The sequence below is a fragment of the Arthrobacter sp. R4 genome, from assembly GCF_051365025.1.
Classification (GTDB): domain Bacteria; phylum Actinomycetota; class Actinomycetes; order Actinomycetales; family Micrococcaceae; genus Arthrobacter.
Genome location: NZ_JBLWIJ010000026.1, coordinates 1 through 54,967, shown reverse-complemented (window position 1 = coordinate 54,967; position 54,967 = coordinate 1). Strand labels below are relative to the sequence as shown.

General features: G+C 65.2%; 53 protein-coding genes (1 of these 53 cut by a window edge). 25 read left to right on the top strand and 28 right to left on the bottom strand.

Annotation, left to right across the window (positions count from 1 at the left end; genetic code table 11):
* The 3 genes in view from ACLKOZ_RS16300 to ACLKOZ_RS16290 are tightly spaced (at most 2 nt apart) and all read right to left on the bottom strand, a layout consistent with a single transcriptional unit that may run on beyond the window.
* Positions 1 to 210, bottom strand: partial view of a Bug family tripartite tricarboxylate transporter substrate binding protein gene (locus ACLKOZ_RS16300; RefSeq protein ID WP_337348831.1) — the 5' portion only. It extends 801 nt beyond the left edge of the window; only the first 210 of its 1,011 coding nucleotides appear in the window; the start codon lies at positions 208 to 210; its stop codon lies off the left edge, out of view.
* On the bottom strand, positions 207 to 1,730 hold the full coding sequence (locus ACLKOZ_RS16295) for a tripartite tricarboxylate transporter permease (protein WP_436476541.1): 1,524 nt from the start codon (positions 1,728 to 1,730) through the stop codon (positions 207 to 209). Before ACLKOZ_RS16295 ends, ACLKOZ_RS16300 begins: the two co-directional genes overlap by 4 nt.
* A 2-nt stretch (positions 1,731 to 1,732) precedes the next feature.
* The gene (locus ACLKOZ_RS16290) at positions 1,733 to 2,329 is read right to left on the bottom strand and encodes a tripartite tricarboxylate transporter TctB family protein (protein ID WP_436476539.1); all 597 of its coding nucleotides are present in this window, start codon (positions 2,327 to 2,329) and stop codon (positions 1,733 to 1,735) included.
* Positions 2,330 to 2,482: 153 nt separating this feature from the next.
* Here ACLKOZ_RS16290 and ACLKOZ_RS16285 point away from each other — a divergent pair, with 153 nt between their 5' ends.
* The gene (locus ACLKOZ_RS16285) at positions 2,483 to 3,325 is read left to right on the top strand and encodes a MurR/RpiR family transcriptional regulator (protein ID WP_436476537.1); all 843 of its coding nucleotides are present in this window, start codon (positions 2,483 to 2,485) and stop codon (positions 3,323 to 3,325) included.
* A complete protein-coding gene (locus ACLKOZ_RS16280) occupies positions 3,322 to 4,518 on the top strand; it encodes an MFS transporter (RefSeq protein ID WP_436476535.1) in 1,197 nt (398 codons plus the stop codon). The genes ACLKOZ_RS16285 and ACLKOZ_RS16280 overlap by 4 nt, the downstream gene beginning before the upstream one ends.
* Positions 4,519 to 4,580: 62 nt before the next feature.
* On the opposite strand, the gene ACLKOZ_RS16275 is transcribed toward ACLKOZ_RS16280, so the two are convergent.
* The gene (locus ACLKOZ_RS16275) at positions 4,581 to 5,324 is read right to left on the bottom strand and encodes an ANTAR domain-containing protein (protein WP_436476655.1); all 744 of its coding nucleotides are present in this window, start codon (positions 5,322 to 5,324) and stop codon (positions 4,581 to 4,583) included.
* A gap of 551 nt (positions 5,325 to 5,875) precedes the next feature.
* Between ACLKOZ_RS16275 and ACLKOZ_RS16270 the strand changes: the two genes are divergently transcribed.
* The 3 genes from ACLKOZ_RS16270 (at position 5,876) to ACLKOZ_RS16260 (ending at position 9,389) form a co-directional block, all read left to right on the top strand.
* The gene (locus ACLKOZ_RS16270; protein WP_436476534.1) at positions 5,876 to 6,472 is read left to right on the top strand and encodes an adenylate kinase; all 597 of its coding nucleotides are present in this window, start codon (positions 5,876 to 5,878) and stop codon (positions 6,470 to 6,472) included.
* Complete coding sequence (locus ACLKOZ_RS16265) at positions 6,469 to 7,341, top strand: NAD-dependent epimerase/dehydratase family protein (protein ID WP_376048459.1); 873 nt, start codon at positions 6,469 to 6,471, stop codon at positions 7,339 to 7,341. The genes ACLKOZ_RS16270 and ACLKOZ_RS16265 overlap by 4 nt, the downstream gene beginning before the upstream one ends.
* A gap of 242 nt (positions 7,342 to 7,583) precedes the next feature.
* The gene (locus ACLKOZ_RS16260; protein WP_436476530.1) at positions 7,584 to 9,389 is read left to right on the top strand and encodes a S8 family serine peptidase; all 1,806 of its coding nucleotides are present in this window, start codon (positions 7,584 to 7,586) and stop codon (positions 9,387 to 9,389) included.
* Between the two features lie 94 nt (positions 9,390 to 9,483).
* Here the strand turns inward: ACLKOZ_RS16260 and ACLKOZ_RS16255 are convergent, their stop codons facing one another.
* The 6 genes from ACLKOZ_RS16255 to ACLKOZ_RS16230 form a co-directional block, all read right to left on the bottom strand.
* Positions 9,484 to 9,681, bottom strand: a complete 198-nt coding sequence (locus ACLKOZ_RS16255) for a hypothetical protein (protein WP_436476528.1) — start codon at positions 9,679 to 9,681, stop codon at positions 9,484 to 9,486.
* Positions 9,682 to 9,695: 14 nt separating this feature from the next.
* Entirely contained in the window at positions 9,696 to 9,905 is a 210-nt protein-coding gene (locus tag ACLKOZ_RS16250) for a hypothetical protein (RefSeq protein WP_436476526.1), read from the bottom strand.
* A gap of 37 nt (positions 9,906 to 9,942) precedes the next feature.
* Positions 9,943 to 11,253 carry a multiple monosaccharide ABC transporter permease gene (gene mmsB, locus ACLKOZ_RS16245; RefSeq protein ID WP_436476525.1) on the bottom strand — a complete coding sequence of 437 codons (1,311 nt, stop codon included), beginning with the start codon at positions 11,251 to 11,253 and terminating at the stop codon, positions 9,943 to 9,945.
* Positions 11,254 to 11,257: 4 nt separating this feature from the next.
* Complete coding sequence (mmsA, locus tag ACLKOZ_RS16240; protein WP_337348842.1) at positions 11,258 to 12,787, bottom strand: multiple monosaccharide ABC transporter ATP-binding protein; 1,530 nt, start codon at positions 12,785 to 12,787, stop codon at positions 11,258 to 11,260.
* Between the two features lie 108 nt (positions 12,788 to 12,895).
* A complete protein-coding gene (gene chvE / locus ACLKOZ_RS16235) occupies positions 12,896 to 14,020 on the bottom strand; it encodes a multiple monosaccharide ABC transporter substrate-binding protein (RefSeq protein WP_337348843.1) in 1,125 nt (374 codons plus the stop codon).
* Between the two features lie 231 nt (positions 14,021 to 14,251).
* Positions 14,252 to 15,382, bottom strand: coding sequence for a DNA alkylation repair protein (locus tag ACLKOZ_RS16230; protein WP_436476522.1), 1,131 nt, complete (start codon positions 15,380 to 15,382; stop codon positions 14,252 to 14,254).
* 232 nt (positions 15,383 to 15,614) lie between these two features.
* Between ACLKOZ_RS16230 and ACLKOZ_RS16225 the strand changes: the two genes are divergently transcribed.
* Together ACLKOZ_RS16225 and ACLKOZ_RS16220 are read left to right on the top strand one after the other, a co-directional pair.
* A complete protein-coding gene (locus tag ACLKOZ_RS16225) occupies positions 15,615 to 16,319 on the top strand; it encodes a phosphatase PAP2 family protein (RefSeq protein ID WP_436476653.1) in 705 nt (234 codons plus the stop codon).
* 2 nt (positions 16,320 to 16,321) lie between these two features.
* Positions 16,322 to 16,630 carry an MmcQ/YjbR family DNA-binding protein gene (locus ACLKOZ_RS16220; RefSeq protein WP_436476520.1) on the top strand — a complete coding sequence of 103 codons (309 nt, stop codon included), beginning with the start codon at positions 16,322 to 16,324 and terminating at the stop codon, positions 16,628 to 16,630.
* Between the two features lie 52 nt (positions 16,631 to 16,682).
* On the opposite strand, the gene ACLKOZ_RS16215 is transcribed toward ACLKOZ_RS16220, so the two are convergent.
* On the bottom strand, positions 16,683 to 17,003 hold the full coding sequence (locus ACLKOZ_RS16215; RefSeq protein WP_436476518.1) for a MerR family transcriptional regulator: 321 nt from the start codon (positions 17,001 to 17,003) through the stop codon (positions 16,683 to 16,685).
* A 152-nt stretch (positions 17,004 to 17,155) separates the two neighbouring features.
* Here ACLKOZ_RS16215 and ACLKOZ_RS16210 point away from each other — a divergent pair, with 152 nt between their 5' ends.
* The 3 genes from ACLKOZ_RS16210 (at position 17,156) to ACLKOZ_RS16200 (ending at position 18,470) form a co-directional block, all read left to right on the top strand.
* Positions 17,156 to 17,578 (top strand): Hsp20/alpha crystallin family protein, encoded by a 423-nt coding sequence (locus ACLKOZ_RS16210; protein WP_337348883.1) that lies wholly within the window; start codon positions 17,156 to 17,158, stop codon positions 17,576 to 17,578.
* Positions 17,579 to 17,666: 88 nt separating this feature from the next.
* A complete protein-coding gene (locus tag ACLKOZ_RS16205; protein ID WP_436476516.1) occupies positions 17,667 to 18,062 on the top strand; it encodes a J domain-containing protein in 396 nt (131 codons plus the stop codon).
* A 30-nt stretch (positions 18,063 to 18,092) separates the two neighbouring features.
* On the top strand, positions 18,093 to 18,470 hold the full coding sequence (locus ACLKOZ_RS16200) for a hypothetical protein (protein WP_337348849.1): 378 nt from the start codon (positions 18,093 to 18,095) through the stop codon (positions 18,468 to 18,470).
* Here the strand turns inward: ACLKOZ_RS16200 and ACLKOZ_RS16195 are convergent.
* Positions 18,462 to 19,850, bottom strand: a complete 1,389-nt coding sequence (locus ACLKOZ_RS16195) for an AAA family ATPase (RefSeq protein ID WP_436476514.1) — start codon at positions 19,848 to 19,850, stop codon at positions 18,462 to 18,464. The two genes, ACLKOZ_RS16200 and ACLKOZ_RS16195, sit on opposite strands and share 9 nt — an antisense overlap.
* Before the next feature lie 140 nt (positions 19,851 to 19,990).
* Here ACLKOZ_RS16195 and ACLKOZ_RS16190 point away from each other — a divergent pair, with 140 nt between their 5' ends.
* Complete coding sequence (locus ACLKOZ_RS16190; protein WP_436476512.1) at positions 19,991 to 21,538, top strand: GH1 family beta-glucosidase; 1,548 nt, start codon at positions 19,991 to 19,993, stop codon at positions 21,536 to 21,538.
* 9 nt (positions 21,539 to 21,547) lie between these two features.
* Here ACLKOZ_RS16190 and ACLKOZ_RS16185 read toward each other — a convergent pair whose 3' ends face one another.
* The 3 genes from ACLKOZ_RS16185 to ACLKOZ_RS16175 are packed head-to-tail and all read right to left on the bottom strand — an operon-like array spanning position 21,548 to position 24,119.
* The gene (locus ACLKOZ_RS16185) at positions 21,548 to 22,606 is read right to left on the bottom strand and encodes an App1 family protein (RefSeq protein WP_337352293.1); all 1,059 of its coding nucleotides are present in this window, start codon (positions 22,604 to 22,606) and stop codon (positions 21,548 to 21,550) included.
* A 45-nt stretch (positions 22,607 to 22,651) separates the two neighbouring features.
* Complete coding sequence (locus ACLKOZ_RS16180) at positions 22,652 to 23,383, bottom strand: DUF72 domain-containing protein (protein ID WP_337348853.1); 732 nt, start codon at positions 23,381 to 23,383, stop codon at positions 22,652 to 22,654.
* A 1-nt stretch (position 23,384) separates the two neighbouring features.
* Positions 23,385 to 24,119: a GAF and ANTAR domain-containing protein gene (locus ACLKOZ_RS16175; RefSeq protein WP_436476650.1), complete on the bottom strand. Its 735-nt coding sequence runs from the start codon at positions 24,117 to 24,119 to the stop codon at positions 23,385 to 23,387.
* Positions 24,120 to 24,266: 147 nt separating this feature from the next.
* Here ACLKOZ_RS16175 and ACLKOZ_RS16170 point away from each other — a divergent pair, with 147 nt between their 5' ends.
* The 3 genes from ACLKOZ_RS16170 to ACLKOZ_RS16160 all read left to right on the top strand — a co-directional run bounded on the left by ACLKOZ_RS16170 (position 24,267) and on the right by ACLKOZ_RS16160 (position 27,211).
* Positions 24,267 to 26,075, top strand: coding sequence for a glycoside hydrolase family 15 protein (locus ACLKOZ_RS16170; protein ID WP_436476509.1), 1,809 nt, complete (start codon positions 24,267 to 24,269; stop codon positions 26,073 to 26,075).
* A 117-nt stretch (positions 26,076 to 26,192) separates the two neighbouring features.
* Positions 26,193 to 26,486, top strand: a complete 294-nt coding sequence (locus ACLKOZ_RS16165) for a hypothetical protein (RefSeq protein WP_337348855.1) — start codon at positions 26,193 to 26,195, stop codon at positions 26,484 to 26,486.
* Complete coding sequence (locus ACLKOZ_RS16160; RefSeq protein ID WP_436476506.1) at positions 26,486 to 27,211, top strand: HAD family hydrolase; 726 nt, start codon at positions 26,486 to 26,488, stop codon at positions 27,209 to 27,211. The genes ACLKOZ_RS16165 and ACLKOZ_RS16160 overlap by 1 nt, the downstream gene beginning before the upstream one ends.
* 43 nt (positions 27,212 to 27,254) lie before the next feature.
* Here ACLKOZ_RS16160 and ACLKOZ_RS16155 read toward each other — a convergent pair whose 3' ends face one another.
* Positions 27,255 to 27,503: a hypothetical protein gene (locus tag ACLKOZ_RS16155; RefSeq protein ID WP_436476504.1), complete on the bottom strand. Its 249-nt coding sequence runs from the start codon at positions 27,501 to 27,503 to the stop codon at positions 27,255 to 27,257.
* Positions 27,504 to 27,673: 170 nt separating this feature from the next.
* Here ACLKOZ_RS16155 and ACLKOZ_RS16150 point away from each other — a divergent pair, with 170 nt between their 5' ends.
* Positions 27,674 to 28,855, top strand: coding sequence for a zinc-dependent alcohol dehydrogenase (locus ACLKOZ_RS16150; protein WP_436476502.1), 1,182 nt, complete (start codon positions 27,674 to 27,676; stop codon positions 28,853 to 28,855).
* A gap of 19 nt (positions 28,856 to 28,874) precedes the next feature.
* Here ACLKOZ_RS16150 and ACLKOZ_RS16145 read toward each other — a convergent pair whose 3' ends face one another.
* The 6 genes from ACLKOZ_RS16145 to ACLKOZ_RS16120 form a co-directional block, all read right to left on the bottom strand.
* On the bottom strand, positions 28,875 to 29,237 hold the full coding sequence (locus ACLKOZ_RS16145; protein WP_436476500.1) for a VOC family protein: 363 nt from the start codon (positions 29,235 to 29,237) through the stop codon (positions 28,875 to 28,877).
* Between the two features lie 66 nt (positions 29,238 to 29,303).
* Positions 29,304 to 30,452, bottom strand: coding sequence for a serine hydrolase domain-containing protein (locus ACLKOZ_RS16140; protein ID WP_436476498.1), 1,149 nt, complete (start codon positions 30,450 to 30,452; stop codon positions 29,304 to 29,306).
* Positions 30,453 to 30,630: 178 nt separating this feature from the next.
* Positions 30,631 to 31,443, bottom strand: a complete 813-nt coding sequence (locus ACLKOZ_RS16135) for a bifunctional allantoicase/(S)-ureidoglycine aminohydrolase (protein WP_376048869.1) — start codon at positions 31,441 to 31,443, stop codon at positions 30,631 to 30,633.
* Positions 31,444 to 31,457: 14 nt separating this feature from the next.
* Positions 31,458 to 32,735, bottom strand: coding sequence for a DUF6986 family protein (locus tag ACLKOZ_RS16130; protein ID WP_436476495.1), 1,278 nt, complete (start codon positions 32,733 to 32,735; stop codon positions 31,458 to 31,460).
* Positions 32,736 to 32,738: 3 nt separating this feature from the next.
* Entirely contained in the window at positions 32,739 to 34,337 is a 1,599-nt protein-coding gene (gene aceB / locus ACLKOZ_RS16125; RefSeq protein WP_436476493.1) for a malate synthase A, read from the bottom strand.
* Positions 34,338 to 34,362: 25 nt separating this feature from the next.
* Positions 34,363 to 35,826, bottom strand: a complete 1,464-nt coding sequence (locus ACLKOZ_RS16120) for an NAD-dependent malic enzyme (protein WP_337348865.1) — start codon at positions 35,824 to 35,826, stop codon at positions 34,363 to 34,365.
* A gap of 208 nt (positions 35,827 to 36,034) precedes the next feature.
* On the opposite strand from ACLKOZ_RS16120, the gene ACLKOZ_RS16115 reads away from it, so the two are divergent.
* Both ACLKOZ_RS16115 and ACLKOZ_RS16110 read left to right on the top strand, forming a co-directional pair.
* Complete coding sequence (locus tag ACLKOZ_RS16115) at positions 36,035 to 36,790, top strand: IclR family transcriptional regulator (RefSeq protein ID WP_337348866.1); 756 nt, start codon at positions 36,035 to 36,037, stop codon at positions 36,788 to 36,790.
* Between the two features lie 134 nt (positions 36,791 to 36,924).
* Positions 36,925 to 37,173: an SCO4226 family nickel-binding protein gene (locus tag ACLKOZ_RS16110; RefSeq protein ID WP_066290055.1), complete on the top strand. Its 249-nt coding sequence runs from the start codon at positions 36,925 to 36,927 to the stop codon at positions 37,171 to 37,173.
* 58 nt (positions 37,174 to 37,231) lie between these two features.
* Here ACLKOZ_RS16110 and ACLKOZ_RS16105 read toward each other — a convergent pair whose 3' ends face one another.
* Together ACLKOZ_RS16105 and pucL are read right to left on the bottom strand one after the other, a co-directional pair.
* Positions 37,232 to 38,731 (bottom strand): nucleobase:cation symporter-2 family protein, encoded by a 1,500-nt coding sequence (locus tag ACLKOZ_RS16105; RefSeq protein ID WP_436476490.1) that lies wholly within the window; start codon positions 38,729 to 38,731, stop codon positions 37,232 to 37,234.
* A 178-nt stretch (positions 38,732 to 38,909) separates the two neighbouring features.
* On the bottom strand, positions 38,910 to 39,818 hold the full coding sequence (gene pucL, locus ACLKOZ_RS16100) for a factor-independent urate hydroxylase (RefSeq protein WP_436476488.1): 909 nt from the start codon (positions 39,816 to 39,818) through the stop codon (positions 38,910 to 38,912).
* Positions 39,819 to 40,176: 358 nt separating this feature from the next.
* On the opposite strand from pucL, the gene ACLKOZ_RS16095 reads away from it, so the two are divergent.
* Positions 40,177 to 40,356: a hypothetical protein gene (locus ACLKOZ_RS16095; protein WP_436476486.1), complete on the top strand. Its 180-nt coding sequence runs from the start codon at positions 40,177 to 40,179 to the stop codon at positions 40,354 to 40,356.
* 123 nt (positions 40,357 to 40,479) lie between these two features.
* Here ACLKOZ_RS16095 and ligD read toward each other — a convergent pair whose 3' ends face one another.
* Both ligD and ACLKOZ_RS16085 read right to left on the bottom strand, forming a co-directional pair.
* Positions 40,480 to 41,724 (bottom strand): non-homologous end-joining DNA ligase, encoded by a 1,245-nt coding sequence (gene ligD, locus ACLKOZ_RS16090; RefSeq protein WP_436476484.1) that lies wholly within the window; start codon positions 41,722 to 41,724, stop codon positions 40,480 to 40,482.
* Between the two features lie 64 nt (positions 41,725 to 41,788).
* Positions 41,789 to 43,159 (bottom strand): 8-oxoguanine deaminase, encoded by a 1,371-nt coding sequence (locus ACLKOZ_RS16085; RefSeq protein WP_436476482.1) that lies wholly within the window; start codon positions 43,157 to 43,159, stop codon positions 41,789 to 41,791.
* Between the two features lie 408 nt (positions 43,160 to 43,567).
* Here ACLKOZ_RS16085 and ACLKOZ_RS16080 point away from each other — a divergent pair, with 408 nt between their 5' ends.
* From ACLKOZ_RS16080 to ACLKOZ_RS16050, 7 genes are all read left to right on the top strand, one after another.
* Positions 43,568 to 44,062 (top strand): nucleoside deaminase, encoded by a 495-nt coding sequence (locus ACLKOZ_RS16080; protein ID WP_337352303.1) that lies wholly within the window; start codon positions 43,568 to 43,570, stop codon positions 44,060 to 44,062.
* Between the two features lie 15 nt (positions 44,063 to 44,077).
* Positions 44,078 to 45,580, top strand: coding sequence for an NCS2 family permease (locus ACLKOZ_RS16075; RefSeq protein WP_436476480.1), 1,503 nt, complete (start codon positions 44,078 to 44,080; stop codon positions 45,578 to 45,580).
* A gap of 113 nt (positions 45,581 to 45,693) precedes the next feature.
* Positions 45,694 to 46,938: an XdhC family protein gene (locus ACLKOZ_RS16070; RefSeq protein WP_436476478.1), complete on the top strand. Its 1,245-nt coding sequence runs from the start codon at positions 45,694 to 45,696 to the stop codon at positions 46,936 to 46,938.
* Complete coding sequence (locus ACLKOZ_RS16065) at positions 46,929 to 47,882, top strand: FAD binding domain-containing protein (protein WP_436476476.1); 954 nt, start codon at positions 46,929 to 46,931, stop codon at positions 47,880 to 47,882. The genes ACLKOZ_RS16070 and ACLKOZ_RS16065 overlap by 10 nt, the downstream gene beginning before the upstream one ends.
* A 2-nt stretch (positions 47,883 to 47,884) precedes the next feature.
* Complete coding sequence (locus ACLKOZ_RS16060; protein WP_436476474.1) at positions 47,885 to 50,722, top strand: molybdopterin-dependent oxidoreductase; 2,838 nt, start codon at positions 47,885 to 47,887, stop codon at positions 50,720 to 50,722.
* A 7-nt stretch (positions 50,723 to 50,729) separates the two neighbouring features.
* On the top strand, positions 50,730 to 51,710 hold the full coding sequence (locus ACLKOZ_RS16055; RefSeq protein WP_436476472.1) for an aldo/keto reductase: 981 nt from the start codon (positions 50,730 to 50,732) through the stop codon (positions 51,708 to 51,710).
* 3 nt (positions 51,711 to 51,713) lie between these two features.
* Positions 51,714 to 52,361, top strand: coding sequence for a uracil-DNA glycosylase (locus ACLKOZ_RS16050; RefSeq protein WP_436476470.1), 648 nt, complete (start codon positions 51,714 to 51,716; stop codon positions 52,359 to 52,361).
* On the opposite strand, the gene nboR is transcribed toward ACLKOZ_RS16050, so the two are convergent.
* Complete coding sequence (gene nboR, locus ACLKOZ_RS16045) at positions 52,358 to 52,984, bottom strand: nicotine blue oxidoreductase (protein ID WP_436476468.1); 627 nt, start codon at positions 52,982 to 52,984, stop codon at positions 52,358 to 52,360. The two genes, ACLKOZ_RS16050 and nboR, sit on opposite strands and share 4 nt — an antisense overlap.
* A gap of 79 nt (positions 52,985 to 53,063) precedes the next feature.
* On the bottom strand, positions 53,064 to 54,967 hold a 1,904-nt coding region (aceE, locus tag ACLKOZ_RS16040), incomplete at its 5' end, for a pyruvate dehydrogenase (acetyl-transferring), homodimeric type (protein WP_436476466.1).

Sequence of the window (54,967 nt, the reverse complement as noted above, 5' to 3'; positions counted from 1 at the left end):
CTCCTGCATGGCCGGTGCAACGATGCGGGCCAGGATGTCGTTGCCGGCGCCGGCTGCGGAGGGGACGATCCACTCGATAGTGGAGCCTGCCTTGGGGAAGTCCGCGGCGGCAGTGGTGGTGCTGCTGCCGGCCTGGCCGCCGCAGCCTGTGAGGGCCAGGGCAACTGATGCAGCGAGGGCGGTGGTGGTCAGTGCGGTCATTTTTTTCATTTCGCAAGCTCCTTTGGTGCGATGGGGGTGGGGGTCTTTTTCTTCAGCATTGAAGCAATGAGGGGGCGGACTGCGCCGAACAGGATGGCCAGGACAATCACGCCGATCAGCGTGAGGCTGATGGGGCCTTGCAGGAATACGTTGTAGTCGCCGCGGGAGAGCGCCAGGGACCGCTGAAAATTCTCTTCCAGCAGAGGGCCCAGGATGAGTCCCAGGACCAGCGGGGTGAGCGGTACTTTGACCAGCTGGAAAATGTAGCCGAGGATGCCGGCGCCCAGCATGATCAGGATGTCGAACGCGCTGCCGTTGATGGAGTAGGTGCCCAGGAACATAAACGCCAGGATGGCGGCCATGAGGTAATGGAACGGAACCTTCAGCACAGCGATCCAGACCCGGGCCAGCGGGACGTTCAGGACCAGCAGGATCAGGTTGCCCACGATCAGGCTGGCGATGATGGCCCACGCAACGTCGGGGTTGTCACGGAACAGCAGGGGTCCGGGGATGAGGCCGTTCATGGTGAACGCGCCGGCCATGATGGCCACGGTGGCGGAGGTGGGGATGCCCAGGGTGAACAACGGGATCATGGACGAGACGGCCAGGGCATTGTTCGCCGCCTCCGGTCCGGCGATGCCTTCCACTGCGCCCTTGCCGAATTCCTTGCTGCGCTTGGAGATCCGCTTTTCGGCGGCGTAGGAGGCCAGCGACGTTGCCGCGCCGGGGGAGCCCGGCAGGAGGCCCATGAAGAAGCCGATCACTGATCCGCGCAGCGACGGAAAGGCTGAGCGCTGCAGGTCCGTGCGGGTGGGCAGGAGCCTGGCGACCTTGAGCGGAGAAGGGACCCCCAATGGGCCCTTCTGGGCCTGGCCCAGGACTTCGCTGAGGCCAAAGACGCCCATCACGATCGCTACTAGTCCGAGGCCGTCGAACAGTTCCGGCATGTCGAAGGTGAAGCGGGCAATGCCGACGCCGGAATCCACACCCACGGTGGCGATCGCCAGGCCGGCTGCCGCGCTGAGCAGGGCCTTGGCCGGGTTGTTGCCGGCGAAGCTGGTGATCAGGGCGAAACCGAGGAGGGACACCAGGAACAGTTCGGGGGCACCGAATTCCAGGGCGAGCCTGCTGAAGGGTGCCACCACCACGAAGCCGACGACGCCGATCAGGCCGCCCACGAACGAGGCGAGCGCCGCGATCACCAGCGCCGGGCCGCCGCGTCCCCTTTTGGCCATCTGGTAGCCGTCGAGCGTGGTGGCGATGGAGGATGCCTCACCGGGAATCCTGAGCAGGACCGCCGTCGTGGTTCCGCCGTACGCTGCGCCGTAGAGGATGGCGGCCAGCATGATGATGGCGGAAGTGGCATCCAGGCCGAAGGTTACCGGGATAAGGAGTGACACGGCGGCAGCCGGGCCGAAGCCGGGAAGCACACCCACCAGCATGCCCAGGACACAGCCGAGCAGCGCGAAGAGGAGGTGTTCGGGCGTAAATACGGTAGCCAGGCCACCGAGGAGCTGATCGAATCCCATGGCTACAGCCCCAGTCCTGCGAGGAAGTCGATGCTGGCGGTCGGCAGGGCCGTTCCCAGCCAGACCTCAAAGACCAAGCGTGAAGCCAACGCGGAGCCAACGGCCACCAGGGCGGCCATCCAGAGTTTGCGCTTGCTGACGAAGAAGAGGATGGTTCCAAGCATCAGCGTCATGACGATGGTGTAACCCAGCAAGGGGAGGAGCAGGGCGGCCAGGAGGATTGCTCCTGAGATGATCCCCACCCGGGCCCACCCCTGGCGGTCCGGGAAATCCGGGGCGTCAGGCTCGTCGCTGTTGTCGTCATCGAGCAGGGAAACCAGTGCCGATTCTGACTCGTGGTGCGGCGGCAGCGATTCGACGGTGTCGCCCGTGACGTGTGCCGGCGCCGAAGTCCGGCGTGTGGCTACGAGCTGGAAGGCCCACAGGACTCCGGCCAAGGCCATCAGCGTCCCAGCGACCATGGGAAAGAATCCGGCCCCCACACCGGAGGTGTTCGTCAGCCCGTAGCCGGCGCCCACCACTGCCATGGTCAGGCCCCCGCCAACAGCCGCTGCGGCCACCGTCCATTCAAGCGCAACTGGTGCGTTGAGGGTTTGCATCTTCGTTGTCCGCCTCTCTGCGGCAAAGTGGAGAAAATAGGGAAAGCAGGATGGGTCAAAACCTCACTTGCAATCTTGCACAGGATTGCATGTTCGTGAGAGAGTGTCAAGCATCACAGTTATTCCGTAGAGGAATCTCAAAGGAGAGCCAGAGTGAGTTTCAAAGCAGTAGTGGCCAGCAGTACGGTCAGGCTCAGTGCCTCCGAAGAGCGCGTCATGAACGTCCTCATGGGGGACGACATGTCCGGAATTCCAGCGGCCGAAGTTGCGGACCGGGCCAAGACCCACGAATCAACGGTGGTGCGGCTGGCAAAGAAGCTGGGCTACCGCGGCTATCCGGACCTGCGCAATGACCTGCGCAAGGACGAAACCGAGATCCATGACCACCACGGTGGAATCATGCGCGGGGACACAGGCTACGACCTGGCCGCTTTCGTCGCCGATGAAATCGTCGCGCTGAAGCGGCTGCCGCATTTTGTTTCGCAGGACGATTTGGACGCCGCCGCCAGGACGCTGCATGGATCACGGACGATTTACCTGTTCTCAAGGGACGACGAAAAGCCCACGCGTGACCTGATGGCACGCCGCCTGCGGCGGTTGGGCCTGACGACAGTAACGCTGGGGACCACACCGAAAGACCTGGCCGAGCGCTTCGTCAGCTTCGATGAAAACAGCACCCTTATTGGTTTTGCGCTGCGCGAGGCGCCACGCCAGCTTGCCGCGCTGGTGACCGAGGCAGCCCGGAGGGGAGGCAAGAGCCTCCTGATCTCTGATGTGCCGGGCTACCGCTTCCGCCCCAGCCCCGACCATCTCATCACCGCCAGGCGCGGTGACGACGGGGAGTACCGGACCCAGCTGATTCCCGTTCTCCTGGCCTATGCCCTGCAGCTGGCGATCTTCCACTTGGACCCGGCCCGGTACCGGGCAGCCAGGGACAGCATCGAGGATCTGACCCGCCTCTTGGGCGGGGCGGACGAAATTCCGCTGCGGGCGTGAATTCCGGCTGGCGGACAGCACTCAGCGCGCAGGCCGTCCTCGCCCAGGCTGCCTGGGTGGGTATCCGGCTCATCATCGGCTATCGGGCGCTTGCTGAAGGTGCCGACCCCGTTTTCCTGGGCGTCCTGGCTTCGAGCTTCGCATTGCCCGCACTACTGACCGCCCTGCCTGCAGGGCGCCTGGCTGACAGGTTCGGGGGCACCGCCATGGCCTTTATCGGACTGCTGACGGCCGCTGCCGGGACCCTGACCATGCTGGCGGTCAGGGGGCTTCCCATCCTTCTGGCGGCCAGTGCCCTCATCGGCCTGGGTCATCTCATGGTGATGGTGGGCCAGCAGGCATTTGTGGCACACGTCAGCAGTGAAGGATCCACTGACAGCGCGTTCGGCACACTGACCGCCGCCGCTTCGATCGGCCAGCTGATCGGTCCGCCCGCAGTCACGCTCGTGGCTTCGCTGGGCATCCGGGACGGGGCCGCGCCGGACACCACGCTGGGGCTCCTGGTGTGCCTCGGATTCAGCGCCCTGGCCACACCCGCCTACTTCTTCCTGCGGCGGACGGACGCCGGGCTGCGCAAGGGCCGGCGTAAAGCAGCGGCTGAACCCGTCAGCGTGGCCGGGGTCCTGAAGGCTCCAGGACTGTGGCGCTCGCTGGTGGTCAGCGGGGCGGTGCTGGTGACGGTGGACCTGATGTACGCGTTCGTCCCGGTCTGGGCTACCGAACAAAACGTCAGTGCCGCCGTCGTGGGTATGCTCCTGGCGCTCCGGGCCGCCGTCTCGGTCGCGAGCAGGGTGGGCCTCACCCGGCTGATCGCGCGCTTCGGACGCAAGGCGATGCTGATCGCCTCCATTGGTGCGGCGGTCCTCTCACTCGCCGCCCTGCCGCTAGTGGGCCCTTATGGCGCTATAGCCGTGATGATCGGGCTGGGGCTCGGGCTCGGCATCCCGCAGCCACTCACCATGGCCTGGGTGGTGTCGCTGACCGCATCATCGAGCCACGGCGCAGTCCTGGGACTGAGGATGACCGTCAACCGGCTGGCGCAGATCACGCTGCCCATCGCCGTCGGCTCCTTTGCGGCGCCGCTTGGCGTGCTGGGGATTTTCTGGGCCAATGCCGCGCTGCTCCTGGGAGCCATCGCAGTGGTGGCAGGATCCGACGCCGGCCAGCCGCCTGGGGCGGATACCGTCACCTGACGCAGGGCGCCTGCGGCACCAACCCCCGGAACGCCCGACGTCGGCCTGCCGCCGTTGGTGGATTACCCGTCGTAGTGGGTGCGCGCCGGCCCCTGCCCCAGGGAGTTGACCACTGCCGCCGCCACGTCGTGAAGCTTGGAATTACGGGTGCTGGAGGCAGTCTTCAGGATTTCGAAGGCGTCGAGCTGGCTGCAGCGGTTCTGCGCCATGATGATTCCCACGGCCATGTCGATGACGGTGCGGGATTCCAGCGTTGCCCTCAGGTTCTTTGCCGTCTCGCTGTAGTGGGCGAACCGCACGGCGAGCCGGAGGGCAAGGGACGTCTGGCTGACGAAGTTCGCCGCGAATTCAAGGACACGGCCGTCGAACCGGCGGGGCCGCCGTGAGTACAGCTGCAGGGCGGCTTTCGTTTCACCCTCCAGTTCGAACGGCAAGGAGAGCACGGAGCGCACCCCCTGGCCCAGGACAGCAGCGGCGTAATCCGGCCAGCGGTCATCCTCGGTCACATCAGGAATGTGTATGGTTGCCTGCTCAAGTGACGCGGCCATGCCAGGGCTGTCGCTGAACTGGTACTCGATCTGGCCGATGGCCTGGGCCTCCGGCCCGCTGCTGGCAACCGTGGCAGTCTTGCGCTCGCGCAGCAGGGTGATGGTGCAGAAGACCTCGTCGTCAAGGTCCGAGAGGCCGCGTACGGACACGCGGGCGAGCTCGTTGAGGAAGTCCTCAACATCGGAGCTGTTGAGGACGAGTTCATGGAGGTGCTCGGTGATGGATGTATCGGATTTTGCTGTTGACTCGCTGGCCACGATTCTTGGTGCCATTCGCTCAGGTCAAAACGAGCCGGCAACGTTCCGCCAACCCTCGAGGGGACCTGGCGGTAAGGGTCGCTGGATCGACGAACTTTCCAACGGCCTGCTGCTAAACCGATATCCAGAAGTATATACACGCTCCGGCCCCTGAAAACGTCACCTTGGGCCTGCGCACCGCCCTGATACGCAGTCCTTGGCTATGTGCCCGAATGTGACCCCGCAAGCCAGGCTCCGGCTAGTTGGCTTGAAGTTACAAGGAATTTGTGAGGTCCCGCGGACCTGGGGCGTCCGCTGAAATAATCCTGCGTTTTGCGAGTAATACTGAGCACTCGGCCTGTAGTCCAAGCAGCGGCCGCCAGTGTGACCTCAAACGTTGCGGGTTGTCTTCCGGCCTGGTGCTAAGCTCCCCACAACTCAAAGCCAGGCGCCGGATCCACTCCCGGAGGCTGGCATTGTGTTGCCTCTTATGGGCAGAATGAAGCACGCGTTGGCGTTGCCGGCGACGGACCCGAAACCAGCGGCGATGGCGCCGCGGAGGGACGTAGAACATGACCAGACTGCTCATCATCGGTCCGCCCGGCTCCGGCAAAGGCACCCAGGCCGTGCACATCGCGCGGCATTTCAAGATCCCTGCCGTCTCAACCGGGGAGATCTTCCGTGACAATGCCAACCGGGAAACACCGCTGGGCAAGGAAGCCTCCAAATACCTGGACGACGGACTCTTTGTCCCCGACCACCTGACCAACGCCCTGGTCAAGGACCGCCTGCTGGACGCCGACGTGCAGGATGGTTTCCTGCTGGACGGCTACCCCCGGACGGCGCCGCAGGTCACGGAGCTGGACAACATGCTGGCGGCCCGGGACCAGCGCGTGGACGCAGTCATCGAACTCCGGGCCCCCGACGCCGAACTGGAACAGCGGATGCTCAAGCGCGCCCAGGACCAGGGCCGCAAGGACGACACGGTGGATGTGTTCCGCCGAAGGCTGGATCTGTACCATCGCGAAACGCACGAGGTAGTGTCCGTTTACGCAGGCCGGGGGCTGGTTGTCTCCGTTGACGGCAGCGGAAGCCCGGACGAAATCACCGAAGCGGCCATCGCCGCCGTCGAGAAATTCCTCGCGACCCAGGACAGGAAGATCCCATGAGAATTGCAGTGACCGGCGGTAGCGGGAAGCTGGGGCGGCATGTTGTCCGCAGGCTCACAGCGGATGGGCACCAGGTGCTGAACCTGGACCGTGCCGGGGACCGGAGCCCGGGGCTCGCCATTGTGGACTTGCGCGACTATGGCCAGGTCCTGGATGTGCTGCTGGGACTGGATGACAGGCACACCGGTTTTGACGCCGTCGTCCATCTCGGTGCCATCCCAGCGCCGGGCATACTGCCGGACGCTGCCACGTTCGAGAACAACATGCTCTCCACCTACAACGTCTTCCAGGCGGCCCGCCGGGCGGGAATCAAGAAGGTGGTCTATGCCTCCAGTGAAACGGTGTTGGGGCTGCCGTTCGACGTCGACCCGCCCTACATCCCCGTGGACGAGGAATACCCCGCCCGCCCGGAGAGCACGTATTCGTTGGTGAAGCATCTCGAAGAGCAGATGGCCATCGAACTCACGCGCTGGGACCCGGAATTGAGCATTGTGGCTTTGCGGTTCTCCAACGTGATGGATGCCGAGGACTACGAACGCTTCCCATCGTTCGATTCCGACGCCATGCTCCGCAAGTGGAACCTGTGGGGCTACATCGATGGCCGTGACGGCGCCCAGGCCGTGGCTCGGGCGCTGGAGAACGGCACGCCTGGCTTTGAAGCCTTCATCATCGCGAACGCGGACACCGTGATGAGCCGTTCCAGCGCCAGCCTCGCCGCGGAGGTGTTCCCGAATGTCGCGGTGACCAGGGAACTGGGTGAACACGAGACCCTGCTCGGCATTGGCAAAGCCAGGAGGCTGCTGGGCTTCGAACCCGAGCACAGCTGGCGGACCTACCACCCCAGCAGGACCACGCCCACGGAAGACTGAAACCGGCGGGACCCACCCCTGGGGTTTGGCCGGCGCGAGGGCGTTTTCCTCAGGACAAACCACAGGTTTGCGCAGCTGATTAAGGCTTGGCGCAGGATCGGCGAAGTTCCGGGCAACGGCGTGCTGCGGGCTCCTATTCTGGTGGTGGGCGGGGCTTCCCCGCCCGCCAATACCAAGCCCCAGCGCCCCGCAAGGACCCCAAAATTCCACTTTCACGCCTGCTCCGGCCCGCCGCCACAGCGATGCTTGTTTCCGCCGTCGCACTGACCGTCCCGGGCCTTCCCGCCGCAGCCGTTGCACCCGCCGCCAACGAGGCCAGCGTCCGCTACATCGTCCGCTACGCCGCAGACGCCGACGTCGCCGCCGAGACTGCGGCCATCCGTTCCCAGGGCCTCGGCGTGGGCCGGACGTTTTCGCACGCGGTGCGCGGCGCCGTCGTGACAGCAACCCCCGGCCAGGCCGAGGCACTGTCCCGCTCAGGGCGCGTCGTTTCGGTGGAGGCGGACGCTCCGGTCACCCTTTCCGAAACGCAGCAGCCTGCGCCCTGGGGGCTGGACCGGATGGACCAGCGGGCCCTGCCCCTGTCGGGCTCCTACAACTGGACCTCGGCGGGCGCCGGGGTCAGCGCCTACGTGGTGGACACCGGCGTGCTCGGATCGCATAACGAGTTCGCTGGCCGCATCACGGCGGGCTGGACGGCCGTGGCCGACGGCCGCGGCTCCACGGACTGCAACGGCCACGGAACGCACGTGGCCGGAACAGTGGCAGGGACCACTTACGGTGTGGCAAAGTCTGCGACTGTGGTCCCCGTCAGGGTCCTGGATTGCAACGGTTCCGGGTACAACTCCGATGTGGTTGCCGGCCTGGACTGGATTGCAGCCAACCACACTGCCGGCACGCCGGCCGTGGTCAACATGAGCCTCGGCGGTGCCGCCAGCTCGGCCGTGGACGCGGCGCTCCAAAGCGTCATTAACGACGGCGTTGCCGCCTTCGTAGCCGCCGGCAACTCCGCCGTTGATGCCTGCGGCACTTCACCCGCCCGTGTCCCCGCCGCCGTCACCATAGCTGCCAGCGATTCCGCCGACCGGCAAGCCAGCTTCTCGAACTACGGATCCTGCGTCGACCTCTACGCGCCCGGGGTGGGCATCACCTCAGCGTCCTACACCTCCACCAACGCAACCGCCTCGATGTCCGGCACTTCCATGGCAGCGCCCCACGCTGCGGGAGCGGGGGCGGTACTGCTCGCCCAGAATCCGGCACTCACTCCGGCGCAGGTTGCGGCGACGCTGGCCTCCAACTCGACTGCCGGCGTCGTGATCGGGGCCGGCGCCGGCACGCCAAACCGCCTGCTGTACTCAGCCGGCACAGCGCCCGCTCCGACCCCCGTGGTTACTGCCCCGGCGGCTCCTGCCCCAACAGTCACGGCCAAATCACCCGCTGCAACTTCGACGGCGGTGTCTCCGGGCAGCAATGTCACTGCCACCTTCAGCGCTGCGGTCCAGGGCGTGGGCAGCGGAACTTTCATCCTCAAGAATGCCGCGGGTTCCGTTATCCCAGCCACGATCACCTACAACGCCACGACGAGGACTGCCACCCTTGACCCGGTGTCGAACCTGGCGGCAGACGCAAAGTTCACGGCGACGCTGGTGGGCGGAACCATCGCCATCCGCGACGCCGCCGGCACCCCGCTGGCCACCACGAACTGGTCTTTCACCACCGGGCCCGCGCCCACCGTTACCGGATTCACCCCCGGCAGCAACGCCATCCTGGTCCGGCGCTCCAACAACGTTTCCGTGACGTTCAGCGAAGCCGTTCAAGGCGTCACCACGTCCACCTTCACGGTGAAGAATGCTACTACCGGCGCGGTCGTTGCCGCTACGGTCTTCCGCAACGGCAGCACCAACCAGTGGATCCTTGATCCGCAAGCGGCCCTCGCCGCCAAGACCAAATACACGGTGACAGTCTCCGGCGGGGAAGCAGCCATCCGCGACCTTGCCGGGAACCAGTTGGGCACCAAAACCTGGCAGTTCACCACAGGTTCCTTCTGACTGGTTTTCCAACACAACGAAGGGAGGCCGACGGCGGCAAGCGCGTGCCGCCGTCGGCCTCCCTTGGTTGATCTTCAGGGCACTCCGAAGCACTTTAATGAATTGGCAGGACCTCGTAGCCGTCCGTCTTGGCCACCATCTGCCGGCCGTGGTTGCCGTTGAACTTCAGCCACATGACAGACGAGTCGGCTGCAACGGCCTCAACTTCGCCGGTACGGACCACGCGCCCCCCAGCGCGCAGTTCCACCCAGCTGCCCACGAGCTGATGCCAGTCTTCGGTTGCTTCGTCCACGGTCCCGGCAGCCCTCAGGAAATCAGTTCGCGGGTCATTCCGAAAGGAACCTGGTCTGACAGTGCTGCGGTGTAGCGGCCAGGGGCGACCCGGGTCACCACAATGCCGTGCGTGCCTGTCAGGAGGGCGGCTTCCTGGAGGCGCCTGACGGCAGCCTCAAGTTCTTCGTCCAGGAGATGCCGGCTGGCGACATCTATCTCAATGCGGTCCATGGGGGTAGACATAGCGGTTCCTTGTGAATTGTTGGAGTAGGGTTCCTGGTTATTCAGGCTTGGCTGCGGAAACGGGGACGGGGCGATCCTTTGCCTGGTCCTTCGTTCCCGCGGGTGCCTGGGATTCCGACGTCGCCGGCGGGGAAGTCCTGAGCTTGAAGCGCTTCCCGATGGTGCTGCCGCCGCCACCGCTGCGGTTCTTGTTGAAAATGTCGAAGCCGACAGCCAGCAGGAGGACCAGGCCCTTGATGAGCTGCTGGTAGTCAGTGCCGAGGCCCAGGATGGACATGCCGTTGTTCAGCACGCCCATGATCAGGCCACCGATCATGGCGCCGGCCACCGTGCCGATGCCGCCCTGGACGGCGGCGCCGCCGATGAATGCAGCGGCGATGGAGTCGAGTTCGAAGCCGGTGCCGCCGGCTGGCTGTGCCGAGTTGAGCCTCGCCGTGAACACCAGCCCTGCCAGGGCCGCCAGGACGCCCATGTTGACGAAGAGCCGGAAGGTGACGGCCTTGGTCTTGACGCCGGACAGCTCCGCGGCATGCAGGTTGCCGCCGATCGCGTAGGTGTGGCGGCCAAAGACGCTGTTGTTCATGAGCGCCGTGTAAACGATCACCAGGACGGCCAGCACGATCAGGACGACCGGGGTGCCGCGGTAGCTCGCGAGGAGGAACGTGATGATCAGCATGAGCAGGGCCACGAACGTGGTCTTGGTGGCGAACCAGGCCATGGGTTCGTTTTCGAGGTCGAACTTCTTGCGGATACGGCGTTCCTTGAGTGCTTGGATGAGCAGCGCAACAGTGGCTCCCACACCCAGGATGACAGTCAGCCATTCCAGCACGGATGTTCCCCCGGAGATGTCCGGGAGGAATCCTCCGCCCAGGGCACGGAGTTCGGCCGGGAACGGGGTGATCTGCTGGTTCTTCAGCGTGATCAGGGTCAGGCCGCGGAAGATCAGCATCCCTGCCAGCGTGACGATGAACGCGGGAATGCCCACATAGGCGATCCAGTATCCCTGCCAGGCGCCGACAAGCGCTCCCACCAGGAGGCAGGCGGGGATAGCCAGCCACCAGGCCCACCCCCAATGGACCATCATGACGCCGGCGACGGCACCGATGAAGCCGGCGATTGATCCCACCGAGAGGTCGATGTGGCCGGCAATAATCACCATCACCATGCCGATGGCAAGGATGAGGATGTAGCTGTTCTGGACCACCAGGTTGGTAACGTTCTGGGGCTCCAGGAGGATGCCGTTGGTCAATACCTGGAACAGCAGGACGATCAGGATCAGGGCAACGAAGATGCCAACCTGCCGGAGGCGGCTTGTCAGGAAGCCGAGGGATTCTCGTAGGGCGGACATGGTCCTATTCCTTCTCTTTGGTCATGTAGTGCATGAGTTTTTCCTGGGATGCTTCGGCGATGGGCACCTCGCCGGTGACGTGGCCCGCGGACAGGGTATAGATCCGGTCGCAGATGCCGAGGAGTTCGGGCAGCTCTGAGGAGATGACAATGACCGCCTTTCCCTCCGCCGCGAGGTTGGCAATGATCGTATAGATCTCGAACTTGGCGCCGACGTCGATCCCACGGGTGGGTTCATCGAGGATCAGCACGTCCGGGTCCGAGAACATCCATTTGCTCAGCACCACCTTTTGCTGGTTGCCGCCGGACAGCTTGCCGGTGATGGCGGCAACTGACGGCGCCTTGATGTTCATGCTCTTGCGGTAGCCGTTCGCCACCACTGTCTCCCGGTTTTTGTCCACCCAGCCGCCCTTGACCAGCTTGCGGAGCGCAGCCATGGAGATGTTCCGCTGGATATCCTCGATGAGGTTCAGGCCGTAGTGCTTCCGGTCTTCTGTGGCATACGCGATGCCGTGTCCGATCGCCTGGGACACCGTGGACGTGTTGATTTCCTTGCCGCGCTTGTACACCTTTCCGGACATCGCCGTGCCGTAGGTGCGCCCGAAGACGCTCATGGCCAGCTCGGTCCGGCCGGCTCCCATCAGGCCGGCAAGGCCCACCACTTCGCCCTGGCGGACGTTCAGGCTGGCATTGTGTACCACCATGCGTGTGTGGTCCTGGGGATGCCGGACGGACCAGTCCTCGATCCGCAGGACTTCCTCGCCGATCTTGGGTTCCCTGTCCGGGTAGAGGCTTTCCAGGTCCCGGCCCACCATGCCGCGGATGATCCGTTCCTGTGTGATCTGGCCTTCATCGAGCCGCAGGGTCTCAATGGTTTTGCCGTCGCGGATGATGGTGACGGCGTCAGCGACCTTGCGGATCTCATTGAGTTTGTGGCTGATGATGATGCTGGTGATTCCCTGGCCCTTAAGGTGCAGGATCAGGTCCAGGAGGTGGCCGGAGTCCTCGTCATTGAGTGCCGCTGTGGGTTCGTCGAGGATGAGGAGCTTGACTTCCTTCGACAGTGCTTTGGCGATTTCCACCAGCTGCTGCTTGCCCACGCTGATGTGCTGGACCGGCGTGATGGGATTTTCGCTCAGGCCCACCCGGGCCAGCAGTTTTGCGGCCTCCAGGTTTGTTTTGCGCCAGTCCACCCAGCCGTTTTTGGCCTGCTCGTTTCCGAGGTAGATGTTTTCGGCGATCGAAAGATACGGGCTCAGGGCGAGCTCCTGGTGGATGATGACAATCCCGCGCTTCTCGCTGTCGTTGATGCTGGAGAAGTTGCAAGGCTCGTTTTCGAAGAGGATTTCCCCGTCGAAGGAGTTGTGCGGGTAGACGCCGGACAGGACTTTCATGAGCGTGGACTTGCCCGCCCCGTTCTCGCCGCAGATGGCGTGGACCTCGCCCCGGTTCACGTCCAAAGTGACATCCTGGAGGGCTTTGACGCCCGGAAAAGTCTTGGTGATTCCTCGCATTTGAAGAATGGGTGTGTTCATCGTCAATTCCCACTGACTGGTTGAAACTGGGCAAGCCTGCGGCTGCAGGGGCCTACGTGGAAGGGGTTGCGGCACGGCCTTGTGGCCGGCCGCAACCCCACAAGAAAGTTACTTGACGTCGGCGTCTGTGTAGTAGCCGGAGTCGATGAGTTCCTTCTTGTAGTTGTCCGCAGTGATGATCACGGATTTGAGCAGGTAGGCCGGAACCACCTTGACCTTGTTGTTGTAGGTCTTGGTGTCGTTGACCTCGGGCTCCTGGCCCTTCAGCAGGGCATCGACCATCTTCACTGCCTGGGAACCCAGCTGGCGCGTGTCCTTGAAGATGGTGGAGTACTGCTCACCGGCGATGATGGACTTCACGGAGCCCTTCTCAGCGTCCTGGCCGGTGACAACCGGCAGATCGCCCTTGGCGTAGCCACCGGTGCTGGTCAGTGCGGAGATGATGCCGATGGAGAGCCCGTCGTAGGGGGAGAGCACGCCGTCAAGCTTCGTTCCGGAGCTGTAGGCGGCAGTGAGGATGTCCTCCATCCGCTTCTGGGCAACGGGGGCCTGCCAACGCAGGATGGCTGCCTGCTCGAACTTGGTCTGGCCGCTGGGAACCTTGAGGGTTCCGGCATCCATGTACGGCTTCAGGGTGTCCATGGCGCCGGTCCAGAAGAAGTTGGCGTTGTTGTCATCCGGACTGCCGGCGAAAAGCTCAACGTTGAACGGGCCCTTGCCCTCCACCTTCTTGCCGCTCGCGTCAACCAGGCCCAGGCCGGTCAGCAGTGACGTTGCCTGCTGCACGCCTACCGTGTAGTTATCGAACGTGGTGTAGAAATCAACGTTGGGGGTGCCGTTGATGAGCCGGTCGTAAGCGATGACCTTGACGTTCTGTTCCTTCGCCTTCGCGAGGACATCGGTCAGGGTTGTACCATCGATGGCCGCGATGATGAGTGCTTTGGCACCCTTGGTCAGCATGTTCTCGATCTGGGAAACCTGCGTGGGAATGTCATCGTTGGCGAACTGGAGGTCGGTCTTGTAACCAAGGTCCTTCAGGGACTTTTCCACGTTTCCGCCGTCGGCGATCCAACGCTCGGATGTCTGGGTGGGCATGGAGATACCCACCAGGGATTCACTGGGATTCGCAGTGGCGTCCGGGGTGGATGTGCCACCCCGGCTTCCGCACCCTGTGGCACCCACAGTGACGGCGAGGACGACGGCTACGGCGCCCAGGAATTTCCTTATTCTCACGATTTCTCCTTCCGCGGAAGCTTGTCCGCGAAGTGGTGCTGGGGCGGCAAGCGTCTGCGCTTGCCGGTGAAGCGGTACTGGCTGGATGCCAAGGCCAGGGCCTTTGACATCTAAGAGCTGTGAACCGGCCGGAGACGGGGATCAGTTGTGTGCCAAAATAAGGTTCGACCGTGTTCGTGTTAGCGCTAACAGACAGGTTACTGGAGAGTTACATGTGAGTCAAATCACTTTTTATAGGGGCGTTTCAATCGGACTTGTGTCCACTTGAAACTCCGCACGGCCGTGGCGGACGCCGTTGATCTGGAGTTCCAGGACATGCATCCCGGGGTGGTGGACGCGAGTGGTCATCGGCCTGAAGGCGTGGCGCTTGGCGAGGATCCTGGACTCACCCGCAGCGAGCGTCAGGGCCGTGAGCTTAAAGACCTTCACGGACTGGCTGCCGTTGGCCTTCCGGTAGTGGATGGCATAATCCACTGCCAGCCGCGCGCCGTCGGTGCCCATATTTGAGACCCTGAACTCGAATCCCAGGTCCTCGGGCATGGCCACCACCTGCCGGTCGAGCCGAAGTTCTGTGACAGCTACCGACGCCGGGGCGAACCCCTGCAGCGCCAGCGCACCTGGGTGCCCCTTCTTGACCAGTGTCCGGAGGCCGTGCCTGACCACCCACGCTGTATTGGTGTCCGGCGCGGCCAGCCAGCGGGCCGCCGTCGCAACCACAATCTCCGGCGCATGCCGGGCGAGGTCATTGAGGTGGTTTGCCACCGACCGCCGCACGTAGTCGGAGGGGTCGCGGTAGAGGGCATTGAGGATGGGCAGGGTTGCCTCCGGCAGCTTCACCAGGGCCGGGACCCGGACAGCCCACGGAAGGTAGGCCCGCGTCCCTTCACTCGCCAGGCGGCGGACGTGCTCGTCCGGGTGCCGCGTCCACTGCAGGATGGCCTCGAGGGCTGCCTCCGGATGGTGGGCGAGCAGGCGCCGGATGGCAAACTCGCCGGTCAGCCGGGGCGTCAGTTCAGCCAGCAGCGCCAGGCAGTCCTCGAAGTCCGGCACGGAGCCTGATTCGAGAGCGAGGGTGACAGCGGCTTCGGAGACCGGCCAGAGGATCCATCCGGTGAAAGCGGGGTTCTCCAGGGCGCCGCGGAAGATGCCTGCCGCCGTCGTGTAGCCGGAACCCGGGATGCGTTGGAGATCGTGCAGCAGCGCCCCGCTGACGCTGTCCGTACGTCCGCGCAGGCTGAGCTCGTCCAGCGTGGTGGCGGGGACGGCGAGGTTGGGCCACACCGTACCGGGTGCTGCCGTGGCAAGAATGTCAGCCAGCGACTCCACGCCTTGCCTGTTGATCAGCTCATTCATCGCACCCATGAGGTCAGGCTACCCGCGGCTGGGGTTCCATGCGGAACCAGTGCAGGGGAGCCGGCCGCGCGATCCGCCCACCATCGGCGGAATAACGGGGATAATCTTCACCTGAGGAAAGTCTTCACGGCGCAGGGACGGAAATAGACACGTGGCAAAGCAGTCAGGGCAGCAGGCATCCAGCAAGGCGCCGCAATGGTGGCGCAGGTTCCATGACAAATTCGTCGTGGAAGAGCGATACATGGAGCCGGCGGCGCGGAGAAGCCTCTATCGCTGGTCCGTACTGTTGGCGGCGGTCGGTGCGCTCCTCTTCACTGCCACTCTCATGGGCGTCCTGCAGGGCGACGGGCTTGCCTCGGCCGATGAGGATGCACGGAACTGGCTGCTCGCCATCCGTTCGGAGCTGCTTACCGTTGTGATGATCTTCCTGGCGGTGGTCTTCGGGCCCATAGCCCTGCCGATTATCGTCCTGGTAGTCATCCTCGTATGGGGATTTGCGGCCAAGCATGCTTGGCGGCCCATGCTGCTGGCCGGCGGCATGATCACCGGCGTGGTGATATCGCAGATCATCCTGCAGATCGTCAGGAGGTCCCGCCCGCCGGTGGAGCTGATGCTGTTTGGCGCCGACCACACCTTCTCGTTCCCCTCCGGCCACGTCCTGGGCGCCTGCGACTTCCTGCTGGTAGGAACCTTCCTGATATTCTCGCGACGCGAAAACACCAGGGCGGCGGTCCTCGGTTTTGTTGGGGCCGGCGTCGGAATTGTGTTGGCAGCGCTCAGCAGGCTGTATTTGGGATACCACTGGCTTAGTGATGCCCTGGCATCACTTTCCCTCTCGCTGATCATCCTGGGTGCGGTGATCGCCCTGGATACCTGGCGCACCGCCCGGATCCCCGGCGAACGGATTACCGGGGAACTGTCCAAAGCCGACGCTCCGGGTGACTAGCCATGGCGACCGAGATGGACGCCCGCAGGATGTGCCTGGCACTGCCCGGCGTTTCTGAGCGCAGCAGCTGGGGCCAGCCGGCCTGGTTCGCCAAGACTTTGATGGCACGCATCTGGGAAGAGGGCGTGCTGACGGTCAAGACCGACGAGCGCGAGGCCTTGGCGGGCACGGAACCGGACACCTACTTCTGGACGCCGCACCACGACCGTTCACCGCAGCTTGTGCTGATCAGGCTGGACCGCATTGGTACCGAGGAGCTTGCCGAACTGCTGGAGGAGTCTTACCGGCTGGCAGGCGGCCGCAGGCCCTGACTGCGGCGGGTCCTGACCGCCGCCGTCCGGCTGGGCCGCCGGGCTGGCTGCGCTAGGCGTCGGGGCGGGAGCGGGCGCGTTGGAGCGCCCTGCGCAGCTTTGCGTTGGCTGCCTCCAGCTCAAGGACCTTCGCCACGCCGGCGAGGTTGAGCCCCTCTTGAAGCAGTTCCCCAATGCGCAGGAGGATGGCTATGTCTGTGTCACTGTATTGCCGTGTGCCGCCGGCCGTCCGGACCGGCGTGAGTAGCCCCCGCGTCTCATAGAGCCGGATATTCTGCTGCCCCGTGCCTGTCAGCTGTGCCGCCACCGAGATCGCGTATAGCGCCCGTGCGGCCCCGGACTGGGGCGTTTGGCCGGATGCCGGCTCTGTCATGTCTGCTCCAAAATCCCTGCTCAAAAATCCTGAACGAATCCCTTGCTTCAGTTTGGCACGAGTGCTATAAAAAATCTATATCCACCACCATAGATCGGTGCGATGGGTATAGACCAAAACCAAACAATTGCATGCTGAAGGAGTGGGAAATGATGTTAATGCGTACGGACCCGTTCCGTGAGCTGGACCGGCTTACCCAGCAGGTCTTTGGAACCGCGGCCCGGCCGGCGGCGATGCCGATGGACGCGTGGCAGGAAGACGGCGAGTTTGTTGTCGCCTTCGATCTGCCGGGCGTTGACGTGGACTCCGTGGATTTGAATGTTGAGCGGAATGTCCTGACAGTGCGGGCAGAGCGGCGTGACCCCACCCAGCCAAACGTGGAGCTGGTAGCCTCCGAACGGCCCCGCGGCGTTTTCAGCCGCCAGCTGATACTGGGCGAGACCCTGGACACGGAAAACATCAAGGCCAGTTACGACCGTGGCGTCCTGACCTTGCGGATCCCGGTTGCCGAGCAGGCCAAGCCGCGCAAGATCGAGATCGAAACGAAGGGCCAGATGCACGAGATCGGAAGCTAGTCCATCCTTAAGCGGCGGATATCCGGCTTAGGCGCGGGCATGGGGCCGCCCTGCCCGCGCCCAAGCAGTTCGAAAGAAGGCGGCGCCCATGGACACGCCGGACAAGGTTGAGCTGCCAGACCACTATGCAGCCCTGCGGGTGGAGGCTTCGGCCAGCCAGCAGGAAATTGCCCGCGCCTACCGTGCCCGCATGCGCAGCCTTCATCCCGACGTCGACGTCGGCCCGCGCATTCCCGGCGGGGCCGATGGGAATGCCGCGGCCCGCAAAAATGAGCTGTTGCGCATCATGCAGGCCTTCGCAGTGCTTCGTGATCCAGCCCGCCGGGCTGCTTACGACCGCAGTCTTGCCGAACGGCAGATGGTTTCCCGTCCGGAGACGGGACCGCAAAGCATCCCCGTCCGGCGTGTCCGCAGCCGCGAGAACCGCGCAGGGGCCACGATCAGAATTACGCCCGTCCGCTGGGAAAGCGGACCGTGGGCATGACCCCCTTCCAACCCAACGAAGGAGCAGTACATGAGCGAGTGGCGCCGCTACGATTCACAGTTGATGCCGGTTTTCCACGAGCGGTTCGAAGAACGCTGGGGCAAGGGTACGGCCCCTTTCCTTGATCCGGAGGCGCACGAGGAGCCAATTCCGCGGGCCCAGTGGATCAATCCGGCCACCGGCGCGGCGCTGGCGGTAGTGCCCGTCTGGACCGCCGACGATGGCCAGCACCGTTCCTTTGGTGTGTTCTATCTGCCCCCGGCGGGAGGCATCTGGGTGTTGCGTCCCGGATACACCGGTTACCTGGAACCTTCCGACGGCGAAACAGAACACCTGGTTACCCTCCGGAATGACGCCTACCGGAAGGCCGTGGCCCACGCCAAGGAGTTCCTGTTTGGCTCACAGTGAGTTGTCCGGGCCGCTCCCCAACAGGCTGCGGGTGAGGGCTTCGGCGTCGGCCATCAGGTCCTCCACCGCAGCAGCGAGGTGGGCGTCGGACACCGGCGCCTCGTCCAGGGCGGCAGCCACCACGGCCCGACGCACCAGTTCGCGGGCGAAGGAAGCAGTGGTGCCCTCTGTCCGTTCCGCTGCCAATTCCAACGCCTCCGGGCTGAAGGACACCCGGCGGCCATAGAGTTCCAGCAGCCGGACCCTCTCGGCGTGTTCCGGGAGCGGAATCTCGACGGCCAGGTCCACCCGGCCCGGACGCTGCGCCAGGGCCCGTTCCAGCATGTCCGGCCGGTTGGTTGTCAGGACGAATGCGACGTCGGCATCGTTGTCCAGGCCGTCCATGGCGTCCAGCACCTCAAACAGCAGCGGCTGCGGACCATGCCCGAAGCTCCGGTCCTCGGCGATGAGGTCGCAGTCCTCCAACACCACGATGGACGGCTGCAGCGCCCGGGCCATTCGAGCCGCGTCCGAGATCCGGGCGAGCGAACCGCCGGAGAGGAGGATCGCCGTCGACCCAACACTCTGGCTCAGCAGGTGCCGCACGGTGTGGGTCTTGCCTGTCCCCGGCCTGCCGTAAAGCAGGATGCCGCGTTTGAGGTGCTGGCCGTGGTCCTTGAGCGAGGCGCGGTGCGTGGCAATGCCCACGGTGTGGTCCGCCACCTTCTGCAGCAGCCCGGCGGGCAGGATGACGTCCGACGCCGGGAGGCTGGGCCGGTGGTGAAAGGTAACGCCCGCAGCGCTCGGCCCATACGCGGACATCACGAGGGAGATGACCTGTCCCTTGAGGACACTGTTGCTGTCCATCCGCAGGCGGAACTCCGCCAGGAACGCGGTGGCGGTTTCCTGCCCGGCTGCGAGGACCTCCAGGGAAGCGGCCTGGCGCCCGGATTGGGGCTCGGCATCTCGCTGCAGGACGGCCAATGGGTTCCCGGCGAAGCTGAAAAGCCACAGGCCCAGGGCCACGGCCTGCCGGTGGCTGTCCGGGCCCACCGCGAGGTTGGCATAGTCAGGCTGGGCGAGTGGAAACTGCGGAAAGAGCTGCGAGTGCTGGACCATGTCACTCAAGGACTGGTGGTGCCGCTGGCCGCCGCCTCCGATGCCTACCAGCCGGCCCCCAGGGTCCTGTTCAACGAGTTGCGCCATCACAATATCGGCGTCCACAAAACGGTGCGGCGGGATTTCCTCCACTACCACCGAAAGGTCCGCAGCTGGCGTGCCAAGATGTTCGGTCAGGGCTTGAAGCAGCTGTTTTCCCGCTTGCTCCCGATGGTTTCCGGATTGCGCCAGCTGGACCAGCGCCGCAAAATCGTCGATGAATTTCCCCAGTTTTTCATCCATCCCCAGACCCTAGCAGGCGGCAGCCAGCCAGGCCCGGGACCCGTGGCCAGGGCAGCGTGGCTGACGCTCGTCAGCGGCCCGGCCGTGTGCCATCCTAAGGGGTACAGTTTCCGAACCCAGCTAAGGAAGTTGGCACTACCGTGCATATCACCGCCAAGGACCTGGCCGCGCTCATCCCCTCCGGGTTCACCCTGGGCGTGGCCACTGCGGCCTTCCAAATCGAGGGAGCGCTTGACGAGGATGGCCGAGGACCGGCCGGATGGGATGGCTTTGCGTCCAGGCCCGGAGCAATCGTTGACGGTCACAGCCCCGCGGTCTCCTGCGACCACTACCACCGGATGCCGCAGGACGTCGCGCTCATGAAGCAGTTGGGTGTGGACTCCTACCGTTTCTCCCTGGCGTGGCCCCGGATCCAGCCCACCGGCAGCGGAGCGGTGAACCGCGCAGGACTTGATTTCTACGACCGCCTCCTCGATGAGCTGCTGGCCAACGGGATTTCCCCCATGGTCACCCTCTACCACTGGGACACCCCGAAGGCGCTGGACGACGCCGGCGGGTGGATGAACCGGGACACCGCCTACCGCCTGGGGGAGTTCGCGGCGATCGCCGCCGACGCCTTCGGGGACAGGGTGGCGCGCTGGGCAACGATCAACGAACCCGCCACCGTCTCCACCAATGGCTACACCTTGGGACTACATTCGCCCGGTGAGGCCCTCATGCTCAACGCTTTCCCCACCGTGCACCACCAATTGCTGGGCCATGGGCTCGCGGTGCAGGCGCTGCGCGCAGCAGGAGTGCCGGGCGAGATCGGCATGACCAATGTGTACTCGCCCATGGTTCCGAACTCAATCAATCCCTTGGACTACATCAGTGCCGGCCTGATGGACCTCGCCCAGAACCGGCTGTACGCGGACCCCGTTCTTTTGGGCAAGTACCCGGACCTTATCCGTGCCGCGAAGTTCTTCAGCTCCTTCGAGCACCCGGAGGAGGACATGAAGCTCATCTCCCAGCCGCTGGATTTCTATGGCCTGAACTACTACATGCCCACCAAAGTGGCTGTTGGCCCGGGACAGGGCGCTGTTCCGGCGAGCATGGCCGAGGCCATGGGCAGCGACCTGAGTGCGATGGGCAACGGCGGTACCCCCTTCCACGTCGAGACCTGGCCTGAAGCGGACATCACGTCCTACGGCTGGCCCGTCAAACCCGAATACATGCGCGTGGCGCTGAAGGAGATGGCGGAGCGCTACCCGAACCTGCCGCCGGTGATCATCACCGAGGGCGGGGCAAGTTTCGAGGACATCATCGTCCGGGACAAGTCCACCAACATCAGGTTCATCCCGGACGAACGGCGCTTGAAGTACCTCTCGGACCATCTGGAAGCGGCGCTCAAGGCCACCGCCCCGGGCGGTGAGGCGGAGGCCGTTGACCTCCGCGGTTACTACGTATGGTCGCTGATGGACAACTTCGAGTGGTCCGCCGGCTACAACCAGCCGTTCGGGCTGCTCCACGTCGATTTTGAGACCCTGGAGCGCACGCCCAAGGCGTCCTACTTCTGGTTCCAGGAACTGCTCGAAGAGCGGAACCTTGTGGCTGCGGCCGACACCGCCGTCGCGAACGCCGCCGGACCGGAACCGGCTGTGACAGAGGAGAACGACGACGACGTGACCGCCTTGGGTGCCACCGCGTAGCTCCGGGGGCTAAAGCAGGTCCAGGGCCCTGAGCTGCTTGGCCATCCCGGCGCCGTCCGTGGAGTAGATCCATGGCACCGCCGAAGCGCTGTGGTCGCCGTCTTCGGAGTGTCCGCCCGCAAACACGGCCTCGCTGACCGAAAGCTGCCGGATGGCTATGGCGGCCACCTTGTCCGCGTGCTCCTGGGCGAAGCCTGAGTAGATCTGTTCGTCATGCTGGCCGTTGTCGCCGATCAGGAGCCAGCGCATGTCGGGGAATTCCTTCGCGAGGCGTTCGAGGTTGCGGTGCTTATGCTCCTGACCGCTGCGGAACCACCTGTCCTGGGTCAGTCCCCAGTCCGTGAGCAGCAGGGCACCGGCCGGGTACATATTGCGGCTTAGGAAACGCGCCAGCGTGGGGGCTGCGTTCCACGGCCCGGTGGACAGGTAAATCACGGGGGCGTCCGGATGCTCGATCGTGAGCCGGTCCAGCAGAACAGCCATTCCCGGTGTTGCCATGCGCGCCCGCTCGCTCAGCACAAACGTGTTCCACAGCGCAAGGAACGGGCGGGGAAGTGCCGTGACCATCACGGTGTCGTCAATATCAGAGACGATGCCAAACTTGGTGTCCGGTGCGATCACCTGGATGAGCGCCTCCACCGGCTCGGTGCCTTCGGCCCGCAGGACAGCGGTATGCCAGCCAGGGGACAGCTTAATGTCCACCACGGTGTCGATCAGGCCGCCGCGGTCCGCCTTCACGTGCGTGACCACGTCTTCGATGGTGACTTCGACATCGGTGAACTGCACGGGAACACTCGTGAACGCCCGCCAGCCGCGCACGTTCTGGGTTCCGTTGCGGGCCGCGTGGTCGGCCCGGCTGCCGGGAGCGGGTTCCTGCGTGAGCAGCACCCGGCCCAGTACCCTGACCCACTCGGTGGATCCGTACCCCTGGTACGCGATGGTCTTTGGCACGAACTTCCAGCGCTTTGCCAGCTGCAGCCGGACACCGTTAACGCTGTCCGAAAGCCGGTGGGCAAGCCTGAAAGCGCGCTTGCCGGCCAATGATGTTCTCTGGGGAGCCGTGTCCATGCCTCCACTCTGCCACAGGCGATGCGGTGACCGTCCAGCGTGACCTCAGCCCGCGCCCAGGATCCAGCGCAGGGTGTCGGCGTTCCGCACGGCGTTCCCGCCGCCGTCGTTATTGAAGTACACAAAAACGTCCCGCCCGCCGCCATCCCATTCCCGGATGCGATCCGCCCACCAGCCCAGGTCGGCGTCCGAATACGAGCCCCCATAGAGATGCTGGTGGTCCGGGCCGTGCATCCGGACGTACACAAACGGCGCCGTGGCCCGCAGGATGCATGGCAGGTTGGCCCCGCTCATGATGCAATAGGCGGCCTTATGCCGCTCCAAGAGCCCATAGACATCCGGATGGTCCCAGCTCGGGTGCCGGAACTCCACTGTGACCCGGATCCACCACGGAACTGCGGAGAGGAAGAAGTCCAGCCGGGCGTCATCCCGCGCCTGCTGGGGCGGGAGCTGGACCAGGAGGACCGCGCGTTTGTCACCGAGTTCATGCCAGCATTTGGCGATCCGCTCCAGCCAAACCTCCGGTGCGTACAGCTTCTTGCCGTGCGTGAGCCCGCGCGGGGCCTTCACCGACATGGCGAAGCCGTCGGGAAGCCTGCGCCGCCAGCTTGCGAAAGATGTGTCGCGGGGCCAGCGGTAGAAGCTCGCGTTCAGCTCAACCGTGCTGAAGCGGGACACGTAGTACTGAAGCCTGTCGCGGGCGGGCAGCCCTGGCGGGTACAGCACGTTCTCCCAGTGGTCATAGCTCCAGCCGGATGTTCCAATGTGGATGGCCATGTCAGCTGAAATGGGTCTTCAGCGTGCCGCCGCCCGCGGATTCCACAATGGCCAGGGCCACGTCGCGCAATTTCATGTTGCGCGTGCTGGAGGCGGACTTGATCAGCTCCATCGCCTCGTCCTGGGTGCAGCGGTTCTGTCCGATGATGATCCCCACCGCTGTATCGATCACCGTGCGTGAGTCCAGTGCCGCCTTCAGGTTGGCAGCAGTATCCGTATGCTGGGCCAGCCGGACGGCAAGGCGCATTCCCTTGGAAGCCTGGGACACGTAGCCGAGTGCATGCTCAACGGCGCTGGAATCGAAGACGCCCGCGCGGTCGGAGTAGAGGTTGATACCTGCCTTGGCGTCGTCGCCGGAGAGCTCGAATGGGATGGCCAGGACGGACCGGATCCCGTGGTTCAGCACGGTGGCGGCGTAGTCCGGCCACAGCGTTTCGGTGGTGAAGTCCCTGATGTGCACCACCACCCCTTCCCTGGCGCATTGGAGGCACGGCCCGTCGCCATATTCGTACTGCAGTTCGTCAAGCAGCCGGGCCCTGGGGCCACTGCTTGCCACGGTGGCCGCTGTCCGGTGGCGGAGCAATGTAATGCCGCACAGGACTTCGCCCCGTGGGCCAGAGAGGTTCTCTGCCGAGAACGTCGCCAGTTCGTTCAGGAAGTCCTCCACGTCCTGGGTGTCCAGGAGGAGATCCTGTATTTTCTCGATGACGAGGCTCTGGGTAGCTGGCTGTTCCAAGGTGTGCCTCCGCTGTTGCTGGCCGGTACTGACGAACCTGGCCTGCTGGCGGCCACCACGGGTGGCCACAGGCAGCTGCTTTACCTTGATTTCAGGCTACACCCCTTGAACCTTCGGCCGCGGAGGTACGTGTGGCAGTGTATGGGAATGGCGCGAATTGAAGATTATGCGGTGGTCGGGGACCTTCACACCGGAGCGCTGGTGAGCACTTCCGGATCCATCGACTGGCTGTGCTTGCCGCGGTTTGACTCTCCGGCCTGCTTCAACGCACTCCTGGACACGCCGGAAGCCGGCCGTTGGCTGCTGGCGCCCGCGGCCGGCGGGACCTGCACCCGGCGCAGCTACCGCGAGGGAACCCTTGTCCTGGAAACCGTGTGGGAAACCCCCGAAGGCACCGTCCGGGTGATTGACTTCATGCCACCCCGAGACGAGGTGGCTGACATCGTGCGTATCGTCGAGGGTGTCAGCGGCAGCGTCAGGATGCACAGCGAGCTGGCTTTGCGCTTCGACTATGGGCACATTGTCCCCTGGGTCCGCAAGGACGAGCACGGCATCCACGCCATCGCCGGACCGGACGCCGTCTATTTTGTGACTGAGGCGCCCGTGCACGGCGAGAACATGCACACCGTCAGCGACTTCACCGTCGATGAAGGCCAGAGGGTTCCCTTCGTGCTGACGTGGGCACCGAGCCACGTCCAGCGGCCCATGACCGTCGATGCCGAGGAAGTATTGAGCACCACCACCGCGTTCTGGCGTGGCTGGACCAGCCAGTGCACAGTCACGGGGAAGTACCGGGACGCCGTCGTACGCTCGCTGGTGACCCTCAAGGCCCTGACCTATGCGCCGACCGGGGGGATCGTTGCCGCCGTGACCACGTCGCTGCCGGAACAGCTGGGCGGCCCCCGCAACTGGGACTACCGCTATTGCTGGCTGCGGGACGCGACCATGACGCTGCAGGCACTGCTGGCTGCGGGATACACAGCGGAGGCCGCAGACTGGCGGGACTGGCTGCTCAGGGCAGTCGCCGGCGACCCCGCTGACCTTCAGATCATGTACGGAATCCATGGCGAGCGGCGGCTTCCGGAAATGGAGCTTCCCTGGCTGGCCGGTTATGAGGGCTCCAGCCCGGTGCGGATCGGGAACGGCGCCGCAGAGCAGCTCCAGCTGGACGTGTGGGGCGAGGTGCTGGACGGCCTGTCACTAACCAGGAATTCGCTGCTGAAACACTCCGACGAGGCGTGGGATGTCCAAGTCGCCCTCATGCAGCACCTGGAGACCATTTGGGACCAGCCGGACAACGGTCTTTGGGAGATGCGCGGTCCCCGCCGCCACTTTACGCATTCGAAAGTCATGGCCTGGGTTGCCGCAGACCGCATGGTGAAGGGAGTCCGGGAGTCCGGCTTGCCCGGGCCCGCGGAGCGCTGGGAGGCGCTGCGGGACACTATCCACCAAGACGTCATGGCCAACGGCTTCGATGCTGGACGCAACACGTTCACCCAGTCCTACGGCCGTCCGGAACTTGATGCGAGCCTCCTGCTCATCCCGCGCGTGGGGTTCCTGCCACCGGACGACCCCCGGGTGGTGGGCACCATCGATGCGATCCTGAGCGAGCTGACCGAAGACGGATTCGTGCTCCGCTACCGCCCGGCGGAGAGCGACGACGGCCTTCCCGGGGACGAGGGCGTGTTCCTGGCGTGTTCGTTCTGGATGGTGGAGGCGCTCCTGGGCGCCGGCCGCCGCAGCGAGGCCACCCAGCTTTTTGAGCGGCTCCTGGGACTGCGCAATGACGTGGGGCTGCTCAGTGAGGAGTGGGCCGTCAGGGCAGGGCGCCAACTCGGAAACACACCCCAGGCCTTCAGCCACTTCGGGCTTGTGACTAGCGCGCTTGAGCTGCATCAGGATACGGTTCGCCGGAGTGATACGCCCATACCGCCGGAAACGGAGAATGTGGCGTGACTGCTTGCAACGGGGGGATTGCAGCACTTCTCCCCGAAGGAATCAGTAAGTATACTTACTAAGACAAGCACAGCGCGCTCCCAGCACAGCGCAGTGACTGACGGAGGGGTGATTGGAATGGCCGGTTATTTTGAACTGGTGGATGCACCTGACGGTGGCTATAGAGTCAGGATGTTGGACGGGGCGGGGGACCTGATGGCTATTTCAGTGACGTTTCCCACAAAGCGTGCCGCGGTGGCCGGTGTTGCCATGGCGCGCGAGATTGCCGGGACCGGGCTGATCCGGGACCGCAGCCGCGACGGTGCCGGTACGGTGATCCGTGAACGCGTTCGGCCGGTGAACTCCGCCAAGGAGGAAACTTCGGCGCGGACCAGGAGGGTTTCGGGGGCTACGCGGGCTGCAGCTGGCTGATGGACTCCCAGCACCTTGGCCCGGCGGCCTCAAGGGGGCGCCGCCGGGGCGTCCTGTTCGATGTGGACGGAACCTTGGTGGACTCCTCCTACTTCCATACGCTCGCCTGGTGGCAGGCATTCCGGCAGCAGGGCTACGACGTGCCAATGGCTTCTATCCACCATTGCGTCGGCATGGGTGGCGACCGCTTGGTGGACAGCCTCCTGCCCTCAGGCCGGGACAAGGATTCCGACGCCGAGATCCTCGCCAGCCATGCAGCGATCTTTGCATCCAACTGGCCAGCCCTGCGCGCCTTTGACGGAGCCAGGGACCTCCTGGCGCAATGCCACGCCGGAGGCTTGGCTGTGGCCCTCGCGTCCTCCGCCAGAACCCAGGACCTCCTGGCGACACGGCGGACCCTGGGAGCTGACGCCCATATTCATGCGGCAACCAGTGCCAACGATGCCAAGGCAAGCAAGCCTGCGCCCGATATCCTGATCGCCGCGCTGGAGGCGTTGGGGGTCAGGCCAGCCGACGCCGTATACGTCGGTGATGCGGTGTGGGACATGCAGGCCGCAGCAGCCCTCGGCATCCCGGCCATTGCCGTGACCTGCGGCGGAACAAGTGCCGCGGAACTCAGGGATGCCGGTGCGGTCCAGGTCTACGCCGGCCCGCGCGACCTCCTGGAAAACCTTCAGGACAGTGCCATCGGCAGCCTGCTGACGGCGTCTTCGCCGGTGGGTTGACGCCGGCGGGTTGACCCGCTTTGGTGGCCCGCTTGGGGATGCTTTAGCCCGTTGGCGTTCCTTCGGCGGCGGCGGTGTCGTCGGCGACCGCCGGCTTGGCCCAGGACACAACAACTTTGACGGAGCCGTCGTCGTTGCGGTCCACGTCAGTCACCACTTCGGCGACGCTGGCGCCCATGGCCAGGATTTTTGCGCGGTATGTGGTGACCAGTTCCTCCAGGCTGGATTCGGTCCACTCTCCAGGACGCATCCGGGTGGAAATCTCAACAGGTTCCGGCTGGTACAGCGACATGACGGTCCTTTCCCGCTCGTTCGTGTGATGCAAAAATCCATGTGCTTCTTACGCTAGGAGGCTTGCCGTCCCACCACAAGGAAATTTAGTCAGTCTGCTTACTTTATTTTCCAAAAAGGGCTAGCGTCGGATGATCGGCCGGAGACCCGGCGCCCAGAGGAAGGCAGAAGATGAGGGCATTGACGTGGCAAGGCAAGCGCTGCGTGAGCGTGGAAGAAGTGCCGGACCCTGTGATCCAGGACCCAACAGACGCCATCGTGAGAATTACCTCCACGGCGATCTGCGGCTCGGACCTGCACCTGTATGAAGTCCTGGGGCCGTACATGCACAAGGGTGACGTGATCGGGCACGAGCCCATGGGCGTCGTGGAGGAAGTGGGAAGCGCCGTCACCCATCTCCGGAAGGGAGACCGGGTAGTCATTCCCTTCAATATTTCGTGCGGCCACTGCTACATGTGCCGCCGGGGCCTGCAGTCGCAATGCGAGACCACGCAGGTCAAGGAGAAAGGCTCAGGAGCCGCCCTGTTCGGCTACTCCGAACTGTACGGCTCGGTACCAGGCGGCCAAGCCGAATATCTTCGCGTACCGCATGCAGACTACGGACCCATCAAAGTGGGCCAGGAATTGCCCGATGAACGCTACCTCTTCCTCTCCGACATCCTTCCCACAGCCTGGCAGGGGGTGGAGTATGCCGATGTCCACCACGGCGGCACCTTGGCCGTCTTCGGTTTGGGCCCGGTCGGCCAGTTTGCGGCCCGGATCGGCGTGCACAAGGGCCTGCGCGTCATTGGTGTTGATCCGGTTCCGGAGCGGCGCGGGATGGCAGCACGGCACGGGGTGGAGACCCTCGACTACAGCAAGGAGCTCGCCGGGGAGCTGCGGGACCTGACGGAGGGGCGGGGCCCCGACGCCGTGGTTGACGCCGTCGGCATGGAAGCGCACGGTTCACCCGTTGCCGGGTTCGCCCACCAGGCCTTGGGGCTCCTGCCGGACAAGCTTGCGCAGAAGGCCATGGAAACCGTGGGCGTGGACCGGCTTGCCGCCCTGCATACGGCCCTGGACGCGGTCCGCCGCGGTGGTACCGTCTCGCTCAGCGGAGTCTATGGCGGCCAGGCGAGCCCGATGCCCCTGCTGAGCATGTTCGACAAACAGATCCAGCTGCGCATGGGCCAGTGCAACGTCCGACGCTGGACGGATGACCTTCTTCCCTTGGTGGAGGACGACGCCGATCCGCTGGGTGTGATGGATCTGGTCACCCACCGTTCGGGCTTGGACGGCGCGCCGGCGTTGTATGAGAAGTTCCAGAAGAAAGAAGACGGCTGCATCAAGGTTGTCCTCAACCCGGGGGGCTGATGTTCCGGGTCCGGAGGGCTCAGGACCGGGCCACATCCACCACGCAGAACCGGTTCCCGTCCGGATCCTCCAGCACAACGAAGTCAGGATCCTCGGGGTACAGGTCCCAGTCCGCACGTGAGGCGCCAAGGTCCAGCAGGCGGGCCACCTCGGCAGTTTGGTTGTCCGCGTAGAGATCCAGATGGATCCGGGGGTGTTCCTGCACGGGGGTTTCGCTGAGCATCAGGGCAATCCGCGCACCGCCGCCACCACCGTGCGGTATCAGTACAACCCACGTGTCATCGCCGTCCTCCCGGGGGACGTACCCCAGCGCGTCGCACCAGAAAGCGGTGGAACGGGCAACGTCCCGCACTCCAATAACTGTGGTTCCGATCGTCAGCATGTTTTGAATGCTTCCCTCAATGGGAGCGGCAGGCAAGCCCTTCTGCTGCCAGAAACCCGGTCGGGTTCAGCAGAGGGAGTTCAGCACCTGTTCGGCCAGGGCCTGCAGCTCTTCAATCAGGGGATTGACCGACACAGTGGGTGGTTCCGGCGGGTAGGCCACGGCAATGGTGAGCTGCCGGGAACCGTCTTCGCTCGTCATGGAAACTGTTCCATAGCCGTCGATGTCGCCGGTATGGCCGTGGTACAGCCGGTTGATGCAGGTGTCGTTCCATTTGAAGAGGCCGAAGCCATAAAAATCGCTGTCCTGCCGCAGCATCTCGGTCCGGCTCTCGCTGCTCACGAGCCTGCCCTGCAGGAGCGCCGCGTAGAAGGCGTTGACCTCCGACACCGTGGATACTGCGCCGCCGGCGGCCAGTTCTGATAGCCAGGCCGGCCGGGTCACGTCAAGGCGCTCGCCGTTGATGGTGATGTAGCCATGGACCATGGTGGCGGGTTCGTCTCCTGGCCGGGGGAGGCTTGTCGACTTAAGCCCCAAGGGCCTGGCAATGTCCTCATCCAACACCGAGTTGATGCTTTTGCCACGGAGCCGCTGGACCATCAGGCCGAGCGCTGCGTAATTTGAACTGGAGTATTCGAAGCTCTGTGCGAGCTTGCGTTCCCAGGGAACCGTGGCAGCGAATGCCAATTGCTGTTCCAGGCTGAGTGGCCTGTTCATGAGATCCTGCAGCGGTCCTGAGGCCAGCAGCGGAAAGAAAAATTCCGGCATCCCGGATTCGTGGATCAGGAGTTGGCGCACCGTCACGGGGCCGGGCGGATGGAGGACACTTCCGAACTCCGGGAGGTAGGTGCTGACCTGTTCGTCCAGGTCAACTATGCCTTCCTCCACCAGCTTCATGACCGAGACGGCAACCATGGATTTGGTGATGCTCCCCACCCTGTACGCGTCTGAGACCGTGGCGGCTTCGCGGGTTTCCAGGTTCCGGACGCCGGCCGCATGGTTCCACGTCTCGCCGCCGTGCTTGGCTTCGATGAGTACGGCCGGGGCTCCGTCCTCTATCATCCGTCGGCTGAAATCCTCCAGGACGGCGAAGGTTTCCTCATCCGGATCTGGCGGGCTGGGTTCAGGAGTGCAGCCCAAGGCGCCGACCAGCAACGCTGCGGTGATGGCCGCCGCGATTTTGCCCCTCGTGCGGTGCAGCCCGGTTCTGTTCATGCTGCGCAGACCCTCCGGACCGGCGCCTCGGCACGGAACCGCGGGCCGGCACCTCAATGCTCCTCGCGCACCGCCGCGGGGTCAAGGTCAGAGTCCCCCTTCACCCAACTAGGTAGCAGCAGATGCTGTTTTGAGCCCTCAAAACGACATCTACTGCTACCTAGTTGGGACAGGGCGGCTAGGTCAGGCGGACCTGGCGGTTCATGTCCTTGTACAGCAAGTAACGGAACTCGCCCGGACCACCCGCGTAACAGGCCTGCGGGCAGAAGGCGCGCAGCCACATGAAGTCGCCTGCCTCCACCTCCACCCAGTCGTTGTTGAGCAGGTACATGGCCTTGCCCTCCAGGACGTACAGGCCATGCTCCATGACGTGGGTTTCCGGGAACGGGATCACCCCGCCGGGCTGGAAGGTGACGATGTTGACCTGCATGTCGTGGGCGAGGTCGCTGGAGTCCGTGAAGCGGGTGGTCTTCCAGGCGCCGTCCGTGTCAGGCATCGGAGTTGGCTCCACGTCCTTCTCGTTGGTCACGAAGGACTTGGCTTCGTAACCCTCAAGCCGCTCGTACGCCTTCCGGATCCAGTGGAAGGAGACGATGTCGTCCGAGACATTCTCCACGCCCCACTCCGAACCGGCCGCAAGGTACGCATAACCGCCCTCTTCGAGCGGATGCAGCTCGCCGTCCAGGGTCAGGTTGACCTTGCCCTTGGTGACGAAGATGACTCCTTCGACGCCCGCCTCGAACTCGGCTTTGGGGGCACCGCCGCCCGGGCCGATCTCCACGATCAGCTGCGAGAACGTGGTAGCGAAGCCTGAGATGGGACGGGCGATGATCCAGGACCGCGTTTTGGAGAACCCCGGCAGGTTGGAGGTGACGATGTCGGTCATGACGCCCTTGGGAATGACCGTGTAAGCCTCCGTGACGATGGCCCGTTCCGTGGTGAGGTGGGTCTGCGGCGGCAGGCCGCCCTGTGGGTAGTAGTACTTGCCCATGTGAATGCTCCTAATCAGTGGGAAGTTGGTTGTGCCAGCCGCGGGTGCGCCAGTGCGGTCAGCTGGGAAAGTCCGACGCCGGCCAGCGCCTGGACTTCATCGGTACCAACGGCGCCGCACTGCACGCCGCGCAGGACGAATGCGGCCAGCGCACGGGCGGTGGCGGGTTCATCCATGACCCCGCCTTCCGTGCGTTCGACGTAGTTGCGCAGCCGTGCGGCGGCGGCAGGGAGGCCCTGCCGGTAGAACGCATAGGTGGCGGCAAAGCGGCTGGGCAACTGCGCCGGGTGCAGGTCCCAGCCCTGGTAGTACCCGCGTTCCAGCGACCGCCGGACCAGCCGGCCGTGCAGCTGCCAGGCGTGCAGGACGTTGTCGCCCACCGGGATGATATTGGTGGAACCGTCGGAGAGGCGTATGCCCGTCCCGGCCACGGCCAGCTGCATGACTTCCTTGGCGAAGTCGGCCACGGGGTGCTCCATGGACTGGTACTCGGCCGAAATCTGCAGCGATGCAGAGTAGTCGTACGTGCCGTAGTGCAAGCCGCTGATCCGGCCAGGAACCGCGTGCGGCAGCTGCGCCACGGGGGAGGTTCCCTCAGGGCCGAGGATCAGCTGCGGGGTTTCGACCTGGACCTCGAACCGCAGCCGGCCGGCCGGCAGCCCATGGACTTCCTCCAGCCGCGAGACGGCGTACTCCATGGCCTGCACCTGCGCAACGGTGGTGACCTTGGGCAGTGTCAGGATGAGTCCTGCGGGCAGTTCGCCTGCCGCCGCCAGCCCGGAGAGGAACAGGTCGAGGGTGCGCAGGCCGCGGGCCCGGGTGGGAGCCTCGAAGCATTTGAACCGTATCCCGATGAACGGGGGCGCAGACCCAGCCGCGACGGCGGTGGCCACGGCGGCGGCCGCAGCAACAGCGGCGGCGTCCTCGGCGTCGTCGCCCCTGTCCCCGAAGCCGTCTTCGAAGTCGAGGCGGAGGTCCTCGATCGGTTCGCTGTCCAGTTTCGCCTGGACCCGGGATGCGACTGACTCGGCGAGGTCGGCCTCCTGGCCCAGCAGCCGGCCCAGACGTTCCAGCCCGCCGTGGGCAGCGGTCGTCGCCAGGGCCTGGGAGCCCCAGTCAGCGGCCAACGACGGCGTGAACCGGTCAGCAGGGACGTAGACCGTGTGCACGGGCTGGCGAGAGCCGTCGTCGCCCGGGTAGTTCCGGTCCAGCAGCCGGTCGGTGGCGGCCAGCTGGGTGTCGATGTGGGCGGTGTCCGCCGCAGAGAGCGACGGCGTGGGGGAAACCGCCATGCCTCAGCCCACCAGTTCGTAGGCCGGGGTGGTGAGGAAGTCCGTGTAGTCCTCGGAGAGGCAGATGTCAGCGATCAGGTTGCTGGCCGGCTTGTAGTAGAGGCGGAAGGCTTCGTCGCCGAACTCGGTGCGGAGCCGTTCGGTTTCCTCGCCCAGGATCCGCTCCACCAGCTCCCGGGTGACAGTGTTTCCGGTGTCGGCCAGGACGGACTTGTTGCGGATCTGCTGCCACACCTGCGAGCGGGAGATCTCAGCAGTGGCGGCGTCCTCCATGAGGTTGTGGATGGCCACCGCGCCGTTGCCGGACAGCCATACAGCGGTGTAGGCGACGGCGACATACAGGTTCAGGCGCAGCCCGGCCTCGGTGACCTGGCCGTCAGCAGAGGCAATGTCCAGCAGCTGGTCTGCAGTAACTGAGACTTCGGGGCGCTGCTTGTCCAGCTGGTTGGGCTTATCGCCGAGCACGGCGTCGAACACCTCGCGGCAGGTGGGGACCAGGTCCGGGTGGGCCACCCACGAGCCGTCGAAACCGTCGTTGGCCTCACGGGTCTTGTCAGCCCGGACCTTGGCGAAGGCTGCCTCGGTGACCTCGGGGTGCCGGCGGTTGGGGATGACGGCGGCCATCCCGCCCATCGCGAAGGCGCCCCGCTTGTGGCAGGTCTTGACCAGCAGCTCGGTGTAGGCGCGCATAAACGGAGCCGTCATGACCACCGAGGCGCGGTCCGGAAGCACAAATTCCTCGCCGGCGTCGCGGAAGTACTTGATGATGCTGAACAGGTAGTCCCATCGGCCGGCGTTCAGGCCCGAGGCGTGCTCGCGCAGTTCGTAGAGGATCTCATCCATCTCGAAGGCAGCCGGGATGGTCTCGATCAGCACGGTGGCGCGAATGGTTCCCTGGCCGAGGCCCAGGAAGTCCTGGGCGAAGGCAAAGACCTCGTTCCAGAGCCGGGCCTCAAGGTGGCTTTCCATCTTGGGCAGGTAGTAGTACGGGCCGTGGCCGTTGAGGACCAGCTGCTTGGCCACGTGGAAGAAGTGCAGGCCGAAGTCCACGAGCGCACCCACCGCGGGTTCGCCGTCGACCAGCAGGTGCTTTTCGGGCATGTGCCAGCCGCGCGGACGGGCCACCACAACGGCCAGGGGCGCGTCGGTGCGGAGCGTGTATTCCTTGCCTTCGGCCGAGGTGTAGCTCAGGGTTCCCTGGGCGGCATCGCGGAGGTTCAGGATGGAGTCGATCACGTTGCCCCAGGTGGGCGTGCTGGCATCCTCAAGGTCCGCCAGCCACACCTTGGCGCCGGAGTTCAGGGCGTTGATGGCCATTTTGGCCGGCGATGCCGGACCGGTCATTTCAACCCGGCGGTCCTGCAGTGCTGCCGGAGCCTCCGCAACCTTCCAGTCGCCGTCGCGCACGTCCTGGGTTTCCGGCAGGAAGTCCAGCTTGCCTGTCTCTGCGACCCGCTGGCGCTTGACGCCCCGGGCGGCAAGCAGCTCGTTGCGGGTTCCGGCGAAGCGCTTGTGCAGCTCTTCGATGAACGCCAGGGCCTTGGGGGTGAGGATCTCCTCCGCGCGTTCGATCGGCCGGGGGTCTGTGACTGTGATGGCCATTTCTGGTCCTTTCGTTGGCTGCGAATCAGGCGTTGGCGAAGGCGGCTTGGGTTTCAGCTGAAACCTTTGCCGCATCCGGAGCTGTACTGGCTGCTGCGGTTGCCGCCGCGGCGTGCGCTGCTTGTGATACTGCACTAGCGACGTCTGCGGCGACATGGGGATCGAAGACGCTGGGGATAATGTAACTGGCATTCAGTTCATCATCAGCCACCCGGTTGGCGATAGCCTCTGCGGCGGCCACCAGCATTTCCGGGGTGATGTCCGACGCTCCGGCGTCCAGGAGTCCGCGGAAGAACCCGGGGAACGCCAGGACATTGTTGATCTGGTTGGGGAAGTCGCTGCGGCCGGTGGCAACCACGGCGGCGTACTTGGACGCGATGGCCGGATCGATTTCCGGCGTCGGATTGGCCATGGCGAAAACGATCGCCTTATCGGCCATGGACGCAACCTGCTCCTCGCCGATGACGTGCGGGGCGCTGACGCCGATGAACACGTCCGCTCCCGCCAGGGCCTCGTGCAGGGTGCCGGAGAAGCCATCCTCGTTGGTGTTCGCGGCAATCCAGGCGCGGTGTTCGTCGTCGTACCTTTCGCCTGAGTGGATGGCGCCGGAGCGGCCTGCGGCGATGATGTGCCTGGCGCCCTGTGCCTTCAGCAGCTGGATGATCGCCGAGCCGGCGGCACCGACGCCCGAGACCACAATCTTCACTTCTGCAAGCTTCTTGCCCACTACGCGCAGGGCGTTGACCAGGGCAGCCAGCGTGACGATGGCCGTTCCGTGCTGGTCGTCGTGGAAGACCGGAATGTCCAGTTCCTCGCGGAGGCGGTTCTCGATCTCAAAGCAGCGCGGAGCTGCGATGTCCTCCAGGTTGATGCCGCCGTAGACGGGGGCCATGGCCTTGGCAATCATGATGATTTCCTCGGTGTCCTGGGTGTCCAGGCACACCGGCCAGGCGTCCACGTTGGCGAACTGCTTGAACAGGGCGGCCTTGCCCTCCATGACCGGGAGGGCGGCGGCGGGACCGATGTTGCCCAGGCCGAGGACCGCGGAGCCGTCGGTGAGGACGGCGATCGTGTTCCGCTTGACGGTCAGGTTGCGGGCAGCGGCAGGGTCCTCCGCGATGGCCAGGCAGACGCGGGCGACGCCGGGAGTGTAGGCGCGGGAGAGGTCGTCGCGGTTGCGCAGGGCTACTTTGGGAACGACTTCGAGCTTGCCGCCCAGGTGCATCAGGAAGGTTCGGTCCGAGACGTGCTGGACCGTGACGCCATCGAGGGCGTTGAGGGCGTCCTTGACGCGGTTGGCGTGTTCGTCGTCGGTGGTGTTGCAGGTGACGTCAACAACGAGCGTCTCGTGGTGGGACTCGGTGACGTCCAGGGCGGTGATGGCCGCGCCGGCTGCTCCAACGGCTGCAGCCAGTTCGCTGGTGGCGGAGAAGCTGGACGGTGCTTCCACACGCAGGGTGATCGAATTTCCGGGGCTCGGGTTCGCCATTGAATGTCCTCCTGGTACGCCCGTCGCCGGGCTCGGTGCTGATCAAAAGATTTCGTATTATGGATATTATTATCTACTTTGTGGAATTACAAGCCTAGGAGGTTCGTCGACTCGGGTCCAGCCGTGATGTATCTTGGGAGATCTAGGGCAATTCTTTTCACGATGCGGATAAGAGTTGTCGGAAATCGAGTCCTCAGGAGACTGGTACATGGCTGAAAAAGCCTCTGGAGGCGTGCAGTCCGTAGAGCGCGTCTTCGAACTCTTGGAACTGATCACGGATGCCGGCGGAGAAGTGACGCTCAGCGAACTCTCGTCCTCCACTGATTTGCCGCTTCCCACCATTCACAGGCTGCTGCGCACCCTGGTCACGCTGGGGTATATCCGCCAGCTGCCTAACCGCCGGTACGCACTGGGCCCACGGCTCATCCGGCTTGGCGAAGGCGCCAATAAGCAGTTGGGCGCCGTGGCCCGGCCGCAACTGAAGACCCTGGTGGACCGGCTGGGGGAGACCTCCAACATGGCTGTCCTAGATTCGGACATGGTCATCTACGTCGCCCAGGTGCCGTCCCTGCATTCCATGCGCATGTTCACCGAGGTGGGTCGCCGGGCCCACACGCATGACACCGGCGTGGGCAAGGCGATCCTGGCCCAGCTCGACGACGACGTTGTCCGCGGCATAGTGGCCCGCACGGGGATGCCCACCCCCACCTCGAAGAGCATCGGCGACATCGAGTCCCTGCTGGCAGACCTGGGCAAAATCCGGGAACGCGGCTACTCCATCGATGAGGAAGAGCAGGAGCTTGGCGTGCGCTGCTTTGCCATGGCCGTGCCTAATGCCCCCACCCCCACAGCCATCTCCGTGTCCGGGCCGGTATCCCGCGTGGACGCGTCCTTCGGCGAGCGGGCGGTGCCCATGCTGCGCGAGGCGGCCCAGGCAATTTCGGACGAGTTCAACCGCAACTGACCCCACCCCCAACGGGCGCGCCAACGTACAGGTGAGGCCTCAGAGGAAGGGTATTTCCGGGGCCGTTGACCGGGTTCAGGGGTGGGCGTAGCATCAGCCCCATCCCATAGGATTTGGACCCGTCGGAGGCTATCATGGCGCAATTTATGGACGTTCATCACAACATGGTGGGAATCACTGCGGAGCAACTGCGGGAAGCCCATAACGCGGACCTGGCAATCCAGGACGACGAGCATGTTGACTTCAAGCAGGCGTGGGCGGATCCGGAATCGGGCCTGGTCTATTGCCTGTCCGAGGCCCCTTCAGCGGATGCGGTAAGGATTATCCATGAACGCTCCGGCCATCCTGCGGATGAAATTCATCCTGTACCGCTGGCCGTCTGAGGGCGCCCACCCCGTTGAAACCCCCGGCACCTGAGGTGCCGGGGGTTTCTCCTGCCAGCTAGTGGTCAGACTTTGACGACGATTCCACCGGGACTTCCTTGCCGTCGCAGTCGATCAACTTGCCGCCTTCGTAACGGTCGCCGTCGGCCAAGCATTTGAGATCCTCCTCGCGGACCACGCGTCCCGTACCCGCCACAAACACCGACTGGTTCTCCGAGTTGCCGGCCTTGAGGTGGTTGAAGAGCAGGTTCAGCAGGATGGCCATCACGGCGGCGGAGCTGATGCCGGAGTGGAAGATCGTGCCGAACCAGGACGGGAACTGGTCATAGAAGGCCGGCGCGGCGATGGGAATCATGCCGAAGCCGATGGACGCTGCCACGATGATCAGGTTCATGTTGTTCCGGTACTCCACTTTGGACAGGGTGCGGATGCCGCTCGCGGCCACTGTTCCGAAGAGTACGACGCCGGCCCCGCCCAGGACGGGTGTGGGCACCGCTGCGACCACCCGGCCCAGTACGGGCAGCAGGCCCAGAATCACCAGAATGACCCCGCCTGCGGTGACCACGAAGCGGCTCTTGATGCCGGTGATGGCTACCAGGCCAACGTTCTGGGCAAAGGCGCTCTGCGTGAACGACCCAAAGAGCGGCGAGATGGCGCTGGAGAGCATATCGGCCCGCAGGCCGTCGCCGATCCGCCGGGAATCAACCTTGGTGCCCACGATCTCGCCGACGGCGATGATGTCAGCCGAAGTCTCGGTCAGCGTCACCAGGATGACGATGAGCATGGAGATGATGGCCGCGACATGGAACGTCGGCGGGCCGAAGGCGAACGGCGTGGGAAATGCGACGATCTCGCCCTGTCCCACCTTGGAGAAATCTGCCATGCCGGTAACAAACGCGATGACCGTTCCGATGATCATGGCCAGCAGGATGGAGAGCCGCGAAATGGTGGCGCTGCCCACCTTGCTGAGCAGCAGCACAATGGCCATGGTGGCGGCGGCGAGGCCGATGTTCGCCATGCTGCCGTAGTTCGGTGCCTTGCTGTTGCCGCCCATCGCCCAGTTGGCGGCGACCGGCATCAGCGTCAGGCCGATGGTGGTGATGACTGTTCCGGTGACAACTGGCGGGAAGAACCGAATGATCTTGGAGAACAACGGGGTGATGGCCAGGCCGATCAGCGAGGCAACGATCACCGAGCCGAAGACTGACTGGATACCCCCGCCCCCGTGGACGATCGCCACCATGGTGGAGACGCCGGCAAATGAGACGCCCTGGACGAGCGGCAGCTTTGAGCCGAAGAACGGGATGCCGACGGTCTGCAGGACGGTGGCGAGGCCGCCCACGAAGAGGCACGCGGCAATGAGCAGGCCGATGTCCTGGGAGGACATGCCGGCCGCGGCGCCAATGATCAATGGCGGGGCGATGATGCCGCCGTACATGGTGAGGACGTGCTGGAAGCCGTAGGCGAAGCTGCTGCCAATGGAGAGGCGCTGGTCTTCGGGGCGGTCAGAGGGCTTGCGGCCGGATTTGGCGGCCAGGCTTGGTTTTTTGAAGTTCACGGCAGACTTTCTGGTTCATGGCAGACGTCTTTGTCTGGCTAACGTGGTCTGGCTATAAATGTGGGGCTTAGGAGTGCCCCGCCCTGGAGTTCTTGTCCATAAAGGTGGGAGTCCTGAAGGCGCTTGAATTGGACAAAATCTCCGGGGGCGGGGCTGATGTGGATGGTGTTCGCGGGGTCTAGCAGAAACCGGCGATGCCGGACCAGGCGATGTCCGCCGGGGTGGCGTCGTCGCGCTGGACGGTGGCCTCAATCAGGCCGTAGGGGCGGTCAGCGGCGAAGAAGACCTCGTTGGGGTTGTCGAGGCCGAACGGCGAGAGGTCCACCAGGAAGTGATGCTTGTTGGGCATGGAGAACTTGATCTCATCGATCTCGCTGTGGGCTTGAAGGACCTTGGCGCCCATATCGAACAGGGTCTGCTGCAGGGCATGGGAGTACTTCTCCGTGAAGCCCTCGAGCAGGAGGCCCTTGACGTCCTCGTAGCTCTTGTTGAAGTCCAGGGCGCTGAAGTCAGTTCCGGTCTTGAAGCGCCAGCGGGCGGAAACGTCGGTGGCCAGGATGCGGTCCGTGGTTTCAGGGAGCGTGGTGTATTTGTCCTTGGGGTAGCCCACGAAGCCGGACTGCGTGGACTTCAGGACGGTAAGGTCCTTGAGCCCTGAGATCAGGTGGGTTGCGGCGCCGTCGCGGACCAGGACGGCGGTGCGGACTTCCCGGCCGTTGCGCACGAAGGAGTGGTCGTGTTCGCTGCCGTGGGCCTGAATCCGGTCCCAGCTGTAGGACTCGGCTTCCCAGCGGCCGCCTGTGACCCAGTCGAAGCTGGAGGTGAAGTGCTCTCCGAGGCGCAGGAGGAAGGCTTCGGGGGAGCCAACGCCTTGACGGGCAAAGGCGTAAATCGTGTTCTTCTGGGTGTCGGTTGCCACCACGTGGGCGTTGTCGCCTTCCCGGTGGGCGGCCTCGAAGTCGCCGCGCAACTGCGAGGTGACGTTCAGGTCTTCGATCTCGTGGCGGTCGGTGTCGCGGGTGATCTTGACGACCCGGACTTCGGCCTTTCCGTACTGGTTGTGGCCGAGGATGATGTTGCTGCTCATGGTCTGATTCCCAACTTCAGGTATGTGGGACAAAGTTCCACATAGAAATTAAGCGCGCGTTTCCCACGCGTTTCTAGTACCGTCGGCCCAACAAAAAATGAGCCGACATCAATTGATGCCAGCTCATTACGACCCTGCCTGCTGCTCCCAGGTTACGTGACTTGCGCCACGAGTTGGTTTCCAGAATAGCCCAGCAGTGCGGTGGTGTACATCACAATCTGAAAAATCAGTTTGTGACTGAGGACCTCCGGGGCCGTTGACGAACCCTGCACCGGGAGCCTAAGCTATTTCACATAGCAAAAGTTAGTTTCCACTTTACGGAACTATACGAACCGCGAACCCCTCGGAGGAGGATCAGATGTACCAGCAGGACACGCCGGTTGCACCGGCACAGACGGCGGCACCCTCAGTCCAGGAGTTCTACCTCCCCCTCGGAGGCGGAACGGATCCGGACTTCTATCTGCCGGCAGACCGTGAGCATGTTCAGGGCCGGTTCTCACGCTGGGTCCACGCCCTTCCGGGCTTCGGCGGCCGCTGACGACTCGCATGTTCACTGAGGACACGGAAATGGTCTGGCGACACCCGAATTCGGGCGTCGCCAGGCCATTTCCGTGTCTTCAGGTATTTGGTGTGTCGCCAGCCCGAGTGTGCGTCGTCGGTGTCAGGAACCAGGCCGCCCCGGCCATTCCTTGCCGGCCCAGGGGTCGTAGTCAGCGATGAGTTCCTCCTGCGGCGGACGCTCGGCTTCGGGCACGTGCTGCAGGTTCACCCGCACCCGGTACCACAACGAGCTCGATCCGCGCATGCCGTCAACGAGCACGTCGGCGGGATGAAGTTCGGGTACGACGTCGGTATGCCGGCTCTTCCACTCATCCAGCGCCGCGAGCGCCTCGGGTTTGGTCTTGGTGCGGGCCACCTCGATGAGCGGCATCACCGACTGCCGGCGGCCCGAGCCGTCGCCCCCGCGCGGTGGCTTCTCGGCGGGCCCGAGCTCCTTCGCCAGCGCGAGGAGGCTCTCGAGTGAGCCGACCGCGTCGTCGATGCCGTCATGTGGATCGCCCTTTTCTGCGAAGCGTTCGGGCACGGTCAGTACCGTGAACTGTTCCGGCCGGGCGGAGCGGACCTCGTCCCAGGTGAGCGGCGTGGAGACCCTGGCGTCGGGCAGCGGCCGGATTGAGTACGCCGATGCCACGGTGCGGTCCTTGGCATTCTGGTTGAAGTCCACGAAGACGCTCTCGCCGCGCTCCTCCTTCCACCACCGCGCGGTGGCCAGACCCGGAGCGCGGTTCTCCACCTCCCGGGCGAGGGTCTCGGCGGCGAGCCGCACGTCGCGGTAGGACCACTTGGGCGCGATGCGTACCAGGATGTGCAGCCCTCGCGACCCGCTGGTCTTCGGCCACCCAGCCAGTCCCATATCGCCGAGCACCTCCCGCGCCACATACGCAACGTCGACGATCTGGGACCAGTCGACGCCGGGCATTGGATCGAGGTCCACCCGGAGCTCGTCGGGATGCTCAAGGTCCTCGGCGCGCACGGGGTGCGGGTTGAGGTCCAGGCAGCCAAGATTCACCACCCACGCCAGGCCCGCAGCATCCCGGATGACGGCTTCTTCAGCCGACGTGCCGGACGCGTACTGCAGGGTGGCTGTGTCGATGAAGTCGGGGTGGTTCTCAGGCACGCGCTTCTGGAAGAACGCCTCAGCGTCGATGCCCTTCGGAAAGCGCTTGAGCACCATGGGCCTGCCGCCGGCACCGCGCAGAGCACCATCGGCAACGGCGAGGTAGTAGCGCACGAGGTCGAGCTTCATCAGCCCGGGCTCGGGGAACACTACCTTGTCCGGACTCGAGATCCGGACCTCGGCACCATCAATGTCAAGGATTTCGGCCGGAGTCTTCGACGGGCTCATGCCGCCACGCTAGCAACGATCGGATGTCGCAGCCAGAGCGGGCAGGTACCGAAGTGCCCAGGGCCTAGCCGTTTACCAGCCTCCGGGCTGCGGCGGAGTGCTCCGCGATGAGCCCTGCGATGTCCAGTCCCGGAATCTGCCCGTCCACCACGCGCCATTGGCCACCCACCATCACCCGGTCTGCCCGGTCCGCCGCGCACAGCAGAAGTGCGGCGATGGGATCGTGGCTGCCCGAGAAGCGAAGATCGTCCAACCGGAACAGGGCCAGGTCTGCCTGCATCCCGGGTGCCAGCTGCCCCAGTCCGTCCCGGCCCAGGGCGGCCGCGGAGCCGCGCGTTGCCCACGCAAGCGCGCGCTCCACGGGGACGTCGGCCCCGTAGCGAAGCCGCTGCAGGTACAACGCCTGCCGGGCTTCGAGGATCATGTTGGAGGCATCGTTCGACGCCGACCCGTCCACTCCCAGCCCCACGGGGACTCCCGCATCCTCCAGTTCCAGGACCCGCGCGGTGCCGGATGCCAGCCGCATGTTTGAGGTAGGGCAATGCGCGACGGCGGTGCCCGCGGCTCCCAGCCTGGCGATCTCGGCATTGGTGAAGTGGATGCCGTGGCCCAGCCAGGTACGGTCGGTCAACCAGCCCACGCTGTCCAGGTAGTCGACGGTGCGCAGGCCGAACATCTCCTTGCAGAATTCCTCCTCGTCCAGGGTTTCGGCGAGGTGGGTGTGCAGCCGGACATCCAGCCGCTCCGCCAGCAGGGCGCTTTCGGCCATGATTTCCTTGGTCACGGAGAAGGGAGAGCACGGGGCCAGCGCAATCTGGATCACGGCATCGGCGCCCCGCTCGTGGTACTGGCCGATCAGCCGTTCGCTGTCCTCCAGCACCACCTCCGGAGCCTGCACCGTGGACTGGGGCGGCAGGCCGCCGTCGTCCGTCCCCAGCGTCATGGAACCGCGGGTCAAAGTGGCCCGCATCCCCAGCCGGCGCACCACGTCCACTTCAATATCGATGGCGTGTTCCAATCCGTCCGGGAAGAGGTAGTGGTGGTCGGCCGCGGTGGTGCAGCCGGAGAGCAGGAGTTCGGCAAGTGCCACGGTGGTGGCCAGTTCCAGGTCCTTGGGAGTGAGCCGGGCCCAAACCGGATAGAGGTTCTGCAGCCAGGGGAAGAGGGGCGCATTAGCCACCGGGCCCCAAGCGCGGGTGAGGGTCTGGTAGAAGTGGTGGTGGGTGTTGATCAGGCCGGGCAGCAGGACGTGGTTGCCGGTGTCGAAGGTGTTTTGGCATGGTGCCGAGGGCTGCTGGCCCGCACCAAGAACCTCCACGATGATGCCTTCGCTGACCACCAGGCCGCCCGAGGCGTCGAGAGCATTCGCGGTGAAGGCGGCCTGCGGATTCCTGATCCAGAGACGGGAAGCTGGGCTGTGGGGGACGAGGGTCATGGGATTCCTTTGGCTGGGAGTCAATATGGCGATGCCAGCTCAGTGAAGCCCTGTCTGCTGATCCAGGTGGCCGCGGCGGAGGGCAGCTGCGGCTGGGGATCAGCGTAGGGGCCCTGCAGGCGGCCCGTCAATGGCACTAGGCGCGCAGCCAAATGTGACTGCCGGGTGGTGATGGCCTCGTAACAAGGATTTCACATTGCGAAATTAAATTTCCAGAAAACTATGGCGCAGGCCACAGAGCGGTGCTAACCTCGATCTTGCCAAAGGCGGGCACCCGGACTGTCGGGAAGCTATCTACCAGGCGCAACTTAACCTTCACAGCACATGCTGAAGCCTGGTAACCGTCGCACCTGGTTCTACTGGTCCTGCAAGCGGCAACAGGCTTCCCGGCAATAAGGAAGTCGCATCATGAGTACCACCGTCACGGCCGAACAGTATTTGGCCCGATCCATCCAGTTGGCGACAGCCAACGTCCTGAACAGCGGGGGCCCGTTCGGGGCCATGATCGTCACGGCTGATGGCCAGACGTTCGACGGCGTCAATCGCGTCACCGCCGACAACGATCCCACCGCGCACGCCGAGGTCACCGCGATCCGCACCGCCTGCAAGGAACTGGGCACGTTCGACCTCACCGGCGCCGTCCTGTACACCAGTTGCGAACCATGCCCCATGTGCCTGGCCTCCGCACTGTGGGCGCGCGTCCAGCGGGTCGTCTTCGCCGCGGACCGGCACGACGCCGCTTCCGTCGGCTTCGACGACGCAGTCTTCTACGAATACTTTGAGAACCGCGACAGGGATGTCCTGATGCCGGTGGCCAAGCTCGGGTTGGACGATCCGCAGGCACCCACGCCCCTGGAGCCGTTCAACACCTGGAACACGCTCGAATCCAGGATCGACTACTAGGGCCCGGTGGCAGACATGACCATCCTGGATCATTCCCACGAGGAGCATTCGGCTCCGAAGCCCGCACCCAGGCCCAAGCCTCCGGCGCCGGATTCATTCCTGGACCGCTTCTTCCAGATCACCGAGCGGGGCTCCACGCTGGCCCGCGAATTCCGCGGCGGCCTGGTCACCTTCTTCACCATGGCGTACATCGTGATCCTCAACCCGCTGATCTTGGGCGGGTTCGCGGCGGACAACGCTCCCACCGACGTGGCGGGCGGCTGGCTGTCTGCGGCCCAGGTGGGTGCGGTCACCGGGCTCACCGCCGGCGTCATGACCATCCTCTTCGGACTCGTCGCCAACCTCCCGTTCGGCCTGGCCGCCGGGTTGGGCATCAACTCGTTCCTGGCCGTCTCGGTCATCCAGGAAGTCACCTGGGCCGAGGCCATGGGGCTCGTGGTGATCAACGGCATCCTGATAGTCCTGTTCGGCATCACCGGAGCCCGCACAGCGATTTTCCGGGCCGTCCCCAAGGAACTCAAAGCCGCCATCACGGTGGGAATCGGCCTGTTCATCGCCTTCATCGGTTTTGTGGACTCCGGCTTCATCCGCGCCACGGCGGGCGGCCCGCCCGTGCAGTTGGGCGACGGCGGCTCCATCACCTCCATCCCCACGCTGGTCTTTGTGGTGGGCCTGCTGGCCATGGGTATCCTCGTGGCCCGCAAGGTCCAGGGTGGCCTGCTGATCGGCATCGTCGCCACCACCGTGCTCGCGGCCGTCGTTGAGGCCGTGATGAAGATCGGCCCGGCCAGCGCCTCGAACCCCGGCGGCTGGCACCTGAACACCCCGGTCCTCTCCGGCCAGCTTGTCTCCGCCCCGGACCTGGGCCTGGTGGGACAGTTCGATATGTTCGGCGCCTTCGGCAGGATCGGCGGGCTCGCAGCCACCATGCTGGTGTTCACCCTGGTCTTCACCAACTTCTTCGACGCGATGGGCACCATGACGGGCCTGGCGAAGAGTGCGGGAGTGGCCCACAAGGACGGCACGTTCCCGCGGCTCAAGTCCGCCTTCATCGTCGAAGGCTTCGGGGCTGTGGCGGGAGGCGCCACCTCGGGTTCCTCCAACACGGTGTACATCGACTCCGCGGCCGGGATTGGCGAAGGCGCCCGCACCGGCCTGGCATCGGTGGTCACGGGTGTGCTTTTCCTGGGCTCAATGTTCCTCACCCCCCTGACCAGCGTGGTCCCGCTCGAAGTGGCGGCTGCAGCCCTGGTAGTGGTGGGCGCGATGATGATGGCGCAGATCCGCGAGATCAAGTTCAGCAAGTTCTCCGTGGCCCTGCCGGCCTTCCTCACGATCGTCACCATGCCGCTGAGCTACTCGATCGCCAACGGCATCGGCGTGGGCTTTGTGTCCTGGGCCATCATCGGTGCGGCCTCCGGAAAAGCGAAGAAGATCCATCCGCTCATGTGGGTGGTCAGCGCCGGCTTCCTGGTGTACTTCGCCCGCGGCCCGATCAACCTGCTGCTGGGCGCCTGACCGCCCTCCGCCCAGCACATTTAACGCACAACCGCCGGACCGGTGCTTTGTCCGGCTCCCGATAGGAACGACAATATGGAAACCACCGCCACGCCGGAAGAAGGAGTGCCGCCATGCTGGACCTGATCCCTTCACTCAGTTCCTGGCCGCCCGCCCTGGCCGGCGAACGGTACGCTGTGGCCACCGTTGTGGCGGCCACTGGCTCGGTGCCGCGCCCGGTGGGAACGTCCATGCTGATTGCCGAATCCGGGGCCGTCCTGGGCAGCCTGTCCGGTGGTTGTGTGGAAGGCGCCGTGGTGGCGCTCGCCCTGGAGGCAATGCACGACGGCGGCACGCGCCAGGGGACGTTCGGCTACAGTGCCGCCGATGCCTTCGCGGCAGGGCTCACCTGCGGCGGCGAGCTGACGATCCACATCGAGGCCGCCGACGCAGGGCCTGGCACTGGGTCTGACGCGGGGTCTGGCAACAAGTTGCGGGAAGCCCTCGGGCAGCTCGCCGGAGCCCCGGCCGGGGATCCTGTGGCATTGGTCCGCCGGCTGGATGCCGGCGGCAGCGGCGCCGTCGTCATTCCGGACCCGGCCACGTTCAGCGTGGCCGGGTCTCCGGAAGTCACAGCGCTCCTGGGCCTGGACGGGGAACCTGGCCTGGACCGGACCCGCGTTGGGCAGCTTGAGTCATTCCTGTGGAGCGGATCCACTGGGGTGCTGCATCTGGCCGCGCCGGGCAGCTGTGGCAGCGAACCCGTCACCCTCCTGGTCGAGAACAGGATCGCCCCGCCCCGGATGCTGGTGTTCGGCGCCAATGACTTTGGTGCGGCCCTGGTGCCGGCCGCCAAACTCCTCGGTTACCGGGTCACGCTGATAGACGCCCGTCCCGCCTTCGCCGCGCAGGCAAGGTTTGCCTGCGCCGACGAGGTGGTCGCTGACTGGCCGCACCGGTATCTCGCAGCAGAAGCCGCTGCAGGCCGGCTCGACCAACGCACAGTGGCCTGCGTGCTGACCCACGATCCCAAGTTCGACATCCCGCTGCTGGAAGCGGCGCTGGCCCTGGACCTTGCCTATGTCGGTGCCATGGGGTCGCGCCGCAGCCACCTCCAGCGCGTCGATGACCTCTTGGACGCGGGCGTGCGGCCGGAACGGATCGCGCAGCTGCACTCGCCGATCGGGCTGGACCTCGGTGCCGTGACCCCGGCCGAGGTTGCCGTGTCCGTCACCGCGGAGCTCATCGCATCCCGCAACAGGAAGTCCTCGTGCACGCCGCTGCGGGAGACCTCCGGACCCATCCACCAGCCCGCCGCCCGGGCCGCCGGGGGCCTGGCGCCAACCACCATCAGCCAGCAGGAGATCGCATGGACATGAACACCATCGAGGCGGTGGTCCGCACTACCGACCCCGCCGACTGGCGCGACGGCGATGCCTGGCTGGCCGGCGGCACCGTCCTGTTTTCCTACGGCAGCTACGCCTTCGGGCCCGAACCGCTCAAACGGCTCCTGGACCTGGGTTCGGCCGGCTGGACACCTGTGTCCCTCACCGACGACGGCATCGAGCTGGCCGCAACGTGCACGGTAGCGGAACTCTACGCCCTCCCCGATTCGCCGGACTTGGCCCGCCGGGGCTGGCCCGCGCTGGATCTCTTCCGGCCCTGTTGCGACTCCTTCGTGGCCTCGTTCAAGGTCTGGAACATGTCCACGGTGGGCGGGAACGTCTGCACGGCACTTCCAGCAGGGCCCATGACCTCCCTCTGCGCCGGGCTCGATGCCGTGGCCACCATCCTGGGGCCCGGCGGAAGCACCCGCGCCGTCCCCGTGGCTGACTTCGTCACCGGGGACGGAACCAACTGCCTGGCACCCGGCGAGCTGCTGCGCAGTGTCCACCTCCCGGCGTCGGCCCTTGCGTCCCGGGTGGCGTTCCGCCGCCTGTCCCTGAGCAACCTGGGACGCTCCGGAGTGCTGCTGATCGGAAGGCTCGACGGCGGCACGTCCCTCATCCTGACCGTCACCGCCGCCACCAAACGGCCCGTGCAGCTGCGCTTCGGGCAGGTGCCGGACACGGCGGAGCTGGCCGCAGCGCTGCGTGACGCCATTCCCGAAAACCTCTACCACGACGACATCCACGGGCTGCCGGCCTGGCGGCAGGACATGACGTACCGGCTCGCGGAAGAGATCCGCGCCGAGCTTGCTGCCCCCGAGGGGGCATCGGACGTGCCTGTTTCCGGTGACTTCTGGCCACCCCAGCCGGCGAGCAATCAGCTGCCGCGTACTTCGCCGCAGCCACCCGGCATCCCACAGCAGGAAGGGGCCTGAGCATGGCCATCGAAATCAACGGCACGGCGGCGTCAGCTGAGCCGCGCCCGGGGCAGTGCCTGCGGACGTACCTGCGCGAGCAGGGCAACCTGGGCGTCAAGAAGGGATGCGACGGCGGCGACTGCGGTGCCTGCACCGTGCACGTCGACGGCACTCCGGTCCACAGCTGCATCTACCCGGCCGTCCGTGCCGAGGGACACGCCGTGACCACCATTGAAGGACTCGCCGGAACGACCGGCGCCGCGGGCAGCGAACTTCATCCTCTCCAGCAGCAGTTCCTGGAACGCCAGGGCTTCCAATGCGGCTTCTGCACCGCCGGCATGCTGATGACCGCGGCAACGTTCACCGAAGAACAAAAGGACAACCTGCCCCGCAACCTCAAGGGCAACCTCTGCCGTTGCACCGGCTACCGGGCCATAGAGGACGCCGTCTGCGGGCACGCCGGGCATCCGGACCCCGCCGGACAGGGCTCCGGCATCGCGGGCGAGGGCCAGCCCGAACCGCGGCCCGGCGGGATGGGCGACGACGTTCCCGCTCCTGCCAGCCGCGCCGTGGTCACCGGCACCGCCCGCTACACCCTTGACATTCCCGCCGCCCAGTTGCCCGGGCTCCTGCACCTGAAGCTCCTGCGCTCACCGCACGCCCACGCCCGCATCCTCAGCATCAGCACAGAAGCGGCGCTGAAAGTACCCGGTGTAGTGGCGGTGTTCACCCATCAGGACGCGCCGGAACAGCTTTTCTCCACCGCCCAGCACGAGCTCTATACGGACGATCCGGACGATACCCGCGTGCTCGACGACGTGGTGAGGTTCCGCGGCCAGCGGGTCGCCGCCGTCGTGGCAGAATCGGTGCCCGCCGCCGAAGCGGGAGTCCGGGCGCTCGCCGTCGAGTACGACGTCCTCGACGCCGTGTTCACCCCGTGGGACGCCATCCGCCCCGGGGCGCCTACTCTCCATGGGGAGAAGGACGCCCTCACGGCCCGGATTGCCCGCCCCGAACAGAACGTCGTGGCCGAACTCCACTCCGAGCTGGGAAGCGTTGAGCAGGGCTTCGCGGCCGCCAGCTTCATCCACGAGCAGACCTATCAGACGCAACGGGTCCAGCACGTCGCGCTCGAGACCCACGCCGCCATCGCGGAGGTGGACAGCGATGGCCGGCTGCAGGTCCGCACGTCCAGCCAGGTCCCGTTCCTGGTCCGCCGCACGCTCTGCCGGGTTTTCGGGCTGCCCGAGGAACAGGTCCACGTGGTGGCCGGCCGTGTGGGGGGCGGGTTCGGCGGCAAGCAGGAAGTGCTGACGGAGGATATCGTGGCGCTCGCGGCCCTGAAGCTGGGCCGGCCCGTCCAGCTTGAACTGACCCGGACCGAGCAGTTCACCGCCACCACCACCCGGCATCCGTTCACCATCAGCCTCAAGGCCGGAGCCAGTGCCGACGGCCGGTTGACCGCCCTGAAGCTGGACGTCCTGACCAACACCGGCGCGTACGGGAACCACGGCCCCGGGGTAATGTTCCACGGCTGCGGCGAGTCCCTGGCTGTCTATAAATGCGATAACAAAAAGGTGGACGCCCAGGCGGTGTATACGAACACTGTCCCCTCCGGCGCCTTCCGCGGCTACGGCCTGAGCCAGATGATCTTCGCGATCGAATCGGCCATGGACGAGCTCGCCGTCGGGATCGGGATGGATCCGCTGGAGTTCCGCCGCCGGAACATGGTGCGCGAAGGCGACGACATGCTGTCCACGCATCCCGAGCCGGAGGAGGATGTCCACTATGGCAGCTACGGCCTGGACCAGTGCACGCGCCTGGTCCGCGACGCCCTGGACCGCGGTGCGGAACGTTATCGAGCTGCGGGGCTGGACCGGCTCGGCCCGGACTGGGTGACGGGGGAGGGCACCGCGCTGTCCATGATCGACACCGTACCGCCGCGGGGCCACTTCGCCCACTCGAAGCTCCGGCTCCTGCCGGACGGAACGTACCAGGCCGACGTCGGCACCGCAGAGTTCGGCAACGGCACCACCACGGTGCACGCCCAGCTCGCAGCCACCGCGCTGTCCACAGAGGCCTCGCGGGTTGCTGTGCGGCAGTCCGACACTGACCTGATCGAGCACGACACCGGCGCGTTCGGGTCCGCCGGAACGGTGGTTGCCGGAAAGGCGACGCTCGCCGCCGCGGAGGAACTTGCCGTCCGGATCCGTGCCTTCGCCGCCGGGATCAGGCAGGTCCAGTCCTCCGGGTGCGTCCTCGACGGTGACGCCGTGGTGTGCGAGGGAACCCCCGTGCCGCTGGCGGAACTGGCGCACGCCGCTGCGGAAGCCGGCGTCGAACTCGCTGCCGAAGGACGCTGGGGCGGCACGCCCCGGTCCGTGGCCTTCAACGTGCATGGCTTCCGCGTGGCGGTGAACCGTGGCACGGGGGAACTGCGGATCCTGCAGAGTGTGCAGGCTGCCGACGCCGGCGTGGTGGTCAATCCCCGGCAGTGCCGGGGCCAGATCGAGGGCGGGATCGCGCAGGCGCTGGGTGCGGCACTCTACGAGGAAGTGGTGGTGGACGACGCCGGCCGCGTGACCACCGACATCCTGCGCCAGTACCACATTCCCACCTTCGCCGACGTACCCCGCAGCGAGGTGTACTTCGCCGATACCAACGACAAACTGGGCCCCTTGGGGGCGAAGTCCATGAGCGAAAGCCCGTTCAACCCGGTGGCACCTGCCCTGGCGAATGCCATCCGGAACGCTACCGGCGTGCGCTTCGCATCGCTGCCCATCGCCCGGGACAAGATCTACCTTGGCCTGAGGGATGCCGCCGCGCCCACCGTCCCTGTGCTGAAGGAGGCCATATAGTCGTGGGATGGAACAGCGCAGATTAGGCAAGACCGGACGGAACGTCTCCATCGTGGGGCTGGGTACCTGGCAGCTCGGAGCTGACTGGGGCAACGTGGACCACGGACAGGCGCAAGCCATCCTGGCAGCCTCGGTGGAAGCCGGCGTCACACTCTTCGACACCGCCGACGTTTACGGCGACGGCAAGAGCGAGCAGGCCATTGGCGCGTTCCTGAAGGACAACCCTGGGCTGGACATCACAGTGGCCACCAAAATGGGCCGCCGCATGGACCAGCAGCCGGAGAACTACACCCTGGCCAACTTCCGCCAGTGGGTGGACCGCTCCCGGAAGAACCTGGGCACGGACAGCCTGGACTTGGTCCAGCTGCACTGCCCGCCCACGCCCGTCTACAGCAACGCGGAGGTCTACGACGCCTTGGACACGCTGGTCTCCGAAGGTGCCATCCGCAACTACGGCGTCAGCGTGGAACGCACCGACGAAGCCCTCGAAGCCATCAGGCACGAAGGCACGGCGTCCGTCCAGATCATCCTCAACGCCTTCCGGCTCAAGCCGCTGGACGAGGTCCTGCCAGCTGCGAAGGCGGCGGACGTGGGCATCATCGCCAGGGTTCCGCTCGCGTCAGGCCTGCTCTCGGGCAAATACACCAAGGACACTTCGTTCGCGGAGAATGACCACCGCAACTACAACCGAACCGGCGGATCGTTTGACGTCGGGGAGACGTTCTCCGGTGTGGATTACGAGGTAGGGCTGAAGGCCGTGGCCGAGTTCGAGCAGTTGGTCCCGGACGGTGTTGGCACCGCGCAGGCGGCCATCGCCTGGATCGCCGCGCAGGACGGCGTCACCTCCGTGATTCCAGGGGCGCGCAACGCGGACCAGGCCATCGCGAACGCTGCAGCGGCCGGCGTTTCCCTCAACGGCGAATTCGACGAGGGCGTGCGCTGGATTTACGACCACTACTTCCGCGAGGCCATCCACCCCCGCTGGTAGCGCATGAGCACCCATTCCATCAGCGCCTTCGTCGAGCGGCTTTCGGCCGTGCCGTCTGGGCCGGCACGCAATAACTTCTTCGCTGCTGCCGACCCGGGAAATACGCAGCGCCGGCGGAACCTGGAGATTTATCTTCAGGAAATGCTGGACCGCGCTCCGAAGGTACTGCTCCTGGGTGAGGCGCCGGGGTTCAGGGGCATGAGGATCACCGGAGTTCCCTTCACCAACCGCACCATGTTCGAGGGGCCGGCCAACAGGTTCGGACTGTTTGGGCCGGGCAAGGGCTACGCGCTGCCGGAGGAGGCGGCCGGGGTCGCGTCCGAACCCACCGCTACGGTGATGTGGGACGTCCTCGCGGAACTGGACTTCCTTCCGCTGCTGTGGAGTGCCTGCCCGTGGCACACCCATGTGGCGGGGCGGCCGTTGTCCAACCGCACGCCGACAGCAGCCGAAACGGACCTCGGAACTCCCTTTTGGCAATCGCTGACCGAGATTTTTCCGATCCAAACTGTGGTGGCGGTGGGCAACGTGGCGCATCGCAGCCTGCTTCGGAGTGGCGTGGACGCGCCGAAGGTCAGGCATCCCGCCCATGGCGGGCGGTCCGCGTTCAAGCGCGGCTTGCAGGAACTCCTCTTCGCCGGTGGTGGCTAGCCCAGCAGGTAGAGCTGCTCCGGGGTGTCAACATCCTCGCCCGTGGACTGGTCGCTGCAGTCCACCTCGTCCACCAGCTCCGGGTGGGACTGCAGGAAGCCGCGTGCCCCGGCGTCGCCCGTTACCGTTTCGGCAACAGCCGCCCGGAGTCCGACGTCGATGAGCAGCGGATGCCCGCGGCGGAATTGAACATCGGCGCGGCCTTGACTGCCGCCGTCGCGATAGGCAGCTGCGGTGATCCGGCCCGGACGGTGCGCGGCCAGCAGGCGCCTGACGGTTCGGGGCGTGAGGCCGGGCTGGTCTACCAGGGCAACCAGCAGGTGATCCTGGTGATCCGCGGTGGCGTTGCCCAGCAGGAACGAACTGCCCATCCCGGACTGCCAGTCTTGGTTCACAACAGTCCGGTAGCGGTCCAGTTTGGCCATCGCTGAGACATCGGCAGCGCCGGCGCCGAGAACCACCACCACGTCGCGGCAGCCGCCGTCGAGCAGTGTTCCGGCGATGGATTCCACGAGCGGCCGGCCGCGGTAGGGAAGAAGGGCCTTGGGCCCCTTCCCCAGCCGCGTCCCGGCGCCGGCGGCCAGGACAACAGCGGTGGTCCTGGTGTCAGCGGTGTTCCCCATAACTTCAGACTATCCACACGACATGGCAGTTGGCGGCAATGTCCTCAACGGGCATTGCCGCCAACTTGCCATCTGGTGGTCAGGCGTCGCCGCCCGCGCCTCCGGTGGTGCCGGCGTTGACGTCAAGGAGCTTGTAGCGGTCCATGGCGTATTGCGGTGCGCCTTCCTCCACGTCGCCCCTCGCCGCGAGCAACTGCAGCGTCTTCACCACGATGGAATGGGTGTCGTTCTTGAAGAAGCGGCGTGCTGCTGCGCGGGTGTCGGAGAAGCCGAAGCCGTCCGCGCCGAGCGAGGCAAACTCGTTTGGCAGGAACTGGCGGATCTGGTCCGGGACGGCCTTCATGTAGTCCGAGACGGCCACGATGGGACCCTGGGCGTCGGCCAGTTGCTTCGCCACAAACGGTGTCCTGGCGGGTTCGCCGGGGTTGAGGAACGCTTCTTCCTCGGCAGCGAGGCCGTCGCGACGCAGTTCGTTCCAGGACGTGACGGACCAGACGTCGGCGGAGACGCCCCAGTCCTCGGCCAGGAGCCGCTGGGCTTCCAGCGCCCACGGCACCGAGACACCGGAGGCCAGGATCTGGCTCTTGGGACCTTCAACGCCCGACGCCGACACCCGGTAAATACCCTTCAGGACGCCTTCGACGTCGAGCGCCTCGGGTTCGGCCGGTTGGGTGATCGGTTCGTTGTACACCGTGAGGTAGTACATCAGGTTCCGGTCGGTGGCCGAACCTGCGGGTCCGCCGTCGGGATGTTCGCCGTACATCCGTTCGATGCCGTCGCGGATGATGTGGCCCATTTCGTAGCCGTAGGCGGGGTCGTAGGTGACCACCGCGGGGTTGGTGGCGGCGAGGATGGGGGAGTGGCCGTCGGCGTGCTGGAGTCCTTCGCCGGTGAGGGTGGTCCGTCCTGCGGTGGCGCCGATGATGAAGCCGCGGGTCATTTGGTCCGCTGCTGCCCAGAAGGCGTCGCCGGTGCGCTGGAAGCCGAACATGGAGTAGAACACGTAGACCGGGATCAGGGGCACGCCGTGCGTGGCGTAGGCGGTCCCGGCGGCGGTGAAGGCTGCGACGGCCCCGGCTTCGTTGATGCCGGGGTGGATCAGCTGCCCCTGGGCGGATTCCTTGTAGGCCAGGACGAGGTCCCGGTCCACGGACAGGTAGTTCTGGCCGCCCGGGTTGTAGATCTTCGCCGTCGGGAAAAACGCGTCCATGCCGAAGGTCCGGGATTCGTCCGGCACGATGGGCACAATCCGGTGCCCGAACTTCTTGTCGCGGAGCAGGTCCTTCAGGAGCCGGACAAACGCCATGGTGGTGGCGGCCTGCTGCTTGCCCGTGCCGCGCTTGGCGACGTCGAACGTCTTCGCCTCGGGCAGTTCAACGGCCTGGTGGTTCGGCCGCCTTTCGGGGACCGCGCCGCCCAGCACCCTTCTCCGCTCGAGGAGATAGGCGATCTCGGGCGCATCTGCACCGGGGTGGTAGTAGGGCGGGCTGTAAGGGTCTTCCTCCAGCCGGGCATCGGAAATGGGGATCCGGAGGTAGTCGCGGAATTCCTTGAGGTCCTCGAGGGTGAGTTTTTTCATCTGGTGGGTGGCGTTGCGGCCTTCGAAGTGGGGTCCGAGTCCGTAGCCCTTGACGGTTTTGGCGAGGATGACGGTGGGTTTGCCCTTGAATTCGGTGGCTGCCTTGTAGGCGGCGTAGACCTTGCGGTAGTCGTGGCCGCCGCGTTTGAGGTTCCAGATCTGGTCATCGGTGAGGTCCGCGACGAGGTCCTTGGTGGCCGGGTCTTTGCCGAAGAAGTGTTCGCGGACGAAGCCGCCGGATTCGGCCTTGTAGGTCTGGTAGTCCCCGTCGGGGGTTTCGTTCATGATTTTCACGAGCGACCCGTCGGTGTCCTTGGTGAGCAGGTCATCCCATTCCCGGCCCCAGACGACCTTGATCACGTTCCAGCCCGCGCCGCGGAAGAACGCTTCGAGTTCCTGCATGA

Bases quoted from the DNA above. Each gene is read 5' to 3' on its own strand.
- ACLKOZ_RS16200 (WP_337348849.1), top strand. From the start codon at position 18,093: ATGAGCGAGTGGCGCCGCTACGATTCACAGTTGATGCCGGTTTTCCAC.
- ACLKOZ_RS16150 (WP_436476502.1), top strand. From the start codon at position 27,674: ATGAGGGCATTGACGTGGCAAGGCAAGCGCTGCGTGAGCGTGGAAGAA.
- ACLKOZ_RS16225 (WP_436476653.1), top strand. From the start codon at position 15,615: ATGGAGCCGGCGGCGCGGAGAAGCCTCTATCGCTGGTCCGTACTGTTG.
- ACLKOZ_RS16165 (WP_337348855.1), top strand. From the start codon at position 26,193: ATGGCCGGTTATTTTGAACTGGTGGATGCACCTGACGGTGGCTATAGA.
- ACLKOZ_RS16140 (WP_436476498.1), bottom strand. From the start codon at position 30,452: ATGAACAGAACCGGGCTGCACCGCACGAGGGGCAAAATCGCGGCGGCC.
- ACLKOZ_RS16075 (WP_436476480.1), top strand. From the start codon at position 44,078: ATGACCATCCTGGATCATTCCCACGAGGAGCATTCGGCTCCGAAGCCC.
- ACLKOZ_RS16170 (WP_436476509.1), top strand. From the start codon at position 24,267: ATGGCGCGAATTGAAGATTATGCGGTGGTCGGGGACCTTCACACCGGA.
- ACLKOZ_RS16055 (WP_436476472.1), top strand. From the start codon at position 50,730: ATGGAACAGCGCAGATTAGGCAAGACCGGACGGAACGTCTCCATCGTG.
- pucL (WP_436476488.1), bottom strand. From the start codon at position 39,818: ATGAGCAGCAACATCATCCTCGGCCACAACCAGTACGGAAAGGCCGAA.
- ACLKOZ_RS16155 (WP_436476504.1), bottom strand. From the start codon at position 27,503: ATGTCGCTGTACCAGCCGGAACCTGTTGAGATTTCCACCCGGATGCGT.
- ACLKOZ_RS16070 (WP_436476478.1), top strand. From the start codon at position 45,694: ATGCTGGACCTGATCCCTTCACTCAGTTCCTGGCCGCCCGCCCTGGCC.
- ACLKOZ_RS16215 (WP_436476518.1), bottom strand. From the start codon at position 17,003: ATGACAGAGCCGGCATCCGGCCAAACGCCCCAGTCCGGGGCCGCACGG.
- ACLKOZ_RS16270 (WP_436476534.1), top strand. From the start codon at position 5,876: ATGACCAGACTGCTCATCATCGGTCCGCCCGGCTCCGGCAAAGGCACC.
- ACLKOZ_RS16130 (WP_436476495.1), bottom strand. From the start codon at position 32,735: ATGGCGGTTTCCCCCACGCCGTCGCTCTCTGCGGCGGACACCGCCCAC.
- ACLKOZ_RS16260 (WP_436476530.1), top strand. From the start codon at position 7,584: ATGCTTGTTTCCGCCGTCGCACTGACCGTCCCGGGCCTTCCCGCCGCA.
- ligD (WP_436476484.1), bottom strand. From the start codon at position 41,724: ATGAGCCCGTCGAAGACTCCGGCCGAAATCCTTGACATTGATGGTGCC.
- ACLKOZ_RS16080 (WP_337352303.1), top strand. From the start codon at position 43,568: ATGAGTACCACCGTCACGGCCGAACAGTATTTGGCCCGATCCATCCAG.
- ACLKOZ_RS16135 (WP_376048869.1), bottom strand. From the start codon at position 31,443: ATGGGCAAGTACTACTACCCACAGGGCGGCCTGCCGCCGCAGACCCAC.
- ACLKOZ_RS16220 (WP_436476520.1), top strand. From the start codon at position 16,322: ATGGCGACCGAGATGGACGCCCGCAGGATGTGCCTGGCACTGCCCGGC.
- ACLKOZ_RS16205 (WP_436476516.1), top strand. From the start codon at position 17,667: ATGGACACGCCGGACAAGGTTGAGCTGCCAGACCACTATGCAGCCCTG.
- mmsA (WP_337348842.1), bottom strand. From the start codon at position 12,787: ATGAACACACCCATTCTTCAAATGCGAGGAATCACCAAGACTTTTCCG.
- ACLKOZ_RS16085 (WP_436476482.1), bottom strand. From the start codon at position 43,159: ATGACCCTCGTCCCCCACAGCCCAGCTTCCCGTCTCTGGATCAGGAAT.
- ACLKOZ_RS16060 (WP_436476474.1), top strand. From the start codon at position 47,885: ATGGCCATCGAAATCAACGGCACGGCGGCGTCAGCTGAGCCGCGCCCG.
- ACLKOZ_RS16185 (WP_337352293.1), bottom strand. From the start codon at position 22,606: ATGGACACGGCTCCCCAGAGAACATCATTGGCCGGCAAGCGCGCTTTC.
- ACLKOZ_RS16290 (WP_436476539.1), bottom strand. From the start codon at position 2,329: ATGCAAACCCTCAACGCACCAGTTGCGCTTGAATGGACGGTGGCCGCA.
- mmsB (WP_436476525.1), bottom strand. From the start codon at position 11,253: ATGTCCGCCCTACGAGAATCCCTCGGCTTCCTGACAAGCCGCCTCCGG.
- ACLKOZ_RS16195 (WP_436476514.1), bottom strand. From the start codon at position 19,850: ATGGATGAAAAACTGGGGAAATTCATCGACGATTTTGCGGCGCTGGTC.
- ACLKOZ_RS16095 (WP_436476486.1), top strand. From the start codon at position 40,177: ATGTACCAGCAGGACACGCCGGTTGCACCGGCACAGACGGCGGCACCC.
- nboR (WP_436476468.1), bottom strand. From the start codon at position 52,984: ATGGGGAACACCGCTGACACCAGGACCACCGCTGTTGTCCTGGCCGCC.
- ACLKOZ_RS16065 (WP_436476476.1), top strand. From the start codon at position 46,929: ATGGACATGAACACCATCGAGGCGGTGGTCCGCACTACCGACCCCGCC.
- ACLKOZ_RS16250 (WP_436476526.1), bottom strand. From the start codon at position 9,905: ATGTCTACCCCCATGGACCGCATTGAGATAGATGTCGCCAGCCGGCAT.
- ACLKOZ_RS16210 (WP_337348883.1), top strand. From the start codon at position 17,156: ATGTTAATGCGTACGGACCCGTTCCGTGAGCTGGACCGGCTTACCCAG.
- aceB (WP_436476493.1), bottom strand. From the start codon at position 34,337: ATGGCCATCACAGTCACAGACCCCCGGCCGATCGAACGCGCGGAGGAG.
- ACLKOZ_RS16050 (WP_436476470.1), top strand. From the start codon at position 51,714: ATGAGCACCCATTCCATCAGCGCCTTCGTCGAGCGGCTTTCGGCCGTG.
- ACLKOZ_RS16110 (WP_066290055.1), top strand. From the start codon at position 36,925: ATGGCGCAATTTATGGACGTTCATCACAACATGGTGGGAATCACTGCG.
- ACLKOZ_RS16160 (WP_436476506.1), top strand. From the start codon at position 26,486: ATGGACTCCCAGCACCTTGGCCCGGCGGCCTCAAGGGGGCGCCGCCGG.
- ACLKOZ_RS16295 (WP_436476541.1), bottom strand. From the start codon at position 1,730: ATGGGATTCGATCAGCTCCTCGGTGGCCTGGCTACCGTATTTACGCCC.
- ACLKOZ_RS16265 (WP_376048459.1), top strand. From the start codon at position 6,469: ATGAGAATTGCAGTGACCGGCGGTAGCGGGAAGCTGGGGCGGCATGTT.
- ACLKOZ_RS16180 (WP_337348853.1), bottom strand. From the start codon at position 23,383: ATGGCCATCCACATTGGAACATCCGGCTGGAGCTATGACCACTGGGAG.
- ACLKOZ_RS16230 (WP_436476522.1), bottom strand. From the start codon at position 15,382: ATGGGTGCGATGAATGAGCTGATCAACAGGCAAGGCGTGGAGTCGCTG.
- ACLKOZ_RS16115 (WP_337348866.1), top strand. From the start codon at position 36,035: ATGGCTGAAAAAGCCTCTGGAGGCGTGCAGTCCGTAGAGCGCGTCTTC.
- ACLKOZ_RS16120 (WP_337348865.1), bottom strand. From the start codon at position 35,826: ATGGCGAACCCGAGCCCCGGAAATTCGATCACCCTGCGTGTGGAAGCA.
- ACLKOZ_RS16145 (WP_436476500.1), bottom strand. From the start codon at position 29,237: ATGCTGACGATCGGAACCACAGTTATTGGAGTGCGGGACGTTGCCCGT.